46 protein-coding genes and 1 pseudogene are annotated in these 56298 nt (G+C 41.5%); 32 read left to right on the forward strand and 15 right to left on the reverse strand.

Going from position 1 to position 56298, the window contains the following annotated elements; translation table 11 throughout:
• Positions 1–319: 319 nt before the first annotated feature.
• Positions 320–1216 (forward strand): bifunctional methylenetetrahydrofolate dehydrogenase/methenyltetrahydrofolate cyclohydrolase FolD, encoded by an 897-nt coding sequence (gene folD, locus QL919_RS10445; protein ID WP_290189464.1) that lies wholly within the window; start codon positions 320–322, stop codon positions 1214–1216.
• Positions 1213–1770 (forward strand): phosphate-starvation-inducible PsiE family protein, encoded by a 558-nt coding sequence (locus QL919_RS10450; protein ID WP_290189465.1) that lies wholly within the window; start codon positions 1213–1215, stop codon positions 1768–1770. Before folD ends, QL919_RS10450 begins: the two co-directional genes overlap by 4 nt.
• Positions 1771–1906: 136 nt before the next feature.
• On the opposite strand, the gene corA is transcribed toward QL919_RS10450, so the two are convergent.
• The gene (gene corA, locus QL919_RS10455; protein ID WP_290189466.1) at positions 1907–3121 is read right to left on the reverse strand and encodes a magnesium/cobalt transporter CorA; all 1215 of its coding nucleotides are present in this window, start codon (positions 3119–3121) and stop codon (positions 1907–1909) included.
• A gap of 105 nt (positions 3122–3226) precedes the next feature.
• Positions 3227–3616 carry a DUF2237 domain-containing protein gene (locus QL919_RS10460; protein ID WP_290189467.1) on the reverse strand — a complete coding sequence of 130 codons (390 nt, stop codon included), beginning with the start codon at positions 3614–3616 and terminating at the stop codon, positions 3227–3229.
• A 548-nt stretch (positions 3617–4164) separates the two neighbouring features.
• On the opposite strand from QL919_RS10460, the gene QL919_RS10465 reads away from it, so the two are divergent.
• The 12 genes from QL919_RS10465 to QL919_RS10520 all read left to right on the forward strand — a co-directional run bounded on the left by QL919_RS10465 (position 4165) and on the right by QL919_RS10520 (position 20456).
• Positions 4165–5472, forward strand: a complete 1308-nt coding sequence (locus QL919_RS10465) for an ATP phosphoribosyltransferase regulatory subunit (RefSeq protein ID WP_290189468.1) — start codon at positions 4165–4167, stop codon at positions 5470–5472.
• Positions 5473–5683: 211 nt separating this feature from the next.
• Positions 5684–6973, forward strand: coding sequence for an adenylosuccinate synthase (locus QL919_RS10470; protein ID WP_290189469.1), 1290 nt, complete (start codon positions 5684–5686; stop codon positions 6971–6973).
• A gap of 343 nt (positions 6974–7316) precedes the next feature.
• Positions 7317–7748 (forward strand): nucleoside-diphosphate kinase, encoded by a 432-nt coding sequence (ndk, locus tag QL919_RS10475; protein WP_290189470.1) that lies wholly within the window; start codon positions 7317–7319, stop codon positions 7746–7748.
• Between the two features lie 300 nt (positions 7749–8048).
• Positions 8049–9278 (forward strand): 23S rRNA (adenine(2503)-C(2))-methyltransferase RlmN, encoded by a 1230-nt coding sequence (rlmN, locus tag QL919_RS10480; RefSeq protein WP_290189471.1) that lies wholly within the window; start codon positions 8049–8051, stop codon positions 9276–9278.
• A 160-nt stretch (positions 9279–9438) separates the two neighbouring features.
• Positions 9439–10419 (forward strand): type IV pilus biogenesis/stability protein PilW, encoded by a 981-nt coding sequence (gene pilW, locus QL919_RS10485; protein ID WP_290189472.1) that lies wholly within the window; start codon positions 9439–9441, stop codon positions 10417–10419.
• Positions 10416–11219 carry a helix-turn-helix domain-containing protein gene (locus QL919_RS10490; protein WP_290189473.1) on the forward strand — a complete coding sequence of 268 codons (804 nt, stop codon included), beginning with the start codon at positions 10416–10418 and terminating at the stop codon, positions 11217–11219. The genes pilW and QL919_RS10490 overlap by 4 nt, the downstream gene beginning before the upstream one ends.
• Before the next feature lie 187 nt (positions 11220–11406).
• Entirely contained in the window at positions 11407–12522 is a 1116-nt protein-coding gene (ispG, locus tag QL919_RS10495) for a flavodoxin-dependent (E)-4-hydroxy-3-methylbut-2-enyl-diphosphate synthase (RefSeq protein ID WP_290189474.1), read from the forward strand.
• A gap of 116 nt (positions 12523–12638) precedes the next feature.
• Positions 12639–13928, forward strand: a complete 1290-nt coding sequence (hisS, locus tag QL919_RS10500; protein WP_290189475.1) for a histidine--tRNA ligase — start codon at positions 12639–12641, stop codon at positions 13926–13928.
• A gap of 64 nt (positions 13929–13992) precedes the next feature.
• Positions 13993–14790, forward strand: coding sequence for a tetratricopeptide repeat protein (locus tag QL919_RS10505; protein ID WP_290189476.1), 798 nt, complete (start codon positions 13993–13995; stop codon positions 14788–14790).
• Positions 14791–15075: 285 nt separating this feature from the next.
• Positions 15076–16287, forward strand: coding sequence for an outer membrane protein assembly factor BamB (gene bamB / locus QL919_RS10510; protein WP_290189477.1), 1212 nt, complete (start codon positions 15076–15078; stop codon positions 16285–16287).
• Between the two features lie 390 nt (positions 16288–16677).
• On the forward strand, positions 16678–18099 hold the full coding sequence (gene der, locus QL919_RS10515) for a ribosome biogenesis GTPase Der (RefSeq protein ID WP_290189478.1): 1422 nt from the start codon (positions 16678–16680) through the stop codon (positions 18097–18099).
• A 407-nt stretch (positions 18100–18506) separates the two neighbouring features.
• Entirely contained in the window at positions 18507–20456 is a 1950-nt protein-coding gene (locus QL919_RS10520) for a HAMP domain-containing sensor histidine kinase (RefSeq protein WP_290189479.1), read from the forward strand.
• A 390-nt stretch (positions 20457–20846) separates the two neighbouring features.
• Here the strand turns inward: QL919_RS10520 and QL919_RS10525 are convergent, their stop codons facing one another.
• A complete protein-coding gene (locus QL919_RS10525) occupies positions 20847–22013 on the reverse strand; it encodes a D-alanyl-D-alanine carboxypeptidase family protein (protein WP_290189480.1) in 1167 nt (388 codons plus the stop codon).
• A gap of 655 nt (positions 22014–22668) precedes the next feature.
• The gene (locus tag QL919_RS10530; RefSeq protein ID WP_290189481.1) at positions 22669–23106 is read right to left on the reverse strand and encodes a hypothetical protein; all 438 of its coding nucleotides are present in this window, start codon (positions 23104–23106) and stop codon (positions 22669–22671) included.
• Positions 23107–23631: 525 nt separating this feature from the next.
• Between QL919_RS10530 and surE the strand changes: the two genes are divergently transcribed.
• The 12 genes from surE to modB all read left to right on the forward strand — a co-directional run bounded on the left by surE (position 23632) and on the right by modB (position 34162).
• Entirely contained in the window at positions 23632–24525 is an 894-nt protein-coding gene (gene surE, locus QL919_RS10535; RefSeq protein WP_290189482.1) for a 5'/3'-nucleotidase SurE, read from the forward strand.
• A 300-nt stretch (positions 24526–24825) separates the two neighbouring features.
• Positions 24826–25632: a peptidoglycan DD-metalloendopeptidase family protein gene (locus QL919_RS10540; RefSeq protein ID WP_290189483.1), complete on the forward strand. Its 807-nt coding sequence runs from the start codon at positions 24826–24828 to the stop codon at positions 25630–25632.
• Between the two features lie 54 nt (positions 25633–25686).
• Positions 25687–26988 (forward strand): lytic murein transglycosylase, encoded by a 1302-nt coding sequence (locus QL919_RS10545; RefSeq protein WP_290189484.1) that lies wholly within the window; start codon positions 25687–25689, stop codon positions 26986–26988.
• A gap of 237 nt (positions 26989–27225) precedes the next feature.
• Entirely contained in the window at positions 27226–28521 is a 1296-nt protein-coding gene (gene glp / locus QL919_RS10550; RefSeq protein ID WP_290189485.1) for a gephyrin-like molybdotransferase Glp, read from the forward strand.
• Positions 28522–28671: 150 nt separating this feature from the next.
• Positions 28672–29775: a GTP 3',8-cyclase MoaA gene (gene moaA, locus QL919_RS10555; RefSeq protein ID WP_290189486.1), complete on the forward strand. Its 1104-nt coding sequence runs from the start codon at positions 28672–28674 to the stop codon at positions 29773–29775.
• 56 nt (positions 29776–29831) lie between these two features.
• A complete protein-coding gene (gene moaB, locus QL919_RS10560; protein WP_290189487.1) occupies positions 29832–30362 on the forward strand; it encodes a molybdenum cofactor biosynthesis protein B in 531 nt (176 codons plus the stop codon).
• A complete protein-coding gene (locus QL919_RS10565) occupies positions 30355–31101 on the forward strand; it encodes an NTP transferase domain-containing protein (RefSeq protein ID WP_290189488.1) in 747 nt (248 codons plus the stop codon). Before moaB ends, QL919_RS10565 begins: the two co-directional genes overlap by 8 nt.
• Before the next feature lie 20 nt (positions 31102–31121).
• Complete coding sequence (moaC, locus tag QL919_RS10570) at positions 31122–31643, forward strand: cyclic pyranopterin monophosphate synthase MoaC (RefSeq protein WP_290189489.1); 522 nt, start codon at positions 31122–31124, stop codon at positions 31641–31643.
• A 92-nt stretch (positions 31644–31735) separates the two neighbouring features.
• Positions 31736–32017, forward strand: coding sequence for a MoaD/ThiS family protein (locus tag QL919_RS10575; RefSeq protein ID WP_290189508.1), 282 nt, complete (start codon positions 31736–31738; stop codon positions 32015–32017).
• 35 nt (positions 32018–32052) lie between these two features.
• Positions 32053–32544 carry a molybdenum cofactor biosynthesis protein MoaE gene (locus QL919_RS10580; protein ID WP_290189490.1) on the forward strand — a complete coding sequence of 164 codons (492 nt, stop codon included), beginning with the start codon at positions 32053–32055 and terminating at the stop codon, positions 32542–32544.
• 17 nt (positions 32545–32561) lie between these two features.
• Positions 32562–33392, forward strand: coding sequence for a molybdate ABC transporter substrate-binding protein (gene modA, locus QL919_RS10585; protein ID WP_290189491.1), 831 nt, complete (start codon positions 32562–32564; stop codon positions 33390–33392).
• A 71-nt stretch (positions 33393–33463) separates the two neighbouring features.
• Positions 33464–34162 (forward strand): molybdate ABC transporter permease subunit, encoded by a 699-nt coding sequence (modB, locus tag QL919_RS10590; protein ID WP_290189492.1) that lies wholly within the window; start codon positions 33464–33466, stop codon positions 34160–34162.
• A gap of 55 nt (positions 34163–34217) precedes the next feature.
• Here modB and QL919_RS10595 read toward each other — a convergent pair whose 3' ends face one another.
• From QL919_RS10595 to QL919_RS10605, 3 genes are all read right to left on the reverse strand, one after another.
• On the reverse strand, positions 34218–34697 hold the full coding sequence (locus QL919_RS10595) for a hemerythrin domain-containing protein (protein ID WP_290189493.1): 480 nt from the start codon (positions 34695–34697) through the stop codon (positions 34218–34220).
• A gap of 39 nt (positions 34698–34736) precedes the next feature.
• Positions 34737–35735 (reverse strand): D-cysteine desulfhydrase family protein, encoded by a 999-nt coding sequence (locus QL919_RS10600; RefSeq protein ID WP_290189494.1) that lies wholly within the window; start codon positions 35733–35735, stop codon positions 34737–34739.
• Positions 35736–35998: 263 nt separating this feature from the next.
• Complete coding sequence (locus QL919_RS10605; RefSeq protein WP_290189495.1) at positions 35999–36382, reverse strand: DUF1971 domain-containing protein; 384 nt, start codon at positions 36380–36382, stop codon at positions 35999–36001.
• A gap of 393 nt (positions 36383–36775) precedes the next feature.
• Between QL919_RS10605 and QL919_RS10610 the strand changes: the two genes are divergently transcribed.
• Complete coding sequence (locus tag QL919_RS10610; RefSeq protein WP_290189496.1) at positions 36776–39049, forward strand: nitric-oxide reductase large subunit; 2274 nt, start codon at positions 36776–36778, stop codon at positions 39047–39049.
• 694 nt (positions 39050–39743) lie between these two features.
• Here the strand turns inward: QL919_RS10610 and QL919_RS10615 are convergent.
• The 3 genes from QL919_RS10615 to QL919_RS10625 all read right to left on the reverse strand — a co-directional run bounded on the left by QL919_RS10615 (position 39744) and on the right by QL919_RS10625 (position 41443).
• Positions 39744–40037, reverse strand: a complete 294-nt coding sequence (locus QL919_RS10615; protein ID WP_290189497.1) for a hypothetical protein — start codon at positions 40035–40037, stop codon at positions 39744–39746.
• A 311-nt stretch (positions 40038–40348) separates the two neighbouring features.
• Entirely contained in the window at positions 40349–40807 is a 459-nt protein-coding gene (locus QL919_RS10620) for a DMT family transporter (RefSeq protein ID WP_290189498.1), read from the reverse strand.
• Positions 40808–40960: 153 nt separating this feature from the next.
• On the reverse strand, positions 40961–41443 hold the full coding sequence (locus QL919_RS10625; RefSeq protein ID WP_290189499.1) for a hypothetical protein: 483 nt from the start codon (positions 41441–41443) through the stop codon (positions 40961–40963).
• Between the two features lie 105 nt (positions 41444–41548).
• On the opposite strand from QL919_RS10625, the pseudogene QL919_RS10630 reads away from it, so the two are divergent.
• Positions 41549–43104 (forward strand): annotated as a pseudogene (locus tag QL919_RS10630) (IS3 family transposase).
• A 38-nt stretch (positions 43105–43142) separates the two neighbouring features.
• Complete coding sequence (locus QL919_RS10635) at positions 43143–43619, forward strand: EamA family transporter (RefSeq protein WP_290189500.1); 477 nt, start codon at positions 43143–43145, stop codon at positions 43617–43619.
• Positions 43620–43835: 216 nt separating this feature from the next.
• Here QL919_RS10635 and QL919_RS10640 read toward each other — a convergent pair whose 3' ends face one another.
• The 5 genes from QL919_RS10640 to QL919_RS10660 form a co-directional block, all read right to left on the reverse strand.
• Positions 43836–44462 (reverse strand): hypothetical protein, encoded by a 627-nt coding sequence (locus QL919_RS10640; protein WP_290189501.1) that lies wholly within the window; start codon positions 44460–44462, stop codon positions 43836–43838.
• A complete protein-coding gene (locus tag QL919_RS10645) occupies positions 44459–47527 on the reverse strand; it encodes a site-specific integrase (RefSeq protein WP_290189502.1) in 3069 nt (1022 codons plus the stop codon). Before QL919_RS10645 ends, QL919_RS10640 begins: the two co-directional genes overlap by 4 nt.
• A 2-nt stretch (positions 47528–47529) precedes the next feature.
• Complete coding sequence (locus tag QL919_RS10650; protein ID WP_290189503.1) at positions 47530–50052, reverse strand: hypothetical protein; 2523 nt, start codon at positions 50050–50052, stop codon at positions 47530–47532.
• Positions 50053–50170: 118 nt separating this feature from the next.
• Positions 50171–51346 carry a DUF3596 domain-containing protein gene (locus tag QL919_RS10655; RefSeq protein WP_290189504.1) on the reverse strand — a complete coding sequence of 392 codons (1176 nt, stop codon included), beginning with the start codon at positions 51344–51346 and terminating at the stop codon, positions 50171–50173.
• Positions 51347–51348: 2 nt separating this feature from the next.
• Complete coding sequence (locus tag QL919_RS10660) at positions 51349–51564, reverse strand: hypothetical protein (protein ID WP_060490641.1); 216 nt, start codon at positions 51562–51564, stop codon at positions 51349–51351.
• Positions 51565–51688: 124 nt separating this feature from the next.
• Between QL919_RS10660 and QL919_RS10665 the strand changes: the two genes are divergently transcribed.
• The 3 genes from QL919_RS10665 (at position 51689) to QL919_RS10675 (ending at position 56247) form a co-directional block, all read left to right on the forward strand.
• Positions 51689–51910 (forward strand): helix-turn-helix transcriptional regulator, encoded by a 222-nt coding sequence (locus QL919_RS10665; protein WP_290189505.1) that lies wholly within the window; start codon positions 51689–51691, stop codon positions 51908–51910.
• Positions 51911–52137: 227 nt separating this feature from the next.
• The gene (locus tag QL919_RS10670; RefSeq protein WP_290189506.1) at positions 52138–52416 is read left to right on the forward strand and encodes a hypothetical protein; all 279 of its coding nucleotides are present in this window, start codon (positions 52138–52140) and stop codon (positions 52414–52416) included.
• Between the two features lie 492 nt (positions 52417–52908).
• Positions 52909–56247: a hypothetical protein gene (locus QL919_RS10675; protein WP_290189507.1), complete on the forward strand. Its 3339-nt coding sequence runs from the start codon at positions 52909–52911 to the stop codon at positions 56245–56247.
• The last annotated feature ends 51 nt before the right edge of the window (positions 56248–56298 follow it).

The following is a 56298-nucleotide window of genomic DNA, read 5'->3' on the forward strand; positions in this document are numbered from 1 at the left end:
TTTAATGGGGGTTGCAGTTTGCTGAGTATGGCTTGTTTACGATCGTCACTATATCTTGGCATGATTGGTCCTTGTGCCCCCCATTTGGATTAATATTTAGGGGTGACAACTATCCTGCCATAGGGGGGATCGGTCTATTATCTTTTAATAGGCCGATTTTTTATCATCTTCTTATGGTGTTGATACTGCGCTAGGATTTTTTCTCTCAGACAGGTACAATATCAGTCTTAATCATACATTGACCAAGCATAAGACAGGCATGCAAGTAGTTGCGGGCGCTGTCTTTACTTTTTTTATCGTACCCTTTATTGGAGTTCCTATGTCTATTGCGTCTACTGCCCAAGCGTCTGCCACCGTTTTGGACGGCAAAGCCCTTGCCAAACAAATAGAACAGCAACTGCGCACACGCGTGGAAGCTATCAAGGATAAAACTGGACGTACACCAAGCTTAGCGACGATATTGGTCGGTGACGATCCTGCTTCTGCAACTTATGTACGCATGAAAGGCAATGCTTGTAAGCGTGTCGGTATGGACTCTATACGGGTTGAGATGCCAAGTGCGACCACCACTGCAGAGCTAATGGCAAAGATAGACGAGCTTAATAGCAACCCTGATGTACACGGTATCTTGCTGCAGCATCCAGTACCGTCTCATATCGACGAGCGAGCTTGCTTTGAGCAGATTGACCTAGCAAAAGACGTCGATGGTGTGACTTGTCTTGGTTTTGGCCGCATGGCAATGCAGCAGTCCGCTTACGGCTCATGTACTCCTCAAGGTATCATGCACTTGCTAGAGCATCATAATATCGAGCTATCAGGTAAAGAGGCAGTGGTGGTCGGTCGCAGTGCTATTTTGGGTAAACCAATGGCGATGATGCTATTAAATGCCAATTGTACAGTAACGATTTGCCATTCAAGAACGCAAGATTTAGAGTCTCATATTAAGCGTGCTGATATCGTGGTTGGCGCAGTAGGTGTACCTGAGCTGATTAAAGCCGATTGGATTAAAGCTGGCGCGGTAGTCGTCGATGCAGGGTTCCATCCAACGGATAATGGCGGCGTCGGTGATATCGAATTGCAAGGCATTGAGAGTATTGCTAGTGCTTATACACCTGTCCCAGGTGGCGTAGGCCCTATGACCATTAATACGCTTATTCGTCAGACAGTCGATGCAGCTGAAAAGTCAGCGGGTATCAGTGGTGCGACTAGCGCATGAAGCCGCTAACAGAGCAAAAATCAGAACCCCAAGCAAAAAGTAAAACTGATATAGAGTCCACCAGTGCAGGCGCTGATATCCATGAGCGCTTGCAGCATATCGGTCGTGAGTTCGTCGATATTTGCCATTACATTATTTTGTTTCTAATTAGTGTGGTGGTGGTTTGGACTGCTGGTAAAGAGTTCTTTATTATTTTTCAAAAAGGCTCAGCAGATTTAAAAGATATATTATTACTCTTTATTTATCTTGAGCTGCTGGCGATGATTGGAATTTATTTCAAAACCCATCGTCTGCCAGTACAGTTTTTGATATTTATCGCTATTACGGCATTATCACGACATTTGGTGGTCGATGTACAGGCGGTATCGGACAACTTTCATCTTTGGCTATTGGCAACGATTTCGTTTGCAATCATGGTGCTCAGTGCGTCTATTGTGATACTGACTTGGACTGCCAAAATGTTTGGTCGTCCAGAGGACTATCTTGATGATCATCACAGCACCAGTACCGAGCATCATTTGCCGAGCTATAGTATTAAACGTCGCGACGATTGATGCTTCTAGTATTGATTAGCATGGCTGGCTTATATGGAATTCGTTAGATATCCATGATTGAAACATGGTTGAAACGTGATTAAAAAATGAAAAAGGGCTAACAGTGTTGGCCCTTTTTTACGCATGAAATTTGATATTACAGCCATTTTAATCGCTTAAAGTTGTAGTACAGATAACTACACAAGGCGATTATAAGTCCCATTATCACAAGATAGGAGTACTTCCAATGCAGCTCAGGCATAAAATCAAAGTTCATGCCATAGATACCGGCAATAGCGGTCGGTACAGCTAAAATACCAGCCCAGGCGGCAAGCTTGCGTACCACCTCGTTCTGTCCCATGTTGACCATGGCCATATAGGTATTCATTACCACACTGAGCATTTCATTGAGCCCGTTGATAGCGTCTAGAGAGTGCAGCAGATGGTCATTGACGTCACGAAAATACGGCTTGGCTGCCTGAGAAAACCCAGAAACCAGCTCGCTTTTTTTATGATTGATAAAGAAGCTACAGATATCTTGCACGGGTAAGATAATCGCGCGCATATGTACCAGTTGTGATTTAAGCTCGTAGAGATTCTTCAATGTGCCTTTATCAAACTCATAGGTAAATACGTAGCGCTCTTGCTCACGTAGATAGCGCCCTAAGCGATCGGTAATCGGCATATAGTTATCCACGATAAAATCGAGAATAGCATGCAGCACAAATATCGGTCCCATACGAAGTTTTTCGGGGCGACGATGACAGTGTTCACGCACAGGTGCATAAGAGTTGGAAGGACCATTGCGGATAGTGATTAAGTAGTTTTTACCCATAAATATCGCGGTGGTGCCATAGCGAATAACATTGTCTTCAAGTTTCGCAGTACGCAAGACCACAAACACCATGTCGTTGTCATAGTTTTCAACCTTGGCACGTTGATGGTCAGCAAAAGCATCCTCAATGGCCAGTTCATGCAGACCAAACGCTTCTTTGACCTTTACCATGGTTTTTAAACTAGGGTCATACAAACCGAGCCAGATAAACTGACCATTGTTGCTGAGTGCGCGACTGACATCGTTTAGCGCTACTTTATCCAGGTTTTCACCCGTTTTACGTGAGTAGGCGTAGCAATTGACAACTTCGTCCTCACTTGATAAGTCAATATCTTCATAGCGCTCAGAGTCCGGATCGTAGACCGTCATGGTCTCGATAGTGTCCTCAGTGGTGGCATCAGCATCGCCATAAATGTAGCTGTCTTCATTGTCTAGATACAGATGTTCATCATCCATATCGGCATAAATGCGATTGAAATTAGAGTTAGGTGCAATCCGTGCTGTTTTTTTGATTAACTGATCGTTATCATTTTCCATACACCCTCCCTTTCTAAAGTAAAAATCTTGTTAGATAGTCAGCCCATTATATATAGTGAAAACGTATAGTGGTTACTAAAGCATTGGTCACTAAAGTCGTAGCCGTTAAAGCGCATAGCGTTTTAAGGTATCAATATCAACCAAGCTTAATAAGCTTTCATGGCAAGCTTCTAATTTGATTTGTGGCGCAATATCGAAGTCTAAAGCTTCAACCCAGCGTAGTGCACATATACACCAATAGTCACCTGGTTTTAATCCAGAAAATCCATACTCAGGCAGCGGCGTTATAAGGTCATTGCCACGACTGGCTGAAAAGTTTAAAAACTCACTGGTCATCTTGGCACAGACGGTATGCTGACCGACGTCATGATTGCCAGTATGACAAAAGCCATTGCGATAGTAGCCAGTAATAGGATCAAAGCAGCAGCTGGCAAGGGCAGTGCCTAAGACGTTGGCTTGGTTGATGGCTGGGTTTGGGTGGTAATCAGATGACATAAGGCTTCCGAGATAAAAATATATGTTAGTGTACCATGAGTCGGTATCGAAGACGTTGGTCTCAGTGTGCTCATAGTGTTATTCAGCGTGTGTTAGACAGTGTTTATTACTCATCGTGTCGTGTGTTTATGGTGACGAGTTGATGGCTTTAATTAACCGTATAACCTTTATCTAATAGGTTGATAATATAGGGTGATTGAGCTCATCGTAGTACTGATATCACGCTAACATTAATGTATGGTAATTAGATAACGATTGTGGTCAATTGTCACTAGGCGAACCTTGGCTGCTATGCTAAACTAAAGCATAAAGTGCCTTGATTATTTATTGCCGTTTATTCGCTCATAAAGATACTCGTCTTATCATCCTAAATTATACTTATTACTCACCCTTTTGCGGTTACCTAGTTTGTTTATAAATAATTGGGTCAATGATGTTGCGCGTTAAAAATAAAAAATGCATGGCGTCAATGCAATTGTAAATATAACCTTTAAGTACCGCATCAATACCGCGTTTTTGGTAAGCGATACGCCAAACAAGGATTTATTGTGTCTGTCAGTTCTGATTCTGCAAAACCTGCCCAGCTAAATACCACCAATCAAGCAGCGGCCCAAGCCGCTGAGAACACTGCTACCTCCAATAGTATGCCATATTTGAACAACTTCGCCAGCGACGTTGCCAATAGCTGGCTGTTACCTGATGGGGTGGTGGACGTGCTGTTTGAAGATGCATGCAAGCAAGAAGTGCTTAGATATCAGTTGACTCAGCAGCTCATCACTCATGGCTATCAGTTGGTCAATCCACCGATGATTGAATTTACTGAGTCATTGCTAAGTGATGCATCAGAAGATTTAAAACGCCAGACGTTTAAGATTATCGATCAGCTAACCGGTCGCTTGATGGGTCTGCGTGCTGATATCACGCCGCAGATTTTGCGTATTGATGCGCATCATGGCGGCACAGGGATTGCGCGTTATTGCTATGCAGGCGATGTAATTCATACCCTACCATCAGGGTTGTTTGGCTCACGTACGCCATTGCAATTAGGCGCTGAGATATTTGGCTGCGCAGACTTGGCTGCAGACATTGAGCTGATAGATGTATTGTTTGGCATGATTAATAAGTTGAACATGAGTGCGGCACTGCATATCGATTTGGGTCATGTGGCGATATTTAAGCGTTTGGCTGAATTGGCCGAATTGCCAGATAGTGATACTGAGCAATTGATGCATTTATATGCCAATAAAAACTTGCCAGAGCTGAAGCGCGTTTGCCAAGCATTGCCAATGGGCGATGACTTTTATGCCTTGGCACGCTTCGGTCACGATATTGCCAACCTGTTGGTTAAGCTTTCTGCGACCGCACAGCAAGATACGCAAATATCTACCGCTGTCGATGAGCTACAATGTCTCAAAACACATCTACAAGAGCAGTGGCAATGCCCTGTGAGTATCGATGTCACCGAGCTATCAGGCTATCATTATCATACGGGCATTGTATTCAACGGTTATATCAATAGCGAGACTCAGCCGTTGGTACGTGGTGGTCGTTTTGATGGTATGCAAAGCGGTGGTCATTTATCCGCCAGCCAGCCGCGTGAAGCCACTGGTTTTAGTATGGATGTCAGTCGTTTGCTTGCTCATACGCAACTGGATGCACCAACCGTGGTGCTGGTCGATTATCAAGCAGCAAATAGTGCCAATCAAGAACAAAGACAGATACTGTTGCAGCAAGTTGAGAGTCTGCGCGAGCAAGGCTATCGTGTCACCATGCCATTGAATGCAGATGACCGTCCTCATGATGTGACGCATCGTTTAGGTTTTGCAGACAATGAGTGGCAGCTACAGACTATTTAGCTGAAACCTAGCTTACATGGATACATCAGATTTTAAGATAAAAAATCTCATTATGCTAAATGCTGACAAATAATATGTCAGTGTTTAGCAACGCTTAGCAAAACAGATAGCAAACATATCAAAACAGCTTTAGATTATTAGCAGTTTTAACATCATTTAGTTTTTCAACCGTTATTGCACACACCTCAATACATAAAGGTAAGGATTGATCATGGGTAAGAATGTCGTAGTTTTGGGTAGCCAATGGGGCGATGAAGGTAAGGGTAAAATCGTCGATTTATTGACGGAAAAAGCCTCAGCAGTCGCTCGCTTTCAGGGCGGTCATAACGCTGGTCACACGTTAGTTGTCGATGGCAAAACCACCATCTTACATTTAATCCCATCAGGTATCCTACGTGAAGGCGTCACCTGCTTCATCGGTAATGGTGTGGTGTTAGCACCTGACGCATTGTTAAAAGAGATGAAAGAGCTAGAAGACAACAACGTACCAGTACGTGAGCGTCTGCGCATTTCACCGAACTGCCCACTTATCATGCCATACCATGTGGCACTTGACCAAGCACGCGAAGCCAAACGCGGCACTGGCAAAATCGGTACGACAGGTCGTGGTATTGGTCCTGCCTACGAAGACAAAGTGGCGCGCCGTGCTATTAAGCTTGCCGACTTATTCCGTGATGATTTAGAAGAGAAATTACGTAACTTAATCGAATATCATAACTTCCAACTAACTCAGTATTATAAAGTTGACGCGATTGATTTTGATGAGACGTTCAAGCTGTGCCAAGAATGGAAAGAAGAGATTAAAGGCATGGTTACCGATGTGACTGAAGACCTGAATCAGTTGCGTTTGGCTGGTAAGAACCTGATGTTTGAAGGTGCACAAGGCACTTTACTAGATATCGACCACGGTACTTATCCGTTTGTGACCAGCTCAAGCGTGACAGCTGGTGGCGTATCTACTGGTACCGGTATTGGTCCATTGTACTTGGACTATGTCCTTGGTATTACTAAAGCCTATACCACGCGTGTGGGTAGTGGTCCATTCCCAACAGAACTGTTCGATGATGTTGGTGCTCACTTAGCCAGAGTTGGTCATGAGTTTGGCGCAACCACTGGTCGTGCGCGTCGCTGTGGTTGGTTCGATGCTGAAGCGCTACGCCGTGCAGTGGTACTAAACTCTATGTCAGGTATCTGCTTGACTAAGCTTGACGTATTAGATGGTCTTGAAGAGTTGTTAATCGGTGTGGGTTACAACCTACCTGAGACTGAGTGTGCAGGCGCACATGATGCTGAGTTCTATGAGTCAGTAACGCCTAAGTACGAGACGATGCAAGGTTGGAGCGAGTCTACTGTTGGTATTACTAACTACGATGACTTGCCAGAAAACGCTAAAAAATACATCAAACGTATCGAAGCGTTGATTGGTTGCCCAGTTGATATTATCTCAACGGGTCCTGACCGCGAAGAAACGATTGTATTGCGTGACCCGTATGATGCTTAGTGCTTACGATAAGTCTTGGTGTTATAAGCACTAACTGGCTTTTAGTATTAATCAAAAGAACCCCAGTGCTCAGCATTGGGGTTCTTTTTTGGTCAATATGATGATCGTATTAACAATTAGCGGGTCATAAATTAACTTTTATGCAAGGTACGGTCATAAATTAACCCTATCATTTATAGCCTTATTCATTATAATAGGCAGCAATCCAGTGTTGGCACTCATGTTTTCGTATTGATAAACAATGAATCATCTAAATTGGCTGAAGCCAACATTGTGGCCAGAGACAACACAATCCCTTTATTATTTCAGTTTTATTGAACTCATCACTTATTAGGAGCTTTTCATGGCTAACGAACGTACTTTATCTATCATCAAACCTGACGCAGTTGCTGGCAACCACATTGGTGCTATCTATGATCGTTTTGAGCAAGCTGGTCTAAAAATTGTTGCCGCTAAAATGCTACAACTTGATGACGAAAAAGCAGGCGGTTTCTACGCTGAGCACGCTGAGCGTCCATTTTATAAAGACCTAGTATCATTCATGACTTCAGGTCCAGTATTGGTATCAGTACTAGAAGGCGAAAATGCTATCGCTAAGCACCGTGAAATCATGGGCGCAACCAATCCTAAAGAAGCTGCTGAAGGCACTATCCGTGCTGACTTCGCTAGCAGCATCGATGAAAACGCGGTTCATGGTTCAGATTCAGCTGAATCAGCGGCACGTGAAATCAGCTACTTCTTCAATGATGATGAAGTTTGTGCACGTACGCGTTAATAGCAGCTATTATTTGCAATATTGATTGTTAATAAATAGTATCGCGAGACGGCTTATATCTTATGGGTATAAGCCGTTTTAGCTGTTATATGTAATAACAGTGTCGTTACTTATTGAAATTCATAGGCGCTTGCCTCATTATTAGGTTTACTAGCGTTATCAATCCTTTATCAGCACATTGTCAATATAGATAATTATTTGCATTCTATATAGGACAAATTTTGCGCTCATAACGGATTGCTCAATGCATTATTTAATTGTATAACGACGTTCATGGCTTATGCCAAAAGGTTACCTATTATGTCCACTGTTCAATCACCGACCCAACACACACCCACTAAGAAGACGGCTAGTATCAAGATAGTAGATGAGGCGCAGGCCAAGACCAATCTATTAGGGATGACGCAGTCGCAACTCGCCGATTACTTTAAAAGTATCGGCGAAAAGCCATTTCGCTCGACGCAAGTGATTAAATGGATATATCAGCACGGTGTCACTGATTTTGAGCAGATGACCAATCTGAGCAAATCATTGCGGGATAAGTTATCAGCCAATGCCTGCGTTACGCCACCAAAAGTGATTCATCGTCAATATAGTGATGATGGTACGCGTAAATGGGTGTTTGAAGTGACGGGCGGCTCATTGGTTGAGACGGTATTGATTCCAGCGGATGACAGTAAATTAAATGGTCGTAAGACTTTGTGTGTGTCTTCACAAGTGGGCTGTGCGCTAGATTGTAGTTTTTGCAGTACTGGTAAGCAGGGCTTTGAGCGTGATTTAAGCGCTGCTGAGATTATCGGTCAGCTGTGGGTGGCCAATGCCTCTTATATGACTGATGACAATGATAGTCTAGAACACGTTGATCATAGCCTGTGGGAAAACAATGTCACCAACGTGGTCATGATGGGCATGGGTGAACCATTATTAAACTATAAACCAGTGGTTGGCTCAATGGAGTTGATGCTAAGCGATCACGCTTATGGACTATCAAAACGTCGAGTGACCTTGTCAACCTCGGGCGTGGTACCTAAAATGTACCAACTAGCACAAGATATCGATGTAGCACTGGCTATCTCACTGCATGCGCCCAATGATGAACTGCGTAATGAGCTGGTGCCAATTAATAAAAAGTACCCGCTAGAAGAGCTGATTGCCGCAGCAAAAAACTACGTCTATGATGTCAATCCACGTCATAAGAAGCATGTCACGATTGAGTATGTGATGCTTGATGGCGTTAATGATAGCAATGAACACGCTCATCAATTGGTCACGTTATTGGAAGGCTTACCAAGTAAGATTAACCTGATTCCGTTCAATCCGTTCCCGCATGCACCATATGACAAATCAAGCAATAATCGCATTCATGCGTTTAGTGATATTTTAAGTCAGGCAGGTTTCGTTTGTACCATTCGTCAGACACGCGGTGACGATATCGATGCCGCTTGTGGTCAATTGGTTGGACAAGTGGCTGACCGTACCAGACGCTCAGCGGCTTGGCAGCAAAGCATTAAGGACCGTGAAAACGTATAGTTGGTTTAGAGCATAACATGGCCTAGATATAGGGTGGAAGTAGGCAGAATTTATCCATAGTGCAATTAATAACAACTAAATTGTACTTATGGGGGCTAAATCTATTAAACTGATGCCTCGAGGATCGAACGCATTGAATCACAGTTTTATGATGGCGGCTATGATGACTTCTAAAAATTCTTGTCAGTTGAAATATCAACAATCACTTTCTCAGCGACATCAGCGATTGGCTACAGTCACTGATCGATTGGCTGATGATAAATTAACGATTGCACAAGTGGCTGTTAATAGCACAATAACGTCAAAGCGAATGATGCTAGCAACGGCACTGGCAGGGCTATTGTTGACTGGCTGCCAAAGTACGCCGACCAATGATTTACTGGGCAGTACGCCTTATCCAACGTCGTCGCGTCCTAATGACAATCGCAACCTAGATCAGCAAGAAATTGCTCGCGTGCGCACCTCACTTGCCGCGCAATATATTCGCAAAAACGAGCTTGATACTGCCAAGCGCCAACTCGAAAAAGCCTTCGCTGCTGATAGCCGTTACGCGCCAGCCTATGATATGATGGGCGTTTTGTTGCAGCAAGAAGGCAGTCGTATTAATCTGCAAAAAGCCGATCAATATTTTAAAAAGGCGATTGCGCTTGATAAAGATTTTGAGCAAGCACACAATAACTATGGTGTTTATTTATCACAGATGAAACGCTATCGTGAGGCGGCAGAGCAGTTTGAGATTGCAGGGGCAGCATTAGGCTATGAAGGCCGTATCGGTGCGCTAGAAAATTTGGGTCGTACCTACCTGCAGCTAAATGACCATCCAGCCGCTGCTAAAGCATTTCTGCGGGCGCTCGATGGCAATCGCAACAGTATTATTGCTCATATTGAATTGGTAGATTTATTGCTTGAACAGCAGCGTGTCCCGCAAGCTCAGCGATTATATGATGAAACATTGATACTGGTGCAAGGGCAGGGTATTAGTCCGCGCTTGCTATTACAGGGTATCAAACTTGCCGCTGCACAAAACAATGTCACGACGCGCCAACAATTGGCACAGCAGCTTTTATCCGCTTATCCATTAAGTGATGAAGCAAAACAACTTAAGACTTGGCTTAACAATCCAGAGGCACCATGGAAATGACCACCCCATCATCTAACACTCAATCTAACGCTCAGGGATCATTTGGTGCCATGTTGCAGCAAGCCCGTAAAACTAAGCAAGTCAGTTTAGAAGAAGCGGCTGCCGAGTTATTCATTTTAAAACGTCATCTGCAAGCGCTCGAAAACGAGAATTTTGCTGATTTGCCACAAGCAGCGTTTGCCCGTGGTTTTGCGATTAACTACGCAAAATTCTTGGGAATAGACCCAGTAAAGATAGCCAGTAGCTTCGATGCCGCTTATCCTGACGAGCTAAAACCACATTCAGTCAATAATATCGATACACCACTGCGCCCAATGGGCACCCTGCAGCGCGATACACACAATCGCATTCGCTTTAATCCCTTGCTGATTATTGCGGTTGTTGGCGTCATTATCTTAGCGATATTCTTATTCCGAATGGTCAGTAATGCCAGTAAGGAAAATACCCAAGAGCCAACTAGCGTTGAAGATATATCGGCGATAGAACAAGCACAGGGCGCCGCCATCGATAGTGATACTGGCGTTGGTGCATCGGGTTCGGCATTAAACTTAGGTGGTGCTAGCACTGCGACATTAGATGTCACACTCACTGACGATGCCGTCGTGGTTATTACTGATGCGTCAGGTAGCAACTTGATGAATGGTGCTCAAAATGCAGGTGATTATAAATTGTCAGGTATGCCACCATTTAATGTGCAAATTGACAACGTCGACAACGTCAGCTTAATGCTAAATCAAGAAGCAGTGGCTTTGGGTGCTTATGCAACGGATAAGCAAGCCAGCTTTGAGCTCGCACCTTAGGGTGTAGCTCGTTAGCCTTCAGGCTTTACGTTTTAGCGTATGGTTTTTATTTTTATAATCGATTACACAGTAAGTGGTTAAAAGACTCACTATCAAATAGACAGTCAGTTTTTAGCAATACTATTAATTAACACTATTATCAGCACATTTATTTTTAGTTTTCTCGCTCCAATTGAAGGGTTCATCTATGTCAACGTCAGCGCCTATTAACCGTCGTCTTACTAAGAAAATATATGTCGGTGATGTCGCGATTGGTGGTGATGCACCGATTAGTGTGCAGAGCATGACCAACACCGACACCTGTGATGTGGCGGCGACCGTCGCGCAGATCGAGCGCTGCGTAGAGGCAGGTGCCGATATGATGCGCGTCTCGACACCAACGATGGATACCGTGAAAGCCTTTGCTGAAATTCGCAAACGCGTGAGCGTACCACTGATAGCTGATGTGCATTTTGATCATAAGATTGCTCTAGCGGTCGCAGAAGCAGGTGCAGACTGTCTGCGTATCAACCCTGGTAATATCGGTAATGACGCTAAAGTACGTGAAGTCGTTGCTTGTGCCAAACACTACAATATCCCTATTCGTATTGGCGTTAATGCCGGCTCTTTAGAAAAAGACATTCAGCGTAAATATACTGAGCCAACCGGCGAGGCGATGCTTGAATCAGCCATGCGCCATATCGATATATTAGAACGTTTGAACTTTGATCAATATAAAGTGTCGGTCAAAGCCAGTAATGTATTTTTGACACTGGATGCGTATCGCCTGATATCAGCACAAATTGATAATCCACTGCATTTGGGCGTTACCGAAGCGGGCGTCTATCGAACGGGTGCAGTGAAATCAGCCATTGCTTTGGGTGGTCTGTTGTTAGACGGCATCGGCGATACCATTCGTATTTCCTTAGCAGCAGAGCCTGAAGAAGAGATTAAGATTGGTTTTGATATTCTAAAGTCGCTGAATATTCGCTCTAATGGCGTTAACTTTATTGCTTGTCCAAGCTGCTCGCGTCAAGAGTTTGATGTGATTAAAGTGATGACGGCTTTAGAGTCGCGCTTAGAAGATATCCGTGAGCCAATGAACCTGTCAGTGATTGGCTGCAAGGTGAATGGTCCGGGTGAAGCGAAAGAAGCCGATATTGGTATCGTTGGCGCTGCACCAAAATCATTGGTGTATCGCATGGGCGAAAAGAGCCATTTAATCGATACTGAAAATCTGGTCGATGAGATAGAAGGTATGGTACGTGCTCATGCAGAGGATTTGGCAAAAAAACGTGAAAATGAAATCATTCGAGTAAGATAAACTGCAGCTTGTAGCATGGCACTGTATTCAAAAACAGTAAGCAATAAACGATAAGCAGTAAAAACCAAGCATATAGAACAGAGACTTCGTTAAAATTTTAAGGATACGACCGTACCATGATCAAAGCTATCAAAGGGTTCAATGATATTTTGCCTAATCAATCAGCCAAGTGGCTGCATTTAGAAGCGATATTGGCTAAGGTATTGGCTAGGTACGGTTATGAGCATATTCGTCTACCCATCGTTGAGCAGACCGATTTGTTTGCTCGTGCCATTGGCGGCGCCACTGATATCGTCGAAAAAGAGATGTATAGCTTTGCTGATAAATCCGAGCCACCAACGCCATTGACATTACGTCCTGAAGGAACAGCAGGGGCGGTACGCGCCGTGATTGAGCATAATTTGCTGCGCGGTGATACGCCAAAACTTTGGTATATTGGTCCGATGTTCCGCTACGAGCGTCCCCAAAAAGGTCGTTATCGCCAGTTTCATCAAGTGGGTGTCGAAAGCTTCGGTAGTGCGCTACCAGATGCCGATGCTGAGCTGATTGCGATGACGCACCTGATGTGGCAAGAGCTGGGTCTCAAAGACGAGATGCGTTTGCAATTAAACAGCTTAGGCGAGCTTGATGAGCGTTATGCGTATCGTGAAGCACTGGTTGCTTATTTAAACGATAAAAAAGAGCAGCTAGACGAAGACAGTAAACGCCGCTTGACCACCAACCCGCTACGTATTTTAGACAGTAAAGAGGCGAGTACCCAAGCGCTATTGGCAGATGCACCAAAGTTGGCTGAGTTTTTGGGTGAAGAGAGCATGGCACATTTTGAACAAGTGCAAGCGTATCTGACCGAGATTGGTATCGACTTTGAGATTAATCCGCATCTTGTGCGCGGACTGGATTATTACAATAAAACAGTCTTTGAATGGGTCACTGACAAGCTGGGTAGTCAAGCCACCGTTTGTGCTGGAGGTCGTTATGATGGTCTAATAGGACAGCTCAAATCTGTCGGTAATGATACGAGAAAGCCAGTAAAATCTGAGCCTGCTGTTGGATTTGCCATGGGGCTTGAGCGCTTATTGCTATTAATGGAAGCGGTCGCGCCAATTGCTGATGTTTCTGCTTGTGATGTATTTGTGGTCGCTCATCCAGACGTTTATAGTGCTGGTATTAAATACGCACAAAACTTGCGTTATAGCCGTCCAGATGTACGAGTCAAAATGGCAAGTGCAACCAGTCTAAAAGCGCAAATGAAAAAAGCCGATAAGTCAGGTGCTGCATTGACGGTCATTATTGCTCAGCAAGAGTTGGACGATAACACCATCAGCATCAAAGATATGCAGACAGGTGAGCAACAGACTGCCTCGCAGGATTGGCTATCGAGTGAAGCAAACTTTGCGCGCAGATAGTTAGTTTTGGCTTTTACGGCTTTCGCATCAGCAACTTAATAACAATTCTATCAGGTAAATACATATGGCTCTGACACCCAATTCGCCGAATGCAGACAACTCAATGCAAGCGTTAAAGCAATATGGCAGCTATATTGTCACTGCGATTTTGTTGGCGCTGGCCGCTTATTTCGGTTGGACCTATTGGCAGAATAACCACGCACGAGTCGATACCGTCGCAGCCGACCATTATGCAGATATCCAGCGCTTAAACGAAGAGGTCAGCTTGGCTTCGCAAAACCCTGATTTGGAAAGCGAAGCACAAGAAGCGTTGGCTCAGAGCCGTTCACAACTGGATAAAGACATTGATGCCTTAGTCGCCACTCATGGTGAGTCAGTCTATGCTTGGCAGGCGTTGATGATGAAGGCCCGTCAACAAGTTGATAGTGACGACTTTGCTGCAGCGGCAAAAACGCTTGAGCAAGCATTGGCCATTGATTTAGGTGATGCAGGTTTGGATGCCATTACTCGTCTGCGTTATGCTAAGACATTACTGGCTACTGGGGATACCGATGCCGCTTTAGCAGAAGCTAAGAAAGATTTACCGATTTCTTTTGAAGGCAGTCAGCAAGAATTGCTAGGGGATATTTATTTGGCAAAAAATGATAAAGACTCAGCGATTAAATCTTACAATAATGCTTGGGAGCTGTTACGTGACCGTCAGGAAACACGTGCAGTATTGGCGTTAAAGATGGAAAGTTTGGGCATTGTGCCTGAGCCTATTGCTGAGCAAGCAAGTCTGATTCAAGAGCCTACTGCCCCTGAGCAAGCATTGGTAGTAGAAAGCTCAGTTGATAACGCAGCGATAGAAGTTGCTCAGTAGCTTTTATCACAGTCGTCTTATATGGGTGACGTTGTGACTTCAATAAGCCTTATGATATCCATAGATATTAATGGCTAATCATCAGCTTTATGTTACATCGTATGCCCGATAGCCAGTATGTAAAGATTCCTATATGCTAGATAGCGCAGTAAGTCAGCAGGATAATGTCGAGAGCGAGTATTTTTTAAAGGCTGTATATTAGTACTGTTTTCATAGTATCTGTTGTTCATTTATTTATCGCTAGCCAGTTTACTAATTCATAATAATTTTTTGTAGTGAGAACCTATGATGACTCAATCTATTCGCTCTAGCAAAATGTTAAAAGCCGGAACCATTAAAAAGACGGTCATGCATGTGGCAGTACTAGCAGTGATGAGCACTGCAGTGATTGGGTGTAATCGCGGTATCAAACCAGTCGTTAACGACCCAGTCAAACTGGTACAGATTGCTGAGCCGATTAGTGTATTACAACCAGTATTCAGCACCGATGTTGGCAATAAAAAAGCCAGTAAAAAGGATCCGCTAGATTTGCAGGTCGGTTATGCCAATGGTCAGATTGTGACGGCATCACGCGGTGGGGATTTGACAGGATTTAACAACACTGGCGAGCGTTTATGGTCAGTGAGTGTTGGCGATCAAATAACAGGCGGTGTGACACTAGATGCGTTGAGCCAAACGGCGATTGTTAGCACACGTGGCGGTCAAGTGATGGCCTTTGATAGTACTACTGGTGCCAAGCGTTGGCAGCAACAGCTATCAGGTTCGGTATTAACACCTGCTTTGATTAGCAATAATCGCGTGATTCTATCAGCGAATGATGGCTTTTTACATGGCTTATCACTACAGACAGGACAGTCGATTTGGCAGTTTGCCACACAGGTACCGGCCATCAGTGTGCGTGGTAGCGCAGCGCCAGCGCTATTAGATGACAAGACTGCATTATTAGCCACTGCAGATGGTCGCTTGCATGCGGTGACGATCGATAGTGGTTTGCCGCAGTGGTCAAGACGCGTGGGCGTTGGTACTGGTAGCAGCGAAGTTGAGCGTATGAGCGATGTCGATGGCACGCCTATCGTGGATAAAAACCAGTTGTTTGCTATTAGTTATAGTGGCCAGCTATTGGGCATCGACTTGGCGTCTCGTCAAGTGATGTTCGTTAATGAACTTGCTAGCCTAAAGTCACTTGCGGTGAACAACCAACAAGTCATCGCCACCAGTTTGGATGGTAAGGTGGTTGCATATGACCGTACCAGTGGTGAGAAATTATGGGAGAGTGAAGAGTTGGCTTATCGCCACTTGACCAACCCTGTGATGATTGGCAATTATATTGCTGTCGGTGATTTTGATGGGGTCGTGCATTTGTTTAACCCAGCCACTGGCAAAATCGTTAGTCGCGTACAGACCAAAGGGGCATTGACCAATTTGCAAGTACAAGGCAGCCGTTTGATGACCCAAAGCACCTCAGGTCAAGTTGCTATTTGGCAGGTGGCACGCTAGGCGTTGATTGGTCAGCACTTTATTACATACTTTTTTATATCGTATAATAAGGCTGACTGATTGATAGCTGTTTCTTGACACACAAAACGCTGCTACGTCAGCGTTTCGTGCCTTGTGTAAATTGCTTGTTTAAACGCAAGCTTTCGCGTACTCTATGCGACCGATACGCTGTAGGTGTTATCCAGATATACTATGCATACTAAGCAATTATTTAATATTGTCACCCTTTATACCATATAATATTATTAGAAATAACAGTCCAACATTGCTGCGTGTTGTTCCTACTATCGTTTTATCATTCATTTTAATTTGCGGTTAAGTACAGCTATTTATTCTTATGATAAGAGTAATCTTACTGTCCGTCATTGTGCCCTTCACTGAGAGTAACCCATGAGTATCAAGCCTGTGGTCGCCTTAATTGGTCGTCCAAACGTCGGTAAATCCACCTTATTTAATCAGTTCACAAAAAGTCGTCAAGCACTGGTTGCTGACTTGTCAGGACTGACTCGTGACCGTCAATACGGGGATGCTACCTATGAAGACAAATCCTTTATCGTAGTCGATACAGGTGGTATTGGTGAAGCGGATGATGGTAGTGGTAACATCGATGACTATATGTCAGAGCAGTCACACACCGCCATTCATGAAGCCGATATTATCGTATTCGTGGTGGATGCTCGTGCTGGTATGATTGGCGCTGATGCTGAAATTGGGAAGTTCCTACACACTTTGGGCAAGCCAGTATATGTGGTTGCCAACAAGGTTGACGGTGTCCATGATGCCGCGCCTGCTGAATTTTATGCGCTAGGCTTGGGCGAGCCGTATCCAATGGCTGCCAGTCATGGCCGCGGTGTTGGTAACTTGCTAGAAGTATTGACCGCTGATATGCCAACGCAAGAAAACATCGTAGAGCCAAGAGGTCTAAAACTTGCCATTATTGGTCGTCCAAACGTTGGTAAATCGACATTGGTTAACCGCTTGTTGGGTGAAGACCGAGTAGTGGTGTTTGACATGCCTGGTACCACGCGTGACAGTATCTATATTCCTTATACGCGCGAAGGCAAAGATTACGTACTTATTGATACAGCAGGTGTTCGTCGCCGCGGTAGAATCGATGAAAAAGTAGAAAAATTCTCGGTCATCAAAACTCTGCAGGCAATTGAAGACTCTAACGTGACTGTCATTGTTATTGATGCGCACGAAGGGATCGTTGATCAAGATTTGCATATGATTGGTTATGCGCTTGATGCGGGTCGTGCCTTGGTGGTTGCGATTAACAAGTGGGATGGTCTGACCCAAGACCAAAGAGATTATATTAAAATTGAGATGGATCGCCGCTTTAACTTTATCCCGTATGTTAAGGTGCATCTAATATCCGCCTTACATGGTACTGGTGTGGGTAATTTGTACCCGTCTATCCTACGCGCCTATAAATCTTCTATGTTTGAGGTGTCGACCAACCGTCTGACTCAGATATTACAAGACGCGGTAACGGCCAATCCACCACCGACGGTAGCGGGTCGCCGTATCAAGTTACGCTATGCACATATCGGTGGTCACAACCCACCAGTGATTGTGATTCATGGTAACCAAACCAGCGCACTACCTAAGAGCTATCAGCGTTATCTTGAAAACCAATTCCGTCAGGTGTTTAAGCTTGAAGGGACACCGCTTAATGTTATCTTTAAGCAAAATGATAACCCTTATGCCAATAAGAGCGACACACCGACAAAGGCAAAAGCGCAGCAGTTACGTCAGCGCGAGCGTAATCGTGCTCAGAAATTTACCACGAAAGACAAAAAGCCTCGTTAAGTGTTAATTTCTCTTGATTCGATAAGATTGATTTATTTCATCAAAGTGCGTTAATCACCAGCTCGGTTTATCACTAAAGACTTGCTTTATCATGCCACCCTTATAGTAGAGGATACTATAGGGGTGGTGTTGTAAGGTAAGCCCTAATTGCAATGCTGCAATGTCGCATTGCTATAGTAGTTGTTTCGGTATCTTCTCCATAATCATATTCCTTACTGTATTTCTTACTACCTTCCTTAACAGATTATGGCTCTCCTTAATTAACATCATGACCTTTTTTCATAGAAGAACCAGAGTATCAATGAATAAAACCTCTCAGCAACCGCAAAATATCTGCATGTTTCACTTATCACACCTCTAAAATACCTGTAGTATAAGTACACTTTGTCTTAACTCATTTAGGTGATATGAACATCCGTTCGTCTCAGACCATTCCTACGCTCATTTGGCGCTCTGTCGTACAAGCCATACTTCTGGCTGTATTGGTAGGCCTATTATTGTCTTTTGTTTATGGCTTGGTATATTACTACAAAGAAAAGCACCGTCATGTTCAGCAGCTTGCTGCGCTGTTAACGACCAGCGCATCAACAGCAGATGGCGCAGATGTCGTCGCTGAGCAAGTAAAGATTTTGTTAGAGGATGAGCCAAGCATTCAGAGCATTTTATTTTACTCAACACCCCAGCCCATTGGTGATGTAAATCAGTCAAGAGACGATTGGAAAAATGCTCTATTTGCCGATACTGTCAGTTTCAATTATCCAGTTATCAGTCATTATATGGATGTCGACGGTATAGGCAGCAGTGCTATAGATGCCGTAGTGTCAGCAAGGTCGTCAAGCAGTCCATTAACCGCCATTAATAAAGTAACTGGTGAAGGCAGTAAAAGTAGCACACTGGTCGGTTATATCAATATTACCTTAGATGTCAGTAAGCTGCGCTCTGATTGGTTTTTCAAGAATGTTTTACTGTGGCTTATTACGATATTACTAGCGGTTGTCTGGGTCTTATATATTTTACGCAAGCTCAACTGGCCTATTAAAGACATAGAAGCGCTGACCGAAATGTGTGATATCGTCATCAAAAACCCCGAGCTTGAGCAGTTGCCAGTTATCCCTCAGCGTTATAATTTTCAGGAACTAGCCCAGATTAAACAGGGGTTAATTGTTTCGTTTAATCGCTTACAAGTTGTTAAAAAAGACTACGAGTCACTGGCGCTCTTTGAGCAGCAACTGCATAATAAAGATGTCTCTCTTGATGTACAGCTACATAATTTCCAAAGCATGATCACCCATGAGCTAAAAACGTCACTGAATGCCATTGTAGGCGGCTTGCAGCTTTTAGATTATGAGGCGCTAACTGGAGAGCAAAAAGATGCGGTCGATATTATCAGCAATGGTAGTGATAAGCTGGTGTCATCGCTTGACCATATTATCCAATTGAATCAAATTCAAAAGGGTCAAATAGGGGTGTATACCAGTGAGTTTAACCCGCTACAATTGATATCCAAGCTGTTGTCAGAGTTTGAGCCTATTGCCAAACAAAAAGGACTGGAGCTAATCAGTCAAATTCATCACATAGACTACAGTCTGAGCAGTGATGTAGAAAAGATACAACAGATACTATCGATATTGCTAAGCAACGCGATTAAGTTTACCCCAGTTGGACAAGTAACACTGACGTCGCAATTGACGCACTTTGATAAAAGCAATCGCTGGCAAATCATTGTCAAAGATACGGGTATCGGTATCGATAGCAATCATATAGATGATATCTTCAATCCGTTTTTTCAGGTAGATTCATCACAAACTCGTCAGTACGAAGGGTCGGGCGTTGGCTTGCCCGTCGTCAAACAAATGGCGCAATTGATAGGGGCGACTATTGAGGTCGATAGCGTACTAGGAGTGGGTACACAATTCACGCTCACCATACCTATGCCTAATCAGCAGAAGGCGCCACAGCAACATCTATTGGCTGGCTTGACCGTTATTTATTATTACTATCATGAAGCTGGGTTCTTGGTAGATGAGCTTGAGCGTTTAGGGGCTACTGTTATTTGTCATCAGCATGAACAACTGGTGATAGAAGAGATGAGCAAAGACAACATCGATATCGTGATGTTTGCAGAGGATCTCTATCCAAGTAAGGCTGAGTCATTGGCCAAGCGTATTCGTCATCTTGAAAGCACTGACGTTAAACACCGTGCTTTATTGGTCTATTGGTACCCACAACACCGAGCAGCATATGTCGACAGTTTTGAGCATGGTCTAAAAGCGGCGGGTATTGATTATTGCCATAGTGCTACCTATGACGACAAAGCACTGAGTAATTTGATAAGGCGATGGCTAGTATGGACATGATGTTTCTCTTGTTCTTACAGTGTTTGATGGACAGCATTAAATGTAAGTAACTTTCTTTTAAATATAGTCAGTGAAAAATAATATCGATACATCACGCGCTGCTGATATCAGTTTTTCTTACTTGCTGTGCCTGCGCAGACAGAGGCTACAAAAAACTGATATCAGCAATACCGTTGCGCTTTTAGGATATTTTGACTATAACTTTATACAACCATTTAATACAGCCACAAAAAAAGACGCCCAATAATGAGGCGTCTTTTTTTTGCTTGCCAGCTTTCATGTCAAATAAAATTGCTATCAAGTAGCACATAGCACTCTTAAAAGTATGCATGCTAATGGGCTTTTATCTTGACGGCTAGTTTTTATCAAACAAACCGCTGACTGCTATTTTTAAAACAGGTTTTGGGCCCAACGTACCACGCGTTGCCAAGTGCGGCTCATAAAGCCAGACTGTTCGATGTCGCTTGTGGCGATAATAGGCACTGATGCAACCGCTTTACCGTCAATAACGGCCATCATTTTGCCAATCTCTTGACCTTTTTTGATAGGTGCTTCTAGGCTGTCAGGGATATCGACGACAGTGGTAATTTTATTCTTTTGCGTTTTAGTGGTTAAGATTTGCAAACTATCGCCTGTCGCCAGCTCAATCTCATCTGCTTCACCGAACCATACTGGTAATTTGCTGACGAACTGTCCAGCAGGTGCTTTAGTGACGGTGGTAAAGTGACCAAAGCCCCAGTTAAGCAGCTCACGTGACTGGTCAGCGCGGGCTTGTTGACTATCCGTTCCCATGATGACAGAGATGAGGCGCATACCGTCACGGTTGCTTGAGGCAGCCAAACAGTAGCCTGCTGCATCGGTATGACCCGTTTTTAGACCGTCAACAGTAGGATCGGTTGCCAGTAGAGCGTTACGGTTACCTTGCGTAATACCGTTATAAGTGAACTCTTTTTCGGCATACAAGCCATAGTAGTCGCCGCTATTTTTGATAATAGCGCGTGACAGCTTGGCTAAGTCTAACGCTGACGCTTCATGTCCTTCGTCAGGCATACCTGTCGAGTTAACGAAATTAGTGTTCTCCATGCCCAGCTTTTCAGCTTGCTCATTCATCAAGATAGCAAATGACGCCTCGCTACCAGCGATATGCTCAGCCATGGCTTTTGAGGCATCATTACCAGATTGAATAATAATACCGCGCAGCATGTCGATGACGCTAGCGGTTTTGTTTACTGGAACATACATACAAGACTGACTGCTACTACCGCGGCACCAAGCGTTTGGACTCATCAATACTTGGTCATCTTCTTTGAGGTCGCCCGATGCTAAACGCTGCTCGATGATGTAACTGGTCATCATTTTTGTCAAGGACGCTGGCGGTAGCGATTCATTGGCGTTTTTCTGTGCCAAGATTTCACCCGTGTTGTAATCCATCAATACATAGGCGGTATTGTCCATCTCAGGTGGCTGTATGGCTGCGCTCGCCATCATTGCACTCATAGAGATACTTACACCAACTACCAGCTGTACCAGCTGGTTTTTTACACGTTTTACTGTCATATATCGTTACACCGCATCATAAAACCAAATGTATCCATCGCTGGTATCTCGTACGAAACCTCTTCTATGTGTTTGAGCACGACACGTAAATATCATGATTAAAAACAAGGTATTAAAGAGGGGAGTGATGACTGGGCGATGGACATAAAATTAACGCCTTATCTTAGCAAAATGACAACCGATGGGGAATCGATAAATGCAAAAAATAGGCTATGAAGATAAAGAAAAACCATTACCAATAGAATGTCTCATTCTACCAAGGCGAAAGCGCCCTAAATGATTAAGAGTATGCCCTGATAAGTTCAATATAGTAATCACAATGCTATAAAAAAATATCATAAACGAAATGTAATAAATTAGATGCCATAAAAAAGCCTGCTGTACCGCTTGTCAATTACAAACGGAAGTACAGCAAGCTTTGGCATCTGATAAATTTACTCAGTAAGTCAATCTATCTGTTTATTGATTTATATAATCATAGCTTTTTTAGTCTATTAACATCGCTAACACCATTTTTATTATTGTGGTTAATGATCAATAGTTATTACCGATACTGCTAATTGCTAAATCATAATCACTTAACATACTGCTATTTCTCATGGTTAGACATTCTACTGTACCGCTATGAGCGTATTAAACTTATGAGCGTATGACACTACGAATACTCAGCATTTGCTAAGTCTTCGCATAGGGCTTTATTGTCTTGTTTAGAGAACCCCATGGTCCAGCTACGAATACCCTGTAAGATTTGACGATAATCTTGCTGAGTAGATAAGTATTGAATCGCAGCTTTTGGATCTTCTAAAGACGGCATCAACTCGTGAAGCTGTACGGTATAAGACTTATAAAAGCGCTGCTTTTGTTTACCATTAAGCATCGGTGGGCATATCTCTGATAATACTTGCATAACTGCAATTTCGTGCTTGGTGATATTGATGCCAGACATATCTAGTGGTATGGTTGTCGCGGGATTATTCGCAGCATAGGACGCTTGAGACAGCATGGCAACAGACGTTATCAGTCCTGCAAGGCCGATCTTTGATGCGGTCTTTGCTATCACAGAAGCTATAGATAATATCGATTGATTTTTCATTCTGTATTACACTCGCTTATCTTTATTTAATGGTCATATGTTAATGGGTAAAAAAACAAAAGTCACATAAAATATTGATTTATGTGTAGATATATTGTGAGCCAAGGCCATTCTTTAGCAACATATCAGCAGTAACGGCTCATAAGTTACGTCAGCATGAAAATATAAGTTTATATTGTAGTGCGTTGTTGCCTATTGTAACTTAGTGACAGGTTGCGACTGTTGCTGATAATATGACAATAACCCTAAAATTGCTAGTAAAACAAAACGTTAAAAAAATTCTAGATGAAGACTGGGTTAGTGACAGCCTATAATTAGGGTATAATCAGCCGCATTATTTTTTGCGCTTGTGACTCATTGTCTCGCTATGGTGCTCTTGTATTGTGGTTATAAGAACAGATTTGAATGAAAGGTTAAGCTTAGAGCTGGTCATATAACCATGTCATGTAGGTTCAAGTATAGCGATTTAATGATGACGTAGCGCAGAAGCAGACAGACGGTCAAACCTTATTATAATGGGTGCAAATGAAATTTTTAATTAGCAACGATGATGGTGTGCATGCGCCAGGATTATTGGCATTGTTTCAAGCGCTATCGACTATTGGAGAGGTAGTGGTGGTCGCACCAAGTGATGAGCAAAGCGGTTGCTCTAGTGCGTTGAGTGTTACTAAGCCATTGCATACGCATCAGCTCGACTCTGGGTTTATCGCGGTGAATGGTTCACCTGCTGATTGTATCTATTTAGCATTGCACGAGCTTTATCAGGATACGCGCTTTGATTGCATCATAACTGGCATTAATTCAGGTGCGAATTTGGGACAGGATGTACTGTTCTCTGGTACCTTTGGTGCGGCATTGACGGCTCAGCTTTGCGGGTTGCCAGCCATCGCGACCTCTTTGGTGGGTGGCGGCGTTAAAGGAAGGAGTGAAGGGCAGGAAAGAGGACAAGAGGATGCCAGTCATTATCAGATGGCGGCAAATGAGATTGTTAAGCTTTTGACTGAAACAAGCCTCTTGGACGTTTGTAAAAGTTTGCCCTATCATGTATTAAACGTTAATATTCCTGATGTGGACAATAGCGCGGATATCAAAGGTCGAAAAGTCACCTCGTTGGGACACAGTCCAATCGCTCGTCCTGTCTATCATATGGTTGACCCGCGCGGGCGAGATGCCTACTGGCTATCTCTACGTAAACGTAAAAATGCGCTGTCAGACAGCGGACTAGGCAAGGATTCTTCAGAGGCCAGTCAGCTGCAAAACAAACCACCACTAGAAAATATTGATGAAGATGTAAATAATGTGGCAGTAGTGATGACTGATGATCAAGCGGTCGCAGCGGGCTATATCAGTTTATCACCAGTGCGCCTACATCACACACCGAAGCGTGCTCTAGATAAGCTGTCGGCTTTAGTGTTATAGCGCTCTGCTTATTAATGATCGCGATATCAATGCTAGTATCAATATCTTACATCAAGGATTGATACTGGCTAAACAATCAAAAACTGTCGGTGCGACAGGGTTAGCTTAGTCAATTCGCTTAACCGCTGATACAGAATATCGTATCAAGTAAGAGCGTTACCTAAGAAACCCCTACCTCTAAGGTAGCGGGTAGTTCATCAAACGGTAAGCGGCACAAAAATGTAAGATGCTTGTGAGTGGCGCAAAGAGCTTCTGAGTAATATAAAAACTTATGAGTAACGTAAAAAATAGGAATCTTGTATGAAAAAGCTTAAGACTGGATCGCACCTCGCAAAAGCGGCGTTGATTGGTACTATGACAGTAGCGACGTTGACTATGGTGGGCTGTGCAACCAAGCCCACTTATCAATCGTCCAATCAAGCTGGTCCAAAAATTATCACCAATGCCCAAGGTGTTCCTAACTACCACCTCGTACAGCGAGGCGATACCGTTAGCCAAATTGCGTCGCGTTATCGTCTTAATTACCGCCAAATCGGTGCGATCAATGGTTTGGACAGTAAGTATACAATCTATAGTGGTCAATGGCTAAAACTATGGCAGGGCCAGCCAGCAGCCACTAATAACAATCGCTATAATGGCGCTACACCTACCCGTCCACAGACAACCTATACACCGCCTGTCACAAGTACGCCCAATAACAGCACGACAAGTCCAGTATATGAAGTAACGGCCAATGCCACTTCAGGTTATGAGTATCCAAGTCGCAATCAAGTGACTCGCAACTTTGATGCTGCTGCTGGCACGATGGGCATGTGGTTCGCTGGTAATATGGGTGACCCGGTGCTTGCCAGTCAATCGGGAACTGTGCTTTACTCAGGTAATGGCTTGCCAGAATATGGCAACCTAATCATGATTCGCCATAGCGATAACTATATCACGGCTTATGCGCACAATAGCCAGCTACTGGTTAAAGAAGGCGATACCGTACAGCGTGGTCAACGCATTGCCAATATGGGTAGCAGTGGTCAGACCAATCAAGTTGGTTTGGAATTCCAAGTTCGCTTAAATGGTAATCCTATTGACCCACGTGCAGTGTTGGGACGTTGATTTTGATTTGCTGCTTCTATTTGCTACGTTAATTATTCATACCTGAGATTTATTATGATTCTAAAAAAACACTATATTGCTCTTTTTCCTGCGTTAATCATAGTGGGCTGTACCAGCCAACAAGCGATTAAAAAGCCTAGTAAGCCTGTGCGTCAAGGTAATGTTCAGATTACTCAGACCCAAACGATTCAGGTAAAACCAACACCGAAGCCAGTAGTGACGCAGCCAGTTGCCAAACCAAGCTACAGTAGCTTCTCCGATTGGAAATCTGACTTCTCTATGCGTGCAATGTCGTCAGGCCATGACGCGTCCACCGTTCGTCGCCTGCTGGATTCAGCTTACTTAAATCAACAGGTCATCTCGCTAGATTCAGGGCAGCCTGAGTTTTCTAAAATGCCGTGGGAATATGTAGACTCGGCGGTATCCGATGGTAGAGTCAGTACTGGCAAGCGCAAATTTGCAGAGCAGCGTGCATTTCTATCACAGCTAGAATCTCAATATGGTGTCAAGGCAGAGATTATCGCTGCCATTTGGGGCATGGAATCATCGTACGGTGTGGTGACAGGGAATAGCAGTATCCCAAGCTCGCTCGCCAGCCTCGCTTATGATGGTCGTCGTCAAGAGTTTGCCGAAACTCAGTTATTATCGCTTGCAACGCTATTGCAGCGCGGTGATGTGTCATGGTCGCAGCTTGACGGATCTTGGGCAGGCGGCATGGGTCAAACGCAGTTCATTCCTGATACTTGGCTCAAGCATGGCGTAGATGGGGACGGTAATGGTCATCGTAACCCATGGGCAACGGGCGATGCTTTGGCCTCTACTGCCAACTATCTAAGCAACTCAGGCTGGGTTCGTGGACTAGCACCTTTTTATGAAGTGACCATTCCAGCGTCTTTTGATTACTCAGTTGTTGGCTCTAAGCAGCCGGCTGCTAGATGGGCGGCGCTTGGTATTGATACCATTGATGATGTTTATCTAGATGCCAACACTCAAATGGAGCTATGGCTTCCTGCTGGTAAAGACGGTCCAGCATTATTACTGAGCCCAAATTTTGATGTTATTAAGGTTTATAACAATTCATCAAGCTATGCACTAGGGGTTAGTTTGCTGGGCAAGGCAATTGCAGGGCAAGGTGGTTTACAGAAATCATGGCCACGTTATGAGCGTCCATTATCGACCGCTCAGGTACGTAATTTACAACAGCGTTTGACCAACTCAGGCTATGATACTAAAGGTGCTGATGGTATCGTCGGTACCAATACACGCATGGCATTCCAACGCTGGCAAGCAGATAATGGTCAGACCCCAGATGGTTTCATCACTCAGCGTAGTGCATCTTCACTGGCATCATGGTGAGATAGGTTGGTAGCGTTATTGTTTGATAGCCACTGTTAATAATATAAGTAACCACAACAAAAAAGCACCTTATGAGGTGCTTTTTTTGCGTTAAGCTTTGGCTGTTTCTCTTAGAAAATTAATAAGCTCTAAAATTACAGTACTAAGATAGGTTATCAAAATAAGGTATCGGAACGAGCGCAAACTGTTTATAGTTAAGACGAATGTAGTTGATCCAATTTGAAAGAGTAACCCTTTATGATTACCATGGAAGAATTGCAGTCAGCGATAAAGCTGCGCGTAGAAAAATATAACAATAAAGACTTTCCTCTAGATAAAAGAGCCATCAATACTTGTGAGCTATTGGACAGTCAAAACCAAATACTGGCGCAAGATATCAAATCATTTTTTGATGTGCCAAGACAAAATCTCTCTGCGATGGATGGCTATGCCATAGCGCAAGGTAGTGTGATATCGACAGACAGCACGATTGAAATCATTGGTGAGTCACAAGCAGGCAGTGCTTTTACTGGCGAGTTAGCAGCAGGACAAGGCGTACGAATTTTCACAGGCGCGGTCGTGCCAGATAGCTGTGATACCGTCATCATGCAAGAGAATACGAACTTTGCGGAAATAAAAGACACGCTGGATAAATCTCAGCCTTATGCCATCACGCTATCACAAACCGCTCAGATCGATAGTAACATTCGCAAACAAGGTGAAGAGATTGAATCAGGTGAAGCGGTCTTAAACGTAGGCAAACGCATTAATCCTGCGGATATTAGCTTACTTGCCAATTTGGGCATCAGCCAAGTGAAGGTGTTTGAACCACTTATCGTAGGGGTGCTCGCGACCGGTGATGAGCTCGTTGCTGTTGGCGATGAGCTGACAAGCTTAGCACAGATATATAACTCCAATACCCCAACTCTTAAAACCTTGCTGACAGATTTGCCCATTACCATTCGCGATTATGGCATCATTCCTGATGATTTGGATAAGACGACTTCTGCTGTCAATCAAGCCATGCAAGACTGTGACGTACTGATTTCTACTGCTGGCGTATCGGTGGGTGATTATGATTTTTTGACCACAGTGATTGAGCAGCTTGGGCAGATTAACCATTATAAAGTAGCGATGAAGCCCGGCAAACCTTTCGTGTTTGGCGAACTAACAAAAAACGTTGATAAGCCAGTATTGTACTTTGGCTTACCCGGTAATCCGTTATCCACGGTCGTTGGTACGCTACAGTTTGTGATTCCAGCATTATGGCAGATGTCAGGCGCTAGCTTGTCAGAGCAACCCATGCAACTCAACGTCAAAGCCACGCTCACCAATGACATTAGAAAATCAGTCGGTCGCAAAGACTTCCAACGCGGGGTATTAACGCAAGGTGAAGCAGGCAGGTATCAAGTTGAGTGTTTCTCAAGTCAGCAGTCGCATAGAATCAAGCAGCTTAGCCGTGCCAATTGCTTTATCGTATTAGATAAAGACAGTGGTAATGTAGCAGCGGGTAATACTGTGACGGTGCAACCTTTCCCTTGGCTGCATAGCTAATTATTGATTGAACAATTAATTTCACGTTTGCCAATTCACTATAAGATGACTACAAGAAAAGTTGAAAATAAACGCTACAATAGAGTGATAGACGATAAGCACAGGTAGTAAAGCAGCGCTTATGATTAGCAATACTGATGGCAGTAACATATGAATAATGACAACGTTAAAATAGGCAGTGCTCAAATATATTCGCCTAACTCAGAGCCCTCTATATTCGATAGCTATAGGCCGTTGTTTGTTGCTGCGCCTATTGTTTACGATGTTATTAAAAACGATCAGCCCCTAACCGACGGCTTCTCTCGTCGACTGACCTACTTGCGTTTATCCATCACCGACTTCTGCAACTTTCGTTGTGAATACTGTCTGCCGAATGGCTACCAAGGCAAACGCCCTGATGACGAGCTTAGTATCCCAGAGATTGCTACTCTTATTCGCGGTTTTGCCCAAGTCGGCACCAAAAAGGTTAGGATCACAGGCGGTGAACCCTCCATTCGCCGTGACGTCGTTGAGATTATCCAAACCATCAAACAAACCGAAGGCATCGAAACCGTTGCCATGACCAGTAACGGTTATAAACTTGGTAAACACCTAGCGAGTTGGCAAGCCGCTGGACTCAATCAGCTCAACATCAGCATGGACAGCTTTGATGCCGCTACCTTTCATAAAATGACCGGCTTTAATACCTTGCCGCAGCTATTAACTGATATGGATACCTTATTAGAAACCACGGATATCAAACTTAAGATAAATAGTGTTTTAATGGCAGAGACCGCTTTTGAGAATCTAGTCACCGCCATCGACTATGTCAAAGACAGACCCGTCACTTATCGCTTTATTGAATTTATGCAGACCAGTGATAACAGTGATTTGTTTTTTGCCCAGCATGCCCAATCTGACATTATTATTGATTACCTAATAGAGCATGGCTGGCAACCTCACGAGCGTGGTAGTAGCGATGGCCCAGCGGTAGAATACAGTCATCCAGATTATCTCGGCCGTATTGGCATGATTGCCCCTTACGCTGAACATTTCTGTGATACCTGTAACCGTCTACGGGTCAGTAGCCAAGGTAAAGTACATCTGTGTTTATTTGACCAAGGCAACTACAATATCCGTCAGCATTTGCAAACAAATGATGTGCAAGGCTTAGTTGATACCTTACATCGCTTTATGCCGATCAAACCTGAGCATCATCATTTGCATGAGTCCAATAGCGGTATCATGCATAATCTATCGATTATCGGTGGTTAGGTCAGTCATCCACTTTCATTTTAATAATTAAAAATATATTTCCTGAGGAAACCTTTATGAGCAAGCCCGCTGCCGAGTTTATCCCCCTTAACATTGCTATTTTAACCGTCTCTGACAGTCGCACCCTTGCAGAAGATACCTCGGGGCAGTATCTAGCAGATAGCTTAACCGAAGCAGGTCACACTCTGGCTGATCGCAAGCTCATTACCGACGATATCTATCAGATAAGAGCGGTTATTAGTCACTGGATAGCCGATCCAAAAGTCCATGCCGTGATTACCACAGGCGGTACCGGTTTTTATATCAGAGACAGCATGCCAGAAGCAGTGAGTGTCTTGTTTGACAAATCGATTGATGGCTTTGGGGAGATGTTCCGCTTAATCTCAAAAGATGAGATTGGCATGTCAACAGTACAGTCGCGCGCGATTGCGGGGATGGCAAATGGTACGGGTATTTTCTGTTTACCGGGTTCGTCAGGCGCATGTCGTACAGGTTGGGAGAGTATCTTAAAAGAGCAGTTTGATAGTCGTACGCGTCCTTGTAACTTTGTGCCGCATTTTATGCGTACCAATCCTAGCCATGATTGATATTGTAAACCGTTTAAATAGCTCAACTGGTTTAGATAGCTTGGCAGGGATCGTAATCTTGGCGGGCGGTGCCTCTAGTCGTATGGGCACGCCTAAAGCCACGCTGACTCTACCGACAGGTGAGCGCTTGCTAGACTATCATGTTAGACATGCGCTCGCTTTGAGTATGATTAACAACAATGCTCCTATTATGATTGCGGATAATGGGCGTGGTTTTGACGTTGATTTAGCCTTGGATAACGGCAATCCGCAAACACCCATTATTCATATTACCGATTACGATAGCGTTGATACTCAAAGTCAAACCAGCAATGCTAACATTAAGACGGGCGGCGCATTAGTAGCTATCGAGTCCGCTTTGCAATTAGTGGTGAGTTTAAATGAATCAGCCAACTTGCAGCAGTATAAGCAGTCATCATGGTTGTTGGTCATCAGCTGTGATAGTTTGATACCGGCTACAGACTTATGGCAAAAATTACAGCATTTAATAAGTCAGTCAACCGATAAAAAAGTGATTTGCTTGATCGATGATAGCCATTTATATCCATTGTTAGGACTTTATCAATTAAGCGTTGAGCCTGACTTAAAAGCTTATATTGATAGTGGCGGGCGCCGAGTAATGCAATTCATCAAACCTATTGTACAAGCCGTGCCCTTTGAAAAAAACTGGCAGCATTTGACCAATTTTAATACGCCTGAAGAGTTTAAGCGGGCCTGTGCATCGTTAAGCGACTTATAAAAATGTAAGAGAAACTATAAATGAATAGCAAGAGTCAGAAAAATAACCAAGCTGCTGTAACTCAACCTAACTTATCGCATTTAGATAGTGACGGTGATATCACTATGGTTGATGTCAGTGGCAAGACTGCCAGTACTAGAGAGGCGAGGGCACAAGGGCAAGTGCGTTTCCCAAGCGCAGTTTATAAACAAATCAAAGCCGCTGATGGTATGACTAAAAAAGGCAGCATTACCCAGACGGCTCATATCGCAGGCATCATGGCAGCCAAGCGCACCCACGATCTTATCCCCCTTTGTCATCCACTACCATTAGATAAGATAGGTTTAACCTTTGAATATGATGATGCGTTGAATAGTATTATCGTTAGCGGCACTGTCAAAGTCACCCATAAAACTGGGGTTGAGATGGAAGCCTTAACGGCTGTGAGCATTGCTTGCTTGACCATCTATGACATGACTAAGGCCATATCGCATGATATCGTCATTGATAATGTGCGTTTGGTAACCAAGACTGGCGGCAAATCAGATTATAGTCATGCTTAAAAGAGTAAATACGTTTTGGCAACCAACGATATTATGCAAGATCTTATGCAATAGAGCTAAAGCTGGATAGTTTGACAAGAATGGAGAATATGATGAATACTTTAGATGTGGCAACCAATAGCGAAGCAACGATGAATATCAATGTCTTATACTTTGCTAGCCTAGCTGATGAAGCCAACTGCCAAGAAGAGACCGTCAGCGTGCAGCAGTCGACGTCATTGACTGAGTTGTATCAGCAGCTTAGTCAAAAGCATCGTTTTAGTCGTCCACAGTCAGAGCTGCGCGTGGCGGTGAATGATTATTTTGCTAGCTGGACAGACCAGATCAACGATGGCGATAGTGTGGTGTTTATCACTCCAGTCGCTGGTGGTTAAGTCAGGGTTCTAAAAACAATAGATAGAGATAACACATGACAGATAATGTACATAGTCATTCGATGACCATCAAACGTAGCGTCGATGACGTCTATGCAATCGCAGAGCGTGATGGCTTTGCTTTGTTAGACGTTGCTATCGATGAAGAAAGGCTCAAAGGCACCCTTGATGATGACAGCTGCGGCGCCTTTGTCTGTTTTGAAGGCCGCGTGCGCAATCATAATAATGCCACCAGCGTTGATCGCTTAACTTACTATGGTTATGAAGACTTAGCGCTCAATCAAGGCCGCGCCATTATTGAGGAAGCCAAAAAGCGTTTTGAGATTACACATGCCATTGCTATCCATCGTATTGGTGCGCTAGAGATTGGCGATGTGGCGGTATGGGTTGGTGTCGTCTCTGCCCATCGTTACCCAGCTTTTGACGCTTGTCGCTGGATACTCGATACGATTAAGGCAGACATTCCTGTCTGGAAGCAGGAGTACTATGAGGATGATTCCTCTAAATGGCTGAGCAATAATGGCTAGAGTGAAGGGCGAAAATAATGATTAAGATAACAGGAGCAGTTTCTATATCTGCTTGCTTATTACTGGCTTTAAGTGCTTGTACGCAGGAGAGCGCTACAAATACCACTACTGCTGCTGAGAATACTGAACAAGCCCATACGCTGCGTATTGCTGCCGCTGCTAATTTGTCAGATGTCTTGCCTGCCATTGTCGAAGGCTATAAAGCAGATAAAGGCTTACCTAACCAAGATATTGACATTACCTTTGCCTCTTCTGGTAAATTGTACGCGCAAATAACGGCAGGTGCGCCCTACGATATATTTTTATCTGCCAATCAAGAATTCCCTGCTAAGCTGGCTGTTGACAGCTCTCAAGCCGAAATATCTCATCAACCTTTTACCTATGCGCAAGGTCAACTGGCGCTATATAGTGTCACTAAGTCTTTGGCTGCGCTGAAACCAGCGGCACTGACTGAACTACTCATGAGTGATGCGGGTAGCAAAATAACCATTGCCAGTCCTGAGCTTGCGCCTTATGGCGCATCGGCAAAATCTTATCTACAATCGCAAGGTGTTTATGAGGCTCTAGAGCAACAAAAGCGCTTGATACAGGCGGAAAATATCGGTCAAGCCTTTCAATATGCGCATACTGGCAGTGTCGATTATGGCTTTGTCGCGCAATCACAAATCACGGCAATTAAAGCCACGCCTGAGCAGTTCGTTACCTTAGTGCCCGAGTCTTATCCAGCTATCCTGCAAGATGGCATAGTCATCAGTGACGTGTCTACTGCTACAGACTTCACCGATTATTTACGTTCTCCTGCAGGACAACAACACTTCTCACAAGCGGGCTATCTCACGCTTCAATAGAACGCTTCAATAGTGATTCTTAAATAGAATCAACCCTTATTAATGCAAAATAAGCAACGAGCAATGACATCATGATATCTCCATCCCTAATGTCAGACATGCTCAGTCCATTCTTAGTCAGCATCAAACTTGCTGCTGTCACCACCTTCTGCTTATTACTCTTTGCCACACCTGTGGCTTATTGGCTCGCCAAGCCCAGTCGTGGGCAAGTCATTTCACGTTTTAAAGTTGTGCTGATGGGCGTTATCGCCATGCCACTGGTATTACCACCTACCGTTATTGGTTTTTATTTATTGCTATTGCTAAGCCCTAGCGTGGGTATTGGCAAATGGCTTAGCGAGCACAATATTAGCCCCTTAATTTTTACCTTTGAAGGTCTGGTCATCGGATCTATTATTTATTCTTTACCTTTCTATATTCAGCCTGTCTATGCCCAGTTTTTACGTATTCCGCAAAGTGTGATGGAGGTGGCGCATTTACTAGAGCCTAGTCGTCTAAGACGTTTTATGCGAGTCGCCTTTCCACAAGCAAAGGTTGGTATTATCCTCGGCAGCCTCATTAGCTTTGCCCATACTATTGGCGAATTTGGGGTGGTACTGATGATAGGCGGCAGTATCTCCGGTGAGACCAAAGTGGTGTCGATTGCAATATATGAGCAAGTTGAGGCACTCAACTACGAAGCTGCGCATATGATGTCTGGCATCCTCATTGTCATGGGCATGATTATGGTGGCATTGATTGCCAGTGTGAATAAGCTGAATCAGCGTTGAAGTAAATTTGAATCAGCGTTGGCGAATTGCTTTTACAACCTAATCACCATTCGATTTAACGACTTTCATTTGGGCGCTTGATACTATCAGGACTCGCTTCATAGATAGCATTTAGCTCAATCTCTGTTAGATATTTTTCAACAATAGGAAAAAGCTCACGCTCTTCAAAACGAATGTGCTCGTATAGTAATGTGCCAAACTCTCTGACTTGAGCGGCGGTTATATTTTTAATATCAGTATTTTTAGAGGCTATTATATTATCCAGTATATTATGTAGTGCTTTATGCTGTCCACCAAGAGTATCGAGCACTGCTGCGACATCTGGTTTGGATGCTCGATAAGGCTGGAGCGCATGTGCGATGAGGTTGTCTTCAATATGAAAGTGATACTGCATGTCATTCATATAAGCGGTTAGACTGTCTAAGTGCTTCACAATCTCGTCAGGCTCATTTCTGCATTCCTTGGCATGGCGAGATAGATTAAGACCGAGATGATGCTGGCGTGATAAAGGCTGTAATTGGTGAGCACGTTTCATAATCAGATACCTTAAAGGCTGTGAGTATTAATCTTAGTATCACTTTTTAGCAATGTCTAAATCATTTGAATAAGCAAATAAAGCGGGTGCGCCGCCTGTATGCCAAAATAACACACGATCCGTTTGCTTAATTTTACCTGTGCGAATCATATCTATTAACCCGCCCATCGCCCGACCTGTATAAACAGGGTCTAATAAGATGCCCTCCGTTTGCGCAGTCATCTCAATGGCTTCATTTTCCAAAGTACCAACCACGCCATAACCGCCGCCCACATAATCAGAGTTAAGTATTAAATCGCTCTCTGAAAATTGATGGTCGGCTGCGATAAGGGCAGCGGTGCTATTGGCAAGCGCGACGGTATACTGATCAAATGGCACTTTGTCTGTTTCGCCTTTATCGATATTGATACCCACGATTTGACAGGGTGAATTGGACAGTCTATTGCCCAGCATTAATCCTGCTTGCGTGCCGCCGGAGCTAGATGCAAAGACGATATGAGTGAATGTTTCATTTATGTTTTGACATTGCGACTCTAACTCTTTAAAGGCTTCTACAAAGGCCAAAGCACCCAATTCATTGGAACCACCATAAGGGATGACGTAGGGTTTTTTGCCTTGTGTTTTTAACTGTTCGACGATTTTAGGAATGTCTTCCCCTTTGCGATGGGCGCCTGCCCAATGAATATGCGATCCAAATATTTTGTCTAACAAAAGATTGCCACTTGCTTGCTCAGGTTCTTCTCCACCTAATACTAAATGGCAGTCAAGTCCCAAGCTTGCAGCGGCAGCAGCAGTTTGGCGACAATGATTAGATTGTGCAGCGCCTGCCGTAATCACGCAATCAGCACCCTGAGCAAGGGCGTCGCCGATGATAAATTCAAGCTTACGGGTTTTGTTGCCACCCAATGCCAATCCTGTATTGTCATCTCGTTTCATAAAGATAGTAGGGCCGCCGAGTTTGTCACTCAATCTGGTGAGCTCTATTAAAGAGGTGGGGAAGAAGCCTAATGATTGTCTGGGTATGTGGTTATAGTCCATGTGTTATTCACTTTATAGATAGAGAAATTATGAGCTTGGAAGTTATCCCATGATAGTAATTATTGAATATTAATACCATACAATATTTAGCCATGAGAATAGCTGTTTTTAGAGCATTAAATATATAATTTTGATAGATAAGTCTGCTCATTGATGACACGTCCTAGCCCAAGTTGCCCGTTTCAATATATAGGGAATATGCTTTAGGTAAAGGTACGGCCACGGCTTTTTTTAAACTCTAGAAAATACCTAACAGACCAATTTTATTCATTTGGCTTATCAAACAAGGCTTCGATAGGTTTGCTGTGAATCTTAGAGGCGTTAAACAGTGACTTATTAGCCGTATCGCCCTCTGTCCAAAAATTAATATTAAACTGAGCATCATCACTCAGCTCCACTCGGTGCCAATACTGTGGTGGACTAACCGCAAACTGTCCAGCTTGAATGACGATGGTCTGCTCTGGCTCGGTAGCAGCTTCATTGGCAAATCCATAAAAGGTGACAGTCCCTTGCATGACACAGATTTGCCCATACACACCCTCGGCAGTATTGTGGTGAGTGAGTAGGGCTTTGGGTACTTTATCCTTGGTAAAGAAATGCGTAGAACGTTTTATCTTCCAATGACTGGGAATGATTATATGGTTCATGAGAGCTCCTTGATGGAGTAAACGAAGTGATTTTCATCAGACTTAGGCGATGATTCAGTTTAGTAATAAATGCTAAGTTAATTCAGTTCAATAGTTCTGATAGTCGTTCAAATAGATTATTTAAAATAAATGAAATGTTGTTGAGATAAATTATAACATTCATTTAAAATGAATGTTATAATTATTTTTAGGGAGTTAGCGAACTGCGATACTTAAATATCAGTGTTGCGGATTATTAAAATAATCTTAAGTGTTAGTTTTGGCTATTTAACCGTATTACGTATTAGCACTATAGGGTCATATTTTAAATAAGTGAAACCTTAAACCATTCTTAAACATTCATTATCAATAGATGTTTAAGGGTTATGATCTATTTGCAAGGAGGAGCAAGACATGGGTGAGTACAAGAAGTATTGGTTCGGCTTACTTGCCGTGCTAATCGTAACCTTTATATTTTTAGGGTGGGGCGGTGTTGAAATCTATCGCACAGCACCACCAATACCAGATCAGTATATTGATACTACTGGTCAGGTTTTGTTAACAGAAGAAAATATCTTAGATGGTCAATCTGCATGGCAGCGCACAGGAGGTCAGCAGCTTGGTTCGGTATTGGGTCATGGTGCTTATCAAGCGCCAGATTGGACGGCGGACTGGCTGCATAGAGAGCTTGTAGCATGGTTGGATATCAGGTCACAAGAGCTATATGGCAGTAATTTTTCTGACGCATCTGATGATCAAAAAGCGGTATTGAATGCGCAGCTCAAAAAAGAATATCGTGGCAGCGTGGTTAATGATAACGAGCAAGTGGTGCTATCAGACACACGGATTGCCGCTATCAATCAGATAGCGCCTTATTATATGAGCTTGTATGGTGATGACCCTGCATTGCAAGAGTCTCGAGAGAACTTTGCGATGAAAAACAACACCATAACGGATGCTGCTGATAGACAAAAACTGACCAACTTTTTCTTTTGGACAGCATGGATTGCTTCTGCTGAACGTCCCGATACCGATGCTACCTATACGAATAACTGGCCGCACGAGCCGCTTATTGATAACGTACCGACGTCAGAAAATATTATGTGGTCTATCGCCAGTATTGTCTTTTTAATCGCTGGGGTAGGGTTTTTAATTTGGGGATGGTCTTTCTTACGTCAAGAAGAAGACGTCAAGCAGATAACGCCAGACGTTGACCCATTAACCAAAGTTGCTTTAACCCCTTCTCAAAAGGCGCTCGCAAAATACGGCTTTTTAGTGGTGGCACTGTTTGTATTTCAGGTGTTTATCGGCGGTTTTGTCGCACATTATACGGTCGAAGGTCAAGAGTTTTATGGTATTCCGGTTGCAGACTTTTTCCCCTATGCGCTAGTGCGTACTTGGCATATTCAGTCGGCCTTATTTTGGATTGCCACTGCGTTTTTGATGGCAGGGCTATTTTTGACACCGCTTATCAATGGCGGTAAAGATCCTAAATATCAAAAACTAGGAGTCGATATATTATGGTTTTCATTAATTATCGTGGTAGTGGGATCTTTCGCCGGTCAGTATTTTGCTTTAGCGGATATATTGCCCGCAAAATATAACTTTTGGTTTGGACATCAAGGCTATGAGTATATTGACCTAGGCAGATTTTGGCAGATTTTAAAATGGGTTGCCGTACTGTTTTGGCTATTATTAATGACCCGTGGTTGTTTACCTGCCTTTAAAGAACAAGGTGATAAAAACTTACTCGCTATCTTCTTTGCCTCCGTCGTTTGTGTTGGCTTATTTTATGGTGCAGGCTTGTTCTATGGTGAGCGCACCCATTTAACCATCATGGAATACTGGCGCTGGTGGGTGGTGCATTTATGGGTAGAAGGTTTCTTTGAAGTATTCGCTACCGTATCGCTTGCTTTTATTTTTTATAACTTGGGCTTGGTGAATAAGAAAATCGCCACAGCCAGCTCTATTGCCTCTGCCGCGCTATTTTTGCTGGGCGGTGTACCAGGCACATTCCATCATTTGTATTATTCCGGCACGACCACACCGGTGATGGCAATCGGTGCATCATTCAGTGCGTTAGAAGTGGTGCCATTAGTGGTCTTGGGTTATGAAGGCTATGAGCATTGGTCCCTGCAGCGTCAAGCGCCATGGATGAATAAATTAAAATGGCCTATCATGTGCTTCGTCGCTGTCGCTTTTTGGAATATGTTAGGGGCGGGGGGGTTTGGGTTTATGATTAATCCACCAGTATCATTATTCTACCTACAAGGATTAAATACCACTGCTGTACATTCCCATGCTGCACTGTTCGGGGTGTATGGATTTTTAGCGATTGGTTTTGTATTACTGGTGATGCGATATATTCGCCCAGACTATATTTTTAGTGAAAAGCTCATAAAAACTGGCTTTTGGTCATTAAATATAGGTTTGGTATTGATGATTGCGACCAGCCTGCTACCCATCGGTATCTTCCAAGCGCATGCTTCCATGACCGAAGGTTTATGGTATGCGCGTAGTGAGAGCTTCCTACAACAAGATTTCTTGCAAACATTACGCTGGGTCCGTACCTTTGCTGATGTGGTTTTTATCATTGGTGCCATTTGTGTGGCATTGCAGGTGGTCAAACTGGCGTTTGCAAAACCGTCACACTCTAACTATCAGCCTGAAAAACCAGTGAACGATTGATTATAATGTTTAAGTATTGATAATAGCGTTTAATTAAAATCCCTGTTCAGTTCATAGCAGGGGTTTTTTGTTGTTTTGACACTGGTTTTTAGAAGGGTTTTATTCATAAGGGCTACTACCACTAAATTTCAACAATCATGGTCACCAATTTCTAAAAGATAGAGTATTTACGAAAAAGGTCACATTGATAATGTAGGAAGAAGCAATATACTCCCGAGCTAACAGTATAGATGAAATAGATAGCCCTTATAAATAAAAGCTTTAAGTGAAAAATAGACACAAAAAAACCTCAAACAATCTAATGTTTGAGGCGAAACTTGCTTAAACTTGAAAGTTTAAATTCGTTTTAAATATGGCGCAGCGGACGGGACTCGAACCCGCGACCCCCGGCGTGACAGGCTAGAAGCACTAAATTACTTAAAAAATTCTTAAGGTATATTAACCTGTAATACTATATATAGCAAGGGATATAACCAATAAAACAGCTATGACATTTAGCGCAATTCAAGACATTTTATACGAGCTATATTCCATATTATGGTCACTAAAAATGTGTAATTACTCCACATTTATTAAATCTAAATGTGGAGTAATTACACATAGATTTTTATATTTATTATTTTGATTACCGTTTTTAAATTATTTATCTATTAAAGTTATCTGGAAAATCAGCTTCTAAAGTTTAAGTAATGGTTTATCCAGTTGAGCCACCAAGCCACCCTTTATCTAAGCCACAATCTATCCAGTTTGCTTTTATCTGATCGGTAATATTTGCGTTAGGATAAACAAATACAGTACTGCTAAGATAAAGCTCATCTCCAATTTTATAGGGTTTTTCTTCAAATTTCCGAGTCCCTGTATCCGCATCCCAAGCAAAAAAAGTGTCCGCTAGCACCAGTAAATAAGTATTATTTTTGGTCGTCACCTCTTTACTATCTCTAGAGATAGCAAGACAGTTATTAACAACTGTTAAATATCCAGAACCCATAGTTGTAAATCGAACGTTATTTTATTGGGAGACCAAGTGGCAATTTGCAACGACTGCGTAACTTCTATAATCACTGGTATATCTGCAGGAAAAACTCTAGGGTTCTCTAAGCTCTGATTGGCGCAACCTGAAAATGATAGAAGTGCTAAGAGTGCAGTGAGTAAAACGAGATGATTTAGCAATGGTGCTCCTAAACTTTTAAGACTCTTTGCACGTGTAAGCAAGGTGTCGGATTGGACTCTTAATTCGTGCAACAATCTACCCGTAGTCGAGTTGAATTACCTGATTTATAGATTTACACATCTTAATAATTAGGTTTTGCTTTCTCCATATATCATTACAGCGCCGCCAATGGTTACGGTGATTAATCCAACTATTTTATAAATATCAATAGGCTTAGCGTTTAGTCCAAATAATCCAAATTGACTTATAACTACGGCAAAGTACATCTGACCTAAAAAGACCCATAACAAGGTGTTACCAGAACCAATTTTCGGAGCGGCAATAAACATGAATAATATATAAAAACTACCTAAAAATCCTGGTAGCCACATCCACCAAGCAGCGTTGCCAATTGCGGGCGGTTTTACGCCTCCGCTAATGAAATACGACATGATAAGAGAAGCAATTGCACCTCCGATATACAAATAGAGAGTAGCTTGTATCTGAGACGCTTGTGTACTTTTCCGAAAAGCATTGACGATTGCCAGTTGCAAAGGAACAATTGCACCTCCTAATAAACTAATTAGCACATAAGGCAATATTTTCATTAAGTCCGGCCTTTTTTTAGACATATTTAGAGTGATGAGCAGCAAAGGTAGTTTTATGAATACCTTGTGTCAGCGCTTATATTGGCTTATTAGAAATTTAGTAGGTTGTAGCACTGATAGCAGTTGGTTTTTAGGGTGCTGAATCACATAAATCTAAAGATACGGCATTGGATCTATAACGCCTGGCGGTAATGAAAATAAATATGTAACTTGACCTGTATCACATTCGCTACGAGGAGTCGTCACAAACCCTGTTTGGCTATTGAACTGTCCTTGTTTGTTTTCAAACTCGCGCTTTTGAGCGGACGTTAAAATATAACCTGGTGATTCAATAGTGTCGCCGATGTGATAATCACTGGCAAAATAGTTTAAGACCTTTTCCTCGTCATACCACATAGCATGACCATAGGGTAATAGAGGCGTTGTGCGCTGATAACCGTTATTAAAATACAAACAGCCATTCTCGTATCCTAAAACAACCATAATAATCGGATCTCTAAAAGTGGGTTTTATCTTGTCTAAATCACTGTAGGCAAAAGGATAAGTGTAGAACCAGCCACCATCATATTTAGTTGCATCTTGTTGATCTGAGGTCAGTTCTTTTTTGACAGTCTGACTTAGGTCAGGCTGTGGCACTGATAGACTTTGACAAGCAGTCAGTAGAATTGCTAAGGATCCCCCTATGGCAGGATAGTTGTCACCCCTAAATAATAATTCCAAAGGGGACAATGAGGACACAACATGCCACGATATAGCGAAGAACGTAAACAGGCTATACTCAGCAAACTGCTACCCCCGCTGAGCCTAAGTGTTGCCGAGGTTTCAAGAAGTGAAGGCATCGGATTACAGACCCTGTATAATTGGCGTGCCCAAGCTAGAGAACAAGGTCACCCCATGCCAACGAACCATAAAACCCCTGATGACTGGTCAAGCGAAACCAAGCTTGCCACCATTATAGAGACGGCCACCCTAAGCGAGAGTGAACTTAGCGAATACTGCCGCAGCAAAGGCCTATATGTTGAGCAAATCAAAGCGTGGCGTACTGACGCCTTACAAGGCTTTAGCAGCAGCAAACAACAAAGCCTGAAAGACAAGCGTCAGCAGCAGAGCGATCGCAAACAGATCAAACAACTCACCCGAGAGCTTGCTCGAAAAGAAAAGGCTTTAGCTGAAACTGCCGCCTTACTGGTATTGCGAAAAAAGTTGGAAGCGTTTTGGGAGGAGTTTGATGACGACTGACCTTGCTCCCTAAGCGCAAGCAATACATAGACTGGATACAAGAGGCCAATCACTCAGGAGCCAGACTTAACCTTGCCTGTATTGAAGTTGGCATTAGCATCCGCACCTATCGGCGCTGGTACCGCGCAGGTCACGTGAATGGTGATAAACGGTGTGACGCCGTGCGCCAAGCTCCTAAGAATAAACTGAGCGCCTCTGAACAAGCCGCCATCCTAGCCGTGTGCAATCAGCCCCGCTTTGCCAGTCTGCCGCCCACCCAAATTGTACCGACCCTGCTTGATGAGGGGATATATCATGGCTCAGAGTCTACCTTTTATCGGGTGCTGAGGCAGCATGAGCAATTGGCTCACCGCGGTCGTGCACTTGCCCCTAAAGCCTCAAGCGCCCCAAAGACCTTTACTGCCACTGGCCCTTGCCAAGTGTTCTGCTGGGATATCACCTATCTGCCAAGTCCGGTACGGGGTCAGTTCTATTATTTGTACATGATAGAGGATGTCTATAGCCGTAAAATTGTTGGCTGGGAGGTTTATGACCACGAGTCAGGTGTACTGGCAGCTCAGCTGCTTGAGCGTACTTTAATCAGTGAGAATGCATTGCACACTGGGGTGGTGCTACACTCAGACAATGGGGCACCGATGAAAGCTCAAACCATGCGCATGAAAGCGTATGAGCTTGGGGTACTCACCTCTTACAGCAGACCGCGTGTCAGTAATGACAACCCGTTTGCAGAGTCTTTATTTAAAACCTGCAAGTATCGCCCTAATTGGCCTATCGATGGCTTTAAGAGCTTAGATGCGGCAAGACGATGGATGCTGAGCTTCACGCGCTGGTACAACAATGAGCATAAGCACAGTCAGCTGAACTTTGTGACACCGCATCAGCGCCATACGGGTGAGGATAAGGAAGTACTGGCGAAGCGTCTGCTCACGATGCAGCGCGCTAAAGATGAAAACCCGATACGCTGGGGAACTCAGGAGGTGAGGAACTGCGAGCCTGTAGGGCCAACAACGCTAAATCCTGTAAAAGAGCAACAACAGCAAAGATTACAAGCCGCTTAATTTAGCTTGATGGTGACAACTACCTTGAAAAACTCCGCTTGGTTCTGTCCACACTAGGCTATCATAGCGTTGATAAGATCAACGTATCAGGTATCGTACTATCCGTACTGGCATTACTATCCATCACGTTTGGTACTATCGCTCAAGCTAAGGTGAAAGCGCCGCCGATTTTAACCCTATTGATTCAGACTATTTTTTCATTCTTGATATTTTCCGCTGTGACTGTTTATCAAGGATTGTTTTTTGAGGTTAATACTTATTCTCTGCTGTCATTGGTATGGATGGGCGCAGTAGTTTCCGTAGGGGCTTATTTGTTATTGATGCTTATGCTCAAATATAGCTCGGCAGATAAAGTAAGCACGTTATTCTTTTTATTGCCTTTACTGACGATGATTTTGGAGAGTTTGGTTTTTGATACTACTTTGAGTTCGTTAACGATCTTTGGTGTCATTTTGGTCTGTACAAGTCTGTTCATTTATCAGACTCAAAAGCCCACTGAAAATAGCAAATTATAGTTTAATCTGATCAGGTATTGCAGCTTGACTCAAGCAAATCAGCCTTTGATAAAGTCGCAGCGGTTCAGTGTTGCTTTAGATAGTGGGTTTAAAAAAGTAAAAGATATCTCCATATCAAAAGCAAAGCCATCATGCCTTAAACGTAATTTAGTACTTCCCGGCACTAAATTTGACTAGCAAGGTGTTTACCTAGCTAAATTAATCAGATTAACACTTTTAATCGTTTTTGACTTTATTATGATTGTTAACAGTGAATCGAGTCTTGCCGATAAGCATTGAAAAGTCTTTTTGACTGAAATAATTTATTGGCGACTCATCTTCATTGCCAAATATTTCGTTCCAAACGGCACTACTATACTTGCTTTTAGCCTGTGATAACTCTCTAATTTCTGAATACATGACACCTGGTTTTGAAAGTGAAAGAATAGAAATCGCCCTAATATAATCCATATATATAAAGTCTATTACGTCTTGGTCAAACTTATCTTGAATTCTTTTTTTTACTCTCTTTACCTGTTCATCAGCTTTATTCTTTGTATCATGGCCTTGAGATGTTGTATAACTTAGAATCACAGTATTTTCATTAGAAATGTCATTTAGATCAAATATAGGAGAAAAACAACCCCCGATGATTTCGTATGAACCGTCTTTAAATATGACAGAAATATTATGAATAGGTATCTCAACTCTGTTGCCAAAATAGTTAGATACGTTTTTCAGGTAAGTACTCTTATCACTACTAATATAGGCTTCCATCAGTACTTGATAAAGCCTTCTGGCTAAAGGATGGAGTTTTACGGTTGAGTTGCTATTCAAACTAATCGTTTTGGCAGATAGTTTCATAATATTAATCCTTGAGTTAGTTTTACCCTCTCGCCTATCATAATAAATACATAGTGACTAAATATTTGTATTGTTCTCACATTCCACTGCTTTATAGGTATAACAGAGTTTGCTCTATTTTTAATTCTTGTAACTTCAGTTTGACTAGCGAGTGATAGCTCTACTCGGATCTGCCTTTGATTTTGACAAAAACTCTCTTCTTGCTCATTATCCATATTTCTTTTCTGTGAAATAGGTATATCTTTTAAAGCGTAGTTCCAAGCATTCTGATCTTTTTCGGCAGCTTGTGCATAGTTGTAGTAGCTCAGTCGAATATCTTTTTTATAGACTAGTTTACGAATAACTTGGAGGTAGTTATAGAGGTCTACTGCGCAGTTGAATATAATAAAATTTTTATTATATTGAGAATGAGTAAGTGTATGATATATAAATTGATAGATAGGTTTTTTGTCATCCCTCTCTAAGTAAAGGCTACGAAATTTTTCCGTCATTCGCATCATGATTTTTCTATCATCATCATACCTGTCTTTAATAGGTAATAAGCCTCCTTTATTATTGATATCAAATAATCTAGGGTTACCTTTCCTAGTTTGAAACTCTGAAGCGTCTCTTAGTCGCTTTGCATTATGACGCCATGTTTCAAAAGTTTCTTGACTGACATTATAGATATGCATGAGGTTCTCATAATCACCTTTCTGAGTATAAGCTTCAAGAACTTGATGTACTTCATCGAAAGAATATTTCTTAACTTTTACAATTTTTTCAACAAACTTATCATTAAGTATTTTACTGTGCATAGGTTTCGGAAAATAAGGCAGTTTAAGCTTATCCATGAGATATTCATTTATTTTCAAATGTATATTTTCAGTTTTAAATTTTTGTCTTCTCGGTATTTTTAGTATCTGATTGTGCTTAATAGCTAGCTTAAAATTGGTCTGCCATAATAATAATCCCACCTGAATGTCCGTAAAATGTACATATGATGAAAATGTTGTACTAGGACTGGCGTGCCCTGCTATTCCTGCCAAAGCATATGTTTTCTTGTATGCAAGATTCGTTTCGAAATGATTGATGATGCTAGCAGCTTGAGCTGATTCATAGGGTAGCAAGCCTTTTAAAAACGTTGCACTTGGATGGCCATTAAATTGATAATCTTTATCATATAAAAATGACATCAACTGAAAATTAGTTAGACAACTATGGCGTAGATGGTGTGTAGTAAGATAGCTTAAGCCAGTAACCTCTTTTATAAGATGAGTAAGCATTTTTGATATTGTTTGAGCGTTGTAAGACATGCCATCTTGGCTGGCTATAAGCGTTTGACCTTTATCGCCTGAACGTTTGATATATACACGTCTTATGAGTTGCATATCAGACTCTAGCAATAATTGAGAAAGTGATATACGACGCAGTGCAGAGAGGCTTTTATTGTTTCCAAATTTATTATTTCTAATCTCTAGATAATTCTGAGTTTCGGCTACATCACGCAATCTTATTTTAACTATTTCACCAATTCTCAGCCCGCACCGATGTCCTAATATTAACGCTAAGCTCAAAGCCTGTTTTTCATCTACATTTGTAGTAAGGCTATCAATCTTATCAAGTATAGCTTGGAACATTTGCTCTGATATATAACCAACTTTATGATGAGGTCTATCACTCGTAGCAAAAGGAGGTATAGATTCGATATTATGATGCGCAACCATATACTGATGAATTTTATCAATTAATTCAGCAGCTGCGTTCGCGGCCTTTGGAGTTTTACTAAGTTCGATCATCTCAGTATATAGTGCTACAAAATCATCTTCTTGATAGTCCTTTAGACTCGCATTTTCTGTCAGGGCTAACCATCGATTGGTAATTCTATTGCTATAAGTCTGAATACTAGAGACCATATGACTGGTTGTCATTGATAGCAGCCAACCAACGATTGCCCTTTCGTTTAAAGGCGCATAACTATTTTTAAGTTCGCTATCGAGTTTTTTTAATTTTTTAACAAATAGTTTTTTAGAAATTTTATTATTATTATCACTTTTAAAAATCTTCGCTATCTCAACTACTAATTGAGAATTTGTTACTGTAGAAATATTATTAGAAGTACTAGGTACTTGGTTGCTCAGCTGTTCTTGATTAGTTGTATCATGCCGAATCTCATATATGAGCGATTGCCAATTGGAAGTTGGTAAACTAAATGTATCTTCTTTGCCCGTAACGATATACCACATATACTCGGGCAAATTAAGTGAAAGGTAGTTTTCTAAAATGTACACTGCTGCAATCAAGAATCGTCTTAAGCCAAAATTAACGCTACTTTCCAGTGTCTGTCGCATGCTTTGATATAAATTATGAATGTTAATATTTTTTAGCTTATCTGCGACTGGTACTGCTTTTTCTTTGATATAGGACTGAAGAATATGTGCTGATAGAGGAGATATAAAAACTTGCGTTTGGTGTACAGCTTCTGTCCCTACATAAGTGTTTGTATGATAGGAGCTATCGTCAACAATCACAGCAATGATTGGTAGACCATAGACTTGTTCAATCATTAAGCAGTCATCAGATAGCTGCTTCAATATTGCTTGTAGCACAGACACTTTTAGTACTGCACTATGAAAAATAAGACTTAAAAATACATCGTTTAAAGTCAGATCAATATTAGTTTGAGCTTCTAATCGTTTACTCCAGTCTAAATAGAAATCTAGTACGTCCTTACCATCAGAAAACCATTCCTGTGTGCGAAAGGAAACTGGACGAGATGATTGAATAATGAGTTTTGGAAAACCTATAGTAATGTTTTTATCTTCCATACGATCTTGACAGTACTTTACGGCATGACTGTAAGCAGTAGAATACTTTCTTACATCTTGAAAATGCTTGTTAGTAGATAAATTTTTATCAAATTTAGCCCACATTAAATTGAAAGATTTTTGGTGGTCTTCTGATTCTAAAATTTTAATAAAATCAATATATTTATCTATTAGTTTACGAGCTAACAAAAAACGTTTTTCTTCTCGTTGATCTCGATTTTCTTTTCTCTTTTCAGCACCTGATTTATTATTACTCATATCTAGTGCTCCAACTTAATTAATTCAAAACCAATATCTTTAGTTAGTTTATCTATAGTTTGAGCAAACGCTCTAAGCTCATGTCGTTTTAGTCCACTAAATCTATCGTAAAAGCTGTATCCAAGCTCATCAGAGTGTCCCATCCAAGCACTCACTACATCATATCCGATACTATCTTCGTTCAGAGACGGATCACAAGAGTATTTACCAATATGCTCGTTTTGTAGCGAGCGTATATAGTGACGAGGCCAGTTGAGTGGCAAAGAGATATAAGCTGATATACGTTTTTTAAGAAAAGCATTATCCAGTTTTAGTCTAATAACTGTGCTAGTTGCTTCATCTAGCTTCAAGTAGCATATCAGTCCAATATTGCCATCTAGAATATTCTTATAAATTAGTCCAATATCGTTCCCTAATTTATTAAAAAGACTAGCGTTGCCTTTGATAAATTTTATGTACTCGTCAATTTGTTGACATAATATAGTTGGTAGATATATAAATCTGCCTATAGTATCTTGCTGAACTTCTTTATCACTTATAAAATACAAACCTGTTCTAGTATCTATATCTGACAATCTGCCGAATGGCTCATTCACTGGGCGGTAACCGCTAGCAATGGATAGCCAAATGTATAGATAATCGGTGAAAAAATTATGCAACTCTACAAAAACACCTACTTTCAAAAAACTAGTTTTGCCAATTTTTTCTAGAATATTTTTCTTTAACTCTTCGATGATTGGAGTTAATAATTTTTCTCGAATAGCTAGCAAAGAGCCCATTTTCTGATCATTAAAATGTGGCACAGTATCTTCATTAGTTATTTTGAAAAAAACGTCAATTCTTTCCTTGATATTTTTATCGTCAATCAGACCTAATAAGTGATTAGTAAATTTAAATTGGCATCGATATAGATCATACTGAGAGACATTGTAATAAGGCAGCGCTGATAAATGATGTACAGGAGACTCAGTAATTACTTCTATCAAGGCTTTATCAACACCGTTCTGAGATAAGTAGCTAGTAAAGTAGTTTCTTATTTTATTAAAACTTAATCTTACTTTATACTTTTTATTGAACGCCTTGATGTCAGTGGTAGCTTGAGCATGAATCGAAATCATTAAATCATCATCCAATACGTAAGTCATCTCACGGTGTAGCTCTATAAGAACAATTGGCATGTAGAGGAAAAGAATACTTTCATTATTAGCACATAATTTTTTATCCCAACTTTCATCCTTATAACTACGTTTCGGTGCGAATTGAAGTTTATATCGATAGCCATTAAACCCATCTTCTAAATTATCTGATTGAAATATATTCTCATTACCGGTTAATAAGATCATTAGTAAATAGAGGGCAGATTGATGGCTTAGGTCAAACTTAAACTTCTCATCTATACAACGTCCTCTATCTAGCTCGCCTAAATCTAGTTCCTTGAGCTTACAACCAAGGTACTTTACCAATGTAGATATATCATCTTCATGGGCTATATTGACACTAGTAACTAAATTCATAGCACTTTTTCGACGACTGTTTGATTGACCTTCAGCCCTTACCAAATCAAGATAATAGTTACTGGGAGTATTGACTGTTATTTGTTCAAAAAATTCTTTCTCGTTATCTTGACGTTCTTCATCTTCAAAAGCTTCTGTACTATTTACATCCTTAGTAAGATTAACTAAGTCGCTGATTGTATTGCCTGTCGTGTCATCATAATGTAATGAGCCATTAGCAACCTGATAGGTGGTACTAGTTACGCGAGTAATACCAGAGTCGTTTTTGAAATAGTTTTCTATCGGCAGGACATACTCATAAAGATATTTAGCTATACGCCCATTAAGCTCATTTTTAGCATTGCTAGAAGAGAATAAAGTGCTCTTATTTAGTAACTTGTTACCATATTTTTTTATTTCTGACTCAAAGGTATCAGGAGTGCTATTTAACCATCTGGTGTAATGATCATTGTCTTGAGACTCGATAAGGTGGCTTTGGAGATCATTAAGACTCTCAAACTCTGTTATGTCTGGCAAAAATGGGACTAGGAATTCACGAATATTACTCGTTAAAAACCGACATTCATCAAGTGTGGTTTCAATCCTACTATCATAATCAGTCAACTCAACCATTTTAAGGCAGAGAAAAAAGTAAAAAGAACGAATGCTATTTATTTTTGGTGAGTCTGAACGACTGGCTAAAAAATTAATGAGGTAGAGATCTTTGAGATACTTATGACGTGTTTTTATGGTTTTTAGGAAGTTTTTCTGATCAATACCGCTTTCGTATATCTGTAGTTTCTCTAATTCGGTTAAAATAGAAACTGTATCTTTTGTTTTTACCCATTCAGATAAAGCATGGTACTCACTTTCTAGCGCTGATCTGAATTGCTCAGGCAAAGTATCTTGTAGAAATTTTAATTCAACAAGTAAGCACGAAATTTCATCTATATTTGACCACTTAATAATATTTGTTTGTAACCATTCACCAATTTTGCAAGCTCTGTTAGTTACTTTGTTGTCTGTATCCATTGCTACACAACCCTTATAAGCCATTTAAATAACTGTAGCTTCGTTCATTTAAACCATCCAGCGTTAATACAAAAAAAAGACACCTATTTAGATGCCTTTTTATTAAATATAGGGTTTTTCATCGATTTTGTACTATACCTCGCTCTATTAAAAGTCTCTCTAAAGCGCTTCCATCTTGACGAGTAAGGTTCGGTACATAGCGAGAATAGACCGTGAACAGCATCTTAGTATTGCTATGACCCATTTGCGCAGCAATCCACTCAGGCGACTCACCAGCTGCTAACCAAAGCGTTGCGGCTGTATGCCTAGTTTGGTAAGGATTTCGCCTCTCAAGCTCTAAATATCGTAGTAACGGATACCAAACTCGCCGAGTGACATTACGATGATTTAAAGGAGTACCCACTTTTGTGCTAAAAACGAACTCACTTTGATGTTTAGTCAGGCTCTGCTGCTCAATCAATGCATCATAAACCAGTTGGTTCATTTGGATGATACGATTCGAACCTGTAGTTTTAGTTTTACCTATAACTCCATTAACTATTGCCTGATCCACGATGATTTGCCGTCGCTCAAAATCTATGTTTTTCCAAGGCAAACCATCAATCTCACCTGTACGCATGCCAGTAAAAAAGCGTACTACATAGTAGGGTTTATAATCGGCTCTTACGTTATTAATAATGAGCATAACCTCTTCTAAAGTAAAAGGACTTACTTTACTTTTAGGCTCACTAATTGGTCTTATATTTTTCCATGGACTCTCAAAATCAAAACGCTCAGATGCTTCGGTAAGCACCATACGCAATGGCGTCATAATATGGTTAATACGAGACGATGATAAAAGTTTTCCGTTATTTCCCTCTTTAACTAGCTTGCCCCGAAAAGCCATTATTTTAGCTTTACTAATAGTATTCAGCGCTACATTGCCAAAATGAGGAGTTAGGTAAATTCTAAATATACCCTCTATATTACTTATCTGAGAGTCTCGCCATTCTGGCTTTTTCTCTTCTAACCAAATTTTGCTAAAGCTATCAAAGCCTGAGCTTGAGTCCTTATGACTATTTGTTGCTTTCATAAGCTCTAAGCTTTGAAACTGCGCAAGCTTTTTACTTTGCGGAAAATAGTTTTCATATCGAAAACTACCCAATTGAATGTCAGCTTCCATTCTGTTAACGAAATTCTCTAGACGTTTTCGATTGGGCTTGGTGTCTGCCAGTAAGGTTTGCTCTCTGCAACGTTGACCTATGTATCGGAAGTCTACATATAGGTTGCCATTACGGGTATTGATACTCGCCATGATTACGCTCCCGCTGCAAATGGAATGCTATCGTCAGAACCTGTCAGCATCAACTCTTCAATTTTTTGCCAGATAAAAAGGATTTTTCTGCCGCCAAAGGGTTTTATGTAGTGAACCCCTTCAATAAATACCGCATCCTTAAGTTGGTTGCGTATGGTCTTGCTGTCATATTTAATACGTTGTGACAGCTCTTCGGTTGTTAAATAGGTATAACTCATAGTAAAATCCTTACTAAAGATTAAGGTGTTATTATTTAATAGCTTTATGACCTGCTATAGAACATAATTTACACTAAAAATAATCTTTTGCAAGACATTTTTATCTACAGTAGGTTGTTTTATTATGGGGGAGGTTATGGTGAAGTGTAATTTATCTAGAATTATGGGTGAGAAAAGACTAAAGATTGCTGATGTATCTAGAGATACTGATGTCAACAGAGGCACAATCACACGCATGTATAACGAAGAAGCCACAAGAGTGGATCTAGAAGTTGTAGAGAAGCTATGTTTATATTTGGATATTGAAGTGGGCGACCTTTATGAGATAGTTAAGGAAGAAGAATAAACCTCTCTTCTTTTAGAATCCAAGATAACGTTGTGCTTATCAGTTATTACACCGAATAATATGTAGCAAACTATGGTTTCTCAAATAAGTTAAAGGTTCTATTAAGCAATAAAAAGTTCTATAGAAGGTTATTTTAAGTTGCAATAGCTCAAAATGTATGTATAATTTAATCTGTAGAAAGTCATTACGACTGACAGAAATAAATATTAATCTACAGGAGATTATACATGAGCACATTTATTAAACCGCCGCATGCTTCAATTTGGCTAAGCGCCGAAGCGATATCGCTATCTACCAAACTTAGGGTAAACCTGCAAATACAACAGGGTTCACAGTTAGCAAAGATGCTAGGCGTTAACCCCATTTTTTATAATGATGAAGCGGTTAGGATATGGGTGCAACGAGAGCTAAATGAAGGATTAGCGCTGAATCGTTATACCTTAACGAATCTTGAGACCAAATTTTTGGCCATTATGAATCATTACGAGATTCCTTATTCGTTGTGATTAACGTCAACTACTTGGTTTGGAGATAACCATGAGCTTAAAACTTATTTTTAGCGCTAATGCAGATCAGTGCGACATACAACTATGTGAAGACTATTGGGCATACGGGCATGATGGACGGTATGTAGAGCATATAGAGATACTCTGCAAACAGTATCATATCGATTATCATATTTTGTTTGGCGTATTAGCGGAGTGCCAGGCTTACTTAGATGATGTTCACTGTGAGTACTGTGGACGACCCTATCAACTTGATGTACCAGCGGATATACCTTATATCAGAAAACAGTCATCTTGGTTCTGCGAATCATGTATTAGCTTTTCTGGCGGGCAGCTTACAATAGGTAGGTGATAATTTAGAACGTATTTAATAACCAGATTGCTAATGCTCTCTGGTTTTTTTGTGGTTGAAGATTTTTATATTTATATTCTCTAAACATTCTTTCATGCTACTATTTTCAATATATTGATATTAGTGAAGGTAGTTCAGCTATGGCATTAGAAGGTGGTGGGTTCGCAGATAAGTTTGGCAATAGCTACGAGTCAAATTGGGTTGCTGAGCAATTATTAAGACTAGTTGAAGAAGAGATAACTTCCATAACTGTAGAGCCATTAGGCGAAGACGAAACAGGCGTAGATTTGATTGTTGAAAAATCAAACGGATCTAGAGAATTTCATCAATGTAAATCTAGTCACAACAATTCCGATGTATGGACCTTATCATCACTAGAGATTTCAGGTGTGTTGATAAAAGCGTTTAATCAAATACAGAGAACAGATTGTACCTTTAAAGTCGTATCTCCATTATCATTCACTCAACTATCCCAACTAAGTTTGAGCGCCAAAAATACAACACCTAATCCTCAAGATTTTATCGAACATCAGGTTGGCCAAAGCGATAAACGTCGAAAGTTTTTTGAAGACTTATGTCATAAGTTAGGTTTAAACGTTAATGTAGAGATTGATGTTGCAAAAGCTATTCAATTTTTGAAAAATTTTGAGGTTATCGCTTTTTCTGTTAACTCTGAATCTCAACGTAATATTCTTGGAAAAATTGATAAGAATTTTAGTAGTAACTCTAATAACATAATTGACTACTTAAAAAATTATCCTACTGATAATAATCATTTGCGCTCATCAATTACATCGTTTCAACTTCTCGAAAGTATGAAATGCCAAGGTTTTAACCAAAGAATTTATGAGAATGATACAAGGTTATTCCCTATTGTAGAGCGTGTCAGTCAGGCTTTTCGAGATTCAATTACACCCTTTCTAATTGAAGATAGTTTAATTGAGCGTTCGGAAATAGCAAATTGTATTGACTCAATAAATAACTATCCAATTACCTTGATTAAAGCAGAAGCGGGTATGGGTAAAAGTGCCTTTCTATTGCAGTTGTGCGATGAGATGCACAAAAAAGGTCATATATGTCTACCGATACGATTAGATCGAAACCGTCCTGAAAAAAATGCAGATGCTTTTGGAAATGATTTAGGTTTTAGCCATTCACCTGTATTTAGCTTAAATAAATTCGCAGGCGCTAAAAAAGCTATTATTATTTTGGATCAACTAGACGCCATACGTTGGACAGCTAGTCACTCAAGCAGTGCCTTACAAGTCTGTCAACAAATTGCGTATCAAGTGATTCAACTAAGGGAAGATAAATATGATATTAGTCTGGTTTTAGCTTGTAGAGACTTTGATTTAAACGAAGACATTCAATTACAAAGTTGGATTTCAAGCCTAAATAATAAAGTAGCGCATATAACCTTAAAAGAGCTATCTGTTGAAGAAGTTAAAAAAACACTTGAATCATACGAGAATTATGATTCGTTATCGCCTGTCAAACAGACTATTTTGAAAATTCCAATATGGTTAAGTTTCTACATACAGCTTATAAAAAATGATCAGGGCAGCCTCGACTTTACCAATAAAAGCGATCTTATAAGTTTGTATTGGGTTGATAGATTGAAGCAATTAAACGGAGTTATAACTGATTTGAGTTCGGCTAACAGCATTATTGATGACTTTATAGAGAAAGCAAGCCGAGATATGCAGTTTTCTATACCAATTAATGCTTTATGCAATCACAATCCCAACGTTCTTGAGGCGATAATATCTGTCGGTATTTTTAATAAGACAGGTAATCAAGTTAGCTTCCAGCATCAAGCACTATTCGATTACCATTTAGGGAAACGCCTTTTTGATATTGCTCGACAGTCAAGCGATGCTTTTCTTAAAGAAATTGGTTCTAGATCTGAACAAACACTGACGCGAAGAGAGCATATTAAATATGCCTTAAAGCTATTAGCGCAATCTAAACAATCAGTGTTTTGCCAAAATATTTCAGCATTATTTGATAGCACTAATATTCGATTTCACATCAAATATTTAGCTATTAATGTGATCAGAGAGATTACAGTTATTAAAGCCCCTTTGCGTAGTTTAATTATAAACCTTATAAATGATTCAGAACTAAACCAACCTTTTATTGATCATGCTTGTTTTGGACACTCGCAAATAGTCGAGGTACTTTCAGAACAAAATGTGATTTCTGTATGGCTAAATGGATCTGACTCGCAAATTGACTTGGCTATTCGATTGTTAAGCTCTATAGCTGACAAAGCACCTAGCATTGTTATAAAGGAAATTGAGCCATTTATCGGTGTATCCGAGGAGTGGAACAATAGATGCTACTCTGCTTTGAGCTGGAACATTCAAGATGATTCAGAAGAGATGTTTGCAGTACGCAAAAAGCTTTTACAACTAGGTTGTGCAGTTAATTATATCAATTGGGATGAGTTAGCAAAGAGCCATCCGAGAAAGGCAATTAAATTAATACAGCTAATTTTAGAAGGTTATAGAGAAGAATTAACAGACTCCAGTCTTGAGATAAAAGAATCAGAAGAGTCAGTCAAATATCTAAATCGAAAGGTATGGAGAGAAGGTCAGATCGAAAACTTAGAAAATATTTCAGAAGCTTTGCCTCACGACGTTCTTGAGGAATTAATGCCTCAGGTCTTTGAAATAATTAATAGTTCAATTAATGAAAGCTCTTATACAAGAATATGGCTCTACAGAGGAAGACTTTTATTTAATGAGCATAGAGATTTTTTAGTAAGAGGTGTATTAAGTATCTTTTTTAAGGCAGGTAAACAATATATAGATAAACCAAATGAGCTATTTAATTTACTAACACCATATCTAACGGATAAGCATCCAGTTGTTGAGCACATTATTGCAAATCTGTTGCTCAATCTACCTATTGAATATTCTGATCACATTATTAAATGGTTACTTGATAACTCAATTACTAGGTTGGCTTGTGGTAATGGTTATGAAGAGCCAAAATGGATATTACCTAGTAAATTGATTGAGAAGTATTCACCACATTGTGAGGACGAGATTTTTAATCATCTTGAAGTTGCAATATCAGATATCGGGCTTAGCAAAAATCTTGAGAGTATAAAATATGCGTTAGAAATGAGAAGAAAATTTGGAAACTTTTGGACAAGTTACTGGGGAGAAGCTCAATACTTCTTACTCAATAAACTTGATAGTAATCGAACCAGTAAACAATCTGTAGACTTGCACAGAGTTTTACAAAGACGATTTAAAGGTTGTAGTGACACTTATTTTTATTCACATGATTCCTCATATGGCGGTGCAGTTGTTTCACCTTTACCACAAGCGAATACATTATCTGATAGAGCATGGACAAAGCTCATACTCACAAACGAAGAATGTTTCAGTACTGAACCGCCCCGACTATATCGGAGAGTGGATTGCTTGAGTCAGGCAGCTTTGTCTGACTCAGTAAGACTATCATAGTATCGTCTCTCAAACTCAAAAGGCGACACATAACCAATCGTACTATGAATG

This window comes from Psychrobacter sp. APC 3426 (assembly GCF_030408035.1).
GTDB lineage: Bacteria > Pseudomonadota > Gammaproteobacteria > Pseudomonadales > Moraxellaceae > Psychrobacter.

Excerpts from the sequence above, each read along its gene's own strand:
- folD (WP_290189464.1), top strand. The coding sequence starts at position 320 with ATGTCTATTGCGTCTACTGCCCAAGCGTCTGCCACCGTTTTGGACGGC.
- QL919_RS10450 (WP_290189465.1), top strand. The coding sequence starts at position 1,213 with ATGAAGCCGCTAACAGAGCAAAAATCAGAACCCCAAGCAAAAAGTAAA.
- corA (WP_290189466.1), bottom strand. The coding sequence starts at position 3,121 with ATGGAAAATGATAACGATCAGTTAATCAAAAAAACAGCACGGATTGCA.
- QL919_RS10460 (WP_290189467.1), bottom strand. The coding sequence starts at position 3,616 with ATGTCATCTGATTACCACCCAAACCCAGCCATCAACCAAGCCAACGTC.
- QL919_RS10470 (WP_290189469.1), top strand. The coding sequence starts at position 5,684 with ATGGGTAAGAATGTCGTAGTTTTGGGTAGCCAATGGGGCGATGAAGGT.
- ndk (WP_290189470.1), top strand. The coding sequence starts at position 7,317 with ATGGCTAACGAACGTACTTTATCTATCATCAAACCTGACGCAGTTGCT.
- rlmN (WP_290189471.1), top strand. The coding sequence starts at position 8,049 with ATGTCCACTGTTCAATCACCGACCCAACACACACCCACTAAGAAGACG.
- pilW (WP_290189472.1), top strand. The coding sequence starts at position 9,439 with ATGATGACTTCTAAAAATTCTTGTCAGTTGAAATATCAACAATCACTT.
- QL919_RS10490 (WP_290189473.1), top strand. The coding sequence starts at position 10,416 with ATGACCACCCCATCATCTAACACTCAATCTAACGCTCAGGGATCATTT.
- ispG (WP_290189474.1), top strand. The coding sequence starts at position 11,407 with ATGTCAACGTCAGCGCCTATTAACCGTCGTCTTACTAAGAAAATATAT.
- hisS (WP_290189475.1), top strand. The coding sequence starts at position 12,639 with ATGATCAAAGCTATCAAAGGGTTCAATGATATTTTGCCTAATCAATCA.
- QL919_RS10505 (WP_290189476.1), top strand. The coding sequence starts at position 13,993 with ATGGCTCTGACACCCAATTCGCCGAATGCAGACAACTCAATGCAAGCG.
- bamB (WP_290189477.1), top strand. The coding sequence starts at position 15,076 with ATGATGACTCAATCTATTCGCTCTAGCAAAATGTTAAAAGCCGGAACC.
- der (WP_290189478.1), top strand. The coding sequence starts at position 16,678 with ATGAGTATCAAGCCTGTGGTCGCCTTAATTGGTCGTCCAAACGTCGGT.
- QL919_RS10520 (WP_290189479.1), top strand. The coding sequence starts at position 18,507 with ATGAACATCCGTTCGTCTCAGACCATTCCTACGCTCATTTGGCGCTCT.
- QL919_RS10525 (WP_290189480.1), bottom strand. The coding sequence starts at position 22,013 with ATGACAGTAAAACGTGTAAAAAACCAGCTGGTACAGCTGGTAGTTGGT.
- QL919_RS10530 (WP_290189481.1), bottom strand. The coding sequence starts at position 23,106 with ATGAAAAATCAATCGATATTATCTATAGCTTCTGTGATAGCAAAGACC.
- surE (WP_290189482.1), top strand. The coding sequence starts at position 23,632 with ATGAAATTTTTAATTAGCAACGATGATGGTGTGCATGCGCCAGGATTA.
- QL919_RS10540 (WP_290189483.1), top strand. The coding sequence starts at position 24,826 with ATGAAAAAGCTTAAGACTGGATCGCACCTCGCAAAAGCGGCGTTGATT.
- QL919_RS10545 (WP_290189484.1), top strand. The coding sequence starts at position 25,687 with ATGATTCTAAAAAAACACTATATTGCTCTTTTTCCTGCGTTAATCATA.
- glp (WP_290189485.1), top strand. The coding sequence starts at position 27,226 with ATGATTACCATGGAAGAATTGCAGTCAGCGATAAAGCTGCGCGTAGAA.
- moaA (WP_290189486.1), top strand. The coding sequence starts at position 28,672 with ATGAATAATGACAACGTTAAAATAGGCAGTGCTCAAATATATTCGCCT.
- moaB (WP_290189487.1), top strand. The coding sequence starts at position 29,832 with ATGAGCAAGCCCGCTGCCGAGTTTATCCCCCTTAACATTGCTATTTTA.
- QL919_RS10565 (WP_290189488.1), top strand. The coding sequence starts at position 30,355 with ATGATTGATATTGTAAACCGTTTAAATAGCTCAACTGGTTTAGATAGC.
- moaC (WP_290189489.1), top strand. The coding sequence starts at position 31,122 with ATGAATAGCAAGAGTCAGAAAAATAACCAAGCTGCTGTAACTCAACCT.
- QL919_RS10575 (WP_290189508.1), top strand. The coding sequence starts at position 31,736 with ATGAATACTTTAGATGTGGCAACCAATAGCGAAGCAACGATGAATATC.
- QL919_RS10580 (WP_290189490.1), top strand. The coding sequence starts at position 32,053 with ATGACAGATAATGTACATAGTCATTCGATGACCATCAAACGTAGCGTC.
- modA (WP_290189491.1), top strand. The coding sequence starts at position 32,562 with ATGATTAAGATAACAGGAGCAGTTTCTATATCTGCTTGCTTATTACTG.
- modB (WP_290189492.1), top strand. The coding sequence starts at position 33,464 with ATGATATCTCCATCCCTAATGTCAGACATGCTCAGTCCATTCTTAGTC.
- QL919_RS10595 (WP_290189493.1), bottom strand. The coding sequence starts at position 34,697 with ATGAAACGTGCTCACCAATTACAGCCTTTATCACGCCAGCATCATCTC.
- QL919_RS10600 (WP_290189494.1), bottom strand. The coding sequence starts at position 35,735 with ATGGACTATAACCACATACCCAGACAATCATTAGGCTTCTTCCCCACC.
- QL919_RS10605 (WP_290189495.1), bottom strand. The coding sequence starts at position 36,382 with ATGAACCATATAATCATTCCCAGTCATTGGAAGATAAAACGTTCTACG.
- QL919_RS10610 (WP_290189496.1), top strand. The coding sequence starts at position 36,776 with ATGGGTGAGTACAAGAAGTATTGGTTCGGCTTACTTGCCGTGCTAATC.
- QL919_RS10615 (WP_290189497.1), bottom strand. The coding sequence starts at position 40,037 with ATGGGTTCTGGATATTTAACAGTTGTTAATAACTGTCTTGCTATCTCT.
- QL919_RS10620 (WP_290189498.1), bottom strand. The coding sequence starts at position 40,807 with ATGAAAATATTGCCTTATGTGCTAATTAGTTTATTAGGAGGTGCAATT.
- QL919_RS10640 (WP_290189501.1), bottom strand. The coding sequence starts at position 44,462 with ATGAAACTATCTGCCAAAACGATTAGTTTGAATAGCAACTCAACCGTA.
- QL919_RS10645 (WP_290189502.1), bottom strand. The coding sequence starts at position 47,527 with ATGAGTAATAATAAATCAGGTGCTGAAAAGAGAAAAGAAAATCGAGAT.
- QL919_RS10650 (WP_290189503.1), bottom strand. The coding sequence starts at position 50,052 with ATGGATACAGACAACAAAGTAACTAACAGAGCTTGCAAAATTGGTGAA.
- QL919_RS10655 (WP_290189504.1), bottom strand. The coding sequence starts at position 51,346 with ATGGCGAGTATCAATACCCGTAATGGCAACCTATATGTAGACTTCCGA.
- QL919_RS10660 (WP_060490641.1), bottom strand. The coding sequence starts at position 51,564 with ATGAGTTATACCTATTTAACAACCGAAGAGCTGTCACAACGTATTAAA.
- QL919_RS10665 (WP_290189505.1), top strand. The coding sequence starts at position 51,689 with ATGGGGGAGGTTATGGTGAAGTGTAATTTATCTAGAATTATGGGTGAG.
- QL919_RS10670 (WP_290189506.1), top strand. The coding sequence starts at position 52,138 with ATGAGCACATTTATTAAACCGCCGCATGCTTCAATTTGGCTAAGCGCC.
- QL919_RS10675 (WP_290189507.1), top strand. The coding sequence starts at position 52,909 with ATGGCATTAGAAGGTGGTGGGTTCGCAGATAAGTTTGGCAATAGCTAC.